This window comes from Marinobacter sp. KM021 (genome assembly GCF_050707965.1).
Classification (GTDB): domain Bacteria; phylum Pseudomonadota; class Gammaproteobacteria; order Pseudomonadales; family Oleiphilaceae; genus Marinobacter; species Marinobacter shengliensis.
Window position 1 is genome coordinate 625,840 of the sequence record NZ_CP136129.1, and the last position, 56,595, is coordinate 682,434.

Sequence of the window (56,595 nt, forward strand, 5' to 3'; positions counted from 1 at the left end):
CAGAACGTTTCAACAAACCGCCAAAGATAGCGTCATAAAATTGACTCCTGAGCTTATACAGTCTTAAATACCGCACAAATTCCCAAAGAGATTCTCGTGAATGTCCAAAAATAACAAAGTGCTGGTGCTGAGTGAGGATGACTCCAGGCGCAGGGACCTGATCACCATTCTCGAATTTGTCGGCGAAGAGCAGGTGCTGGCCGGTGACGAAGCATTGGCGCTTTTGGAGAGTGACGACGAGCAGACCAAAGAAAGTATCGGCGTAGCCGTGATCAACGGCGAAGAAGCCGCCAGCACCGCGCATGTTCAGAGGGTGTGCAAACTGGCCCAGGGGCTACCGATTCTTCTGGTGGGTGACCCGGATCTCAAGGGCGTGTCAGAAGACGATGCGAACCGCATTATCGCCAGGATGGAATGGCCCCTGAACTACACCAAGTTTGTGGATTCACTCTACCGGGCCCAGATCTACCACGACCAGTTCAGTCGCAGCAAGGAGCGGGGGCAGCAGCGGGGTGTTCAGTTGTTCCGCAGTCTGGTGGGCACCAGTCGCAAGGTTCAGCAGGTGCGCCAGTTGATGGAACAGGTGGCTGATAAAGACGTCAGCGTTCTGATCACCGGTGAATCCGGCACTGGCAAGGAAGTGGTCGCCCGTAACCTGCATTATCATTCCTCCCGCCGGGATAAGCCTTTTGTGCCGGTCAACTGCGGCGCCATTCCCGCAGAGTTGCTGGAGAGCGAGCTGTTCGGGCATGAGAAAGGAGCCTTTACCGGCGCCATTACCGCCCGGGTAGGGCGTTTTGAGTTGGCCGAAGGAGGCACCCTGTTCCTGGACGAAATCGGGGATATGCCGCTGAACATGCAGGTTAAGATTCTGCGGGTGTTGCAGGAGCGTACCTTTGAGCGTGTGGGCAGTAACCGTACCCAGTCTGCTGATGTGCGGGTGATTGCCGCCACTCACAAGCATCTCGAAGACATGATTGAATCCGGCGATTTCCGGGAAGACCTCTATTACCGTCTCAATGTATTTCCCATTGAAATGCCGGCGCTGCGAGAGCGGGTTGAAGACATACCGTTGCTGATCAATGAGCTGATCTCCCGGATGGAGAAAGAGAAGCGCGGCTCACTGCGGATGAACTCCGCTGCCATCATGAGCTTGTGTCGCCATGACTGGCCGGGTAACGTGCGGGAGCTGGCGAACCTGGTGGAGCGTTTGGCGATCATGCATCCCTACGGCGTGATTGGTGTGCAGGAGCTGCCCAAGAAGTTCCGCTACGTGGACGACTATGACGAGAATCGTCCGGTAGAGGACACCGGCATGCCATCGGCCATTCCCGGCCTGGTAGGACTGGATGCGCCGGCCCTGTTGCCGGTGAACGGTATCGATCTCAAGGATTACCTCTCCAATCTGGAGAAGCAGCTTATTCAGCAGGCGCTTGATGAAGCTGCCGGCGTAGTGGCGCGGGCGGCCGAGAAACTCAGAATCCGCCGTACCACCCTGGTGGAAAAAGTCCGAAAATACGGCCTTCGGGAAGAGTCAGACGAAGGTTGATCGCTCCCCCTGAGCGGCGTCAAAGGTTTGTAACCTTCGGCGCCGTTCGCATTTCTGACCGACGGAAACTTGTCGGTCTCCAGTTTGTATTTTTCTTAACACTCTAAAAAATATAATAAAATTCAAGTTGGCACAGTGTTGGCTTTACCAAACCTGAACGAAAGATCCGTTGGCCCGGTCAGGGCTCGTCAGGGGGAAGGTTATGAGTCACGCACGCGTTGCCATGGAATCCGGTCACCAGAAGTCAGGTGCCAATGCCGCTGCTGATGTTAATGACAAGGTCACCGCTCTGTTTCCACAACAGGGTGATGAGGCCGTGGACTCTGCGCTTGAGTTGTTTAATCGCATGTCCCGGCAGATTACCGACTCCTACCGAACCCTGGAATCCCGCGTAAACCAGCTTTCCGGTGAACTCTCCCACGAGACGCTTCAGCGTCAACAGGAGTTGGAGGAAAAGGAACAGTTGGCAGACCGGTTGTCGACTCTGCTCAAGGCCCTGCCGGCTGGCGTGGTGGTGCTGGATCAGCAAGGCGTGGTCAGCCAGTGCAATCCGGCGGCCATTGCGCTGTTGGGGGAGCCCCTGGATGGCGAGCGTTGGGTGGATGTTATCCGACGCTGCTTTTCTCCCCGCAGCGATGACGGTCACGAAGTGTCCCTCAAAGATGGCCGGCGCGTCAGCATTGAAATCCGGACCATGGAAAACCAGCCCGGCCAGTTGATTCTGTTAACCGACCTGACCGAGACCCGGCAGCTGCAGTCGCAATTGGCCCATGCCCAGCGCCTGTCTGCCATGGGCCGGATGGTGGCGTCCCTGGCCCATCAGATCCGCACTCCGTTGTCTGCCGCCATTTTATACGGCGGTCACCTGAGCCAGCCGGATCTGGACGAAGAGCTGCGTCAGCGGTGCGCTTCACGACTGATGTCGAGGTTGACTCACCTGGAGCAGCAGGTGCGGGACATGCTGATTTTCGCCCGTGGCGAAACCCGCCTGGCGGAGGAGTTGTCGGCCGGCAAGCTGGTGGTCTCCCTGTCAGCGGCCGTTGAGGGCCTGAAACCCGCCAGTGGTATTGATGTGACACTGGACAGCCGGATAGATGACCAGTGCCGATTGATGTGCAACCGCGATGCCCTGGTCGGCGCCTGCATGAACCTGGTGAACAACAGCCTGGAAGCCGGTGCCACCGACGTGCAAGTTCAGCTGGCGTCCTCCGCTCAAGGTATGGAGATACGGGTGCTGGACAATGGCCCGGGCTTTTCGAAAGAGCAGTCTGGAAGGATCACCGAAGCATTTTACACCACCAAGTCTCACGGCACCGGTCTAGGCCTGGCCGTGGTGCAGGCGGTGGTCAAGGCCCATAATGGCCGGTTTTCTATTTTCTCGCCGGAGCAGGGCGGCGCAGTGGCGACACTGCAGCTGCCGACCCTGGCCGACAGAGCATAACGAATAGACGTTGGAGGCAGATACCATGGCGAAGGCCCAGATTCTGATTGTTGAGGATGACAGGGACCTGCGGGAGGCGCTGGTCACGACCCTGGAGCTGGCAAAGTTCCGGGTGCGGGAAGCTGCCAGCGGCCAGGAGGCGCTGGCAGCCCTGGCTCGCGACCCCGTCGATATGGTGGTCAGCGACGTCAACATGCCGGGAATGTCTGGTCACGAGCTGCTGGCGGAAGTACAGCGTCATTATCCCGGGCTGCCGATGATGCTGATCACTGCCTATGGCCAGATCAGCCACGCGGTGTCTGCCATGCAGTCCGGAGCCATTGATTATCTGGTCAAACCCTTCGAGCCTCAGGTTCTGGTGGAGGCGGTCACCAGGGTGGTTGGCGGAGCAAAACCCAAATCCGGTGACGAACCGGTGGCGGAAGATCCTATCAGCAAAAGAATGTTCCAGTTGGCGGCGAAAGTTGCCGGCAGTGATTCCACGGTCATGATCTCTGGCGAGAGTGGCACCGGTAAAGAAGTGCTGGCCCGCTACATTCACCAGCAGTCGCCCCGGGCAGACCAACCCTTTGTGGCGATTAACTGTGCCGCCATTCCCGAGAACATGCTTGAGGCCATACTGTTTGGTCATGAAAAAGGAGCCTTCACCGGTGCGGTGGCGTCGTCCCCGGGCAAGTTTGAGCAGGCCAATGGCGGCACCATCCTGCTGGACGAAATTTCCGAAATGGAGCTTGGCTTGCAGTCTAAACTCCTGCGGGTGTTGCAGGAGCGTGAAGTGGAGCGGGTAGGGGGGCGAAAAACCATCCCACTGGATGTTCGTGTCGTGGCAACCACCAACCGCGACCTGGCGGATTACGTCCGTGAGGGCAAGTTCCGTGAAGACCTGTATTACCGGCTGACCGTGTTTCCCATGCACTGGCAGCCTCTGAGGGAGCGGCCGCTGGATATACTGCCGCTGGCCAAGTCCCTGCTCAAGAAGCACTGTCGGAAAATGAAACTAACGGGTATTGCCCTGGCGGAGGATGCGCGCAAGGCACTGATCAGCCACCGCTGGCCCGGTAATGTTCGCGAGCTTGATAATGCCATTCAGCGGGCACTGGTGCTGCAGCAGGGTAATGTGATTCACGAGGGCGATTTGTGCCTGGAGCTGGGGATCACTGGCCGGGCCGATTTCAGTTCACCGGGTTTGCACAGTATCGCACCACAGATTCATCACCAGCCGTCAGAGCCCGAACCCAGCCAGTCCGTTCCGATGGAGTCGGCACCGGAACCGCTCAGTGAAGAGCTTCACGAGGCCGGTTCACTGGGGGATGATCTGCGACAGCAGGAGTTCCGTATTATTATCCAGACGCTCAGGAAAGAACGGGGCCGTCGTAACCGGGCAGCAGAGCAACTGGGGATCAGTCCCAGAACGCTCCGCTACAAGCTGGCCCAGATGCGCGATGCCGGAATCGACCTTGAGTCCGAACTTGCGTTGGCCTAAAAGCCGTTTTTGTTTGTTGTCGAGACCTATACTCCTTCGGGCACCCTACGGGGTGCCGTTTTTTTTACGCGCCTGTCCTTGCTACCTGTCTCCGTCAAATGTCCGTCACTGATTAACGCCCTCTGACATTAATGATCCTCAATCTATTGAATTAGAAAGGTAAAGTGTTCCTGGCCTGCCATTTGCTTAGTCCTCTCCATGTAACGAACAAGTGAAGCCCGAGGGCTTAGCCTGGTTAGTGTGGAGAGAACTATGGTTCAGCGTGCCGACATCAACAGCGTTCTGTCAGATATCCGTTCCCTGCGTTCCCAGATGATGCAGAACCAGCGTATTGAGCAGGATCAATCGGTTCGTGGCCGTGTTGACGGCCCGCGCAACGTTCAGGAACCCCGGGAAATTCCCAGTTTCAGCGATATGCTGGGCAATGCGGTCAACAGTGTGAATGATGCCCAGAAGCAGGCCAACGACCTGCGCACGGCTTACGACATGGGAGACCCCAATGTCGATATTACCCGAGTGATGATTGCTGCCCAGAAATCCAGTGTGTCTTTCGAGGCCCTCACCCAGGTGCGTAACCGGGTGGTACGAGCGTACGAAGACATCATGAATATGCCGATCTGATAACGGAGCACCCGCATGGCAAGCGTACCAGCACAAACCACTGCCTCTGACGTGCCGGCAACCCAGGACGCGGATGCACCTGAAAGCCGCAGCAACCTTCTGCTGGGTTTCAACCGCCTGAACCTGTTGCGACAGGTTGGCCTGATGGTCGGCCTGGCGGCCAGTGTTGCGCTGGGGGTTGCCGTGGTGCTTTGGGCCCAGGAGCCCAACTACCAGCCGGTTGTGGGGGATCTCTCTGCCTACAACCCTCAGGATGTCACGACGATTCTGGACAGCAATGGCATCAAGTACCGTATGGACCCGCGCACCGGCGCGCTTCTGGTTCCCTCCAATGAAGTTCATAACGCCCGCCTGAAACTGGCCGCCGAAGGGGTGACCGATCGGCGCACCATCGGTTACGAGTTGCTGGATCAGGACCGGGGGCTGGGTACCTCCCAGTTCATGGAAACCATCAGTTATCGCCGTGGTCTCGAGGGTGAGCTGGCCCGCACCATCGCCACCATGCGTGGTGTGCGCAATGCCCGGGTACACCTGGCCATTCCCGAGCGTTCGGTGTTTATCCGCGATGCCCGGGAGCCGACGGCGTCGGTGTTCCTGGAAGTGTTTGCCGGTCGCCGGCCCGAACAGGAACAGATCCGTGCCATTGTTAACCTGGTCGCCGGCAGCGTGCCGATGATGAGCCGGGAACAGGTCACGGTGGTGGACCAGAACGGCAATCTGCTGACCGGGGACGAAACCCGGGCCAATGCCGACCAGATGAAAGACCAGTACGAGTATACGGCGCGGGTTGAAGACCGCCTGACGCGCCGGGTAGCGTCAATGATTGCGCCGATTGTCGGCAATGGCCGCTTCCGCACGGAAGTCACCGCAGATCTCGATTTCTCCGCCGTGGAACGGGCGGAAGAACTGTACAACCCGGAACAGCAGGCGGTGCGCAGCGAACGTGAGCTGAGCGAACAACGCGGTGCCGGCGCGAATGGCGGTATTCCCGGTGCGCTCAGCAACCAGCCCCCGGGCAATGCAACCGTGCCCGAACAGGTAGCGGGCCAGGAAGGCGATGGTGCTCCGGCGGCACCTCCGGTGAATGTGCGTCGTGAATCCACCCGAAACTACGAACTGGACCGCACCGTCAGCTATACCCGTCAGCAGTTGGGCGGTATCAAGCGGGTAACCGTTGCTCTGGCAGTGGATGACATGAAGGTGGTGAACCCGGAAACCGGGCAGGTTAGCTACGAGCCCTGGCCGGAATCCGAACTTCAGCGCCTGAGTATGCTGGTGCGGGATGCGGTCGGTTACTCGGCAGCCCGAGGCGACAGTGTGACGGTGATGAACACGGCGTTTTCACCGGAAGATGCGGTGGAGTTTGACACGCCGGGATTCTGGGAACAGCCCTGGTTCTGGGATCTTATGAAACAGATTCTGGCCGGTCTGGTGATTCTGATTCTGGTGTTGGGGCTGCTGCGACCGACGTTGAAAAGTCTGTCTGGTGCCGGCAGCAGGGAGCGTGGCGAAGATTCGGATAGCGGAAGCTACGGTGGGCTTGGCGGTATTGAAGGCGGCGATGCACTCAGAGAGGCAATGTCATCGCAGGATGACCTTCTTTTGCCTGGCGCCACAGACGGCTATGATAGGCAGGTTAATGCACTCAAAGGCCTGATTGCGGAAGACCCGGCCAGGGTTGCTCAGGTCATGCGCCAGTGGGTGAATGTCGATGACTGAAGAGAATGCTCAGTTCCAGGGGGATAATGCCCCCAGAAAACAGCAGCGCAAGATTCCGCGTGTGGAGCAGGCGGCCATACTGTTAATGTCCCTGGGTGAAGCAGACGCCGCCGAGGTGCTCAAACACATGGGCCCGAAAGAAGTCCAGCGCGTGGGCGTTGCCATGGCCCAGATGAGGGACATCAGTAAAGACGACGTTACCTTTGTGTTGAACCAATTCGTCGAGGCCGTGGGCGGCCAGACCGGGCTCGGGGTTGGTAACGACGATTACATCCGGGCCATGCTGACCCAGGCCCTGGGCGATGACAAAGCCGCCAGCCTGATTGACCGGATCCTTGTGGGTGGCAATACCACGGGCCTGGATACCCTGAAATGGATGGAGCCACGGGCCGTTGGCGATATTATCCGTTACGAACACCCACAGATTCAGGCCATCGTCATTTCCTACCTTGATCCGGACCAGGCCGCCGAAATTCTGGCAACCCTGGATGAAAAAGTCCGGCTTGATGTCATGATGCGAGTAGCCTCTCTGGAAAGCATCCAGCCCCAGGCCCTGCAGGAACTCAACGACATCCTCGAAAAACAGTTCTCTGGCGGTTCCGCAGCCCAGACCAGCCGAATAGGCGGTGTCAAGCGGGCGGCGGATATCATGAACTTCATGGACCGTGGCATTGAAGGCAACCTGATGGACTCCATCAAGGACATGGACCCGGACCTTGCCTCCACCATTGAAGACCTGATGTTTGTCTTCGACAACCTCAAGGAAGTGGACGACCGCGGCATTCAGGCGCTGCTCCGGGAAGTATCTTCGGAAGTGCTGGTGGTTGCGCTCAAGGGCGCTGATGACGCAGTTCAGGATAAGATCTTCAAAAACATGTCCAAGCGCGCTGCTGAGCTTCTGCAGGACGATCTGGAAGCGAAAGGTCCGGTGAAAGTCAGCGAAGTGGAAGCTGCCCAGAAGGACATCATTACCGTGGCCCGCCGTATGGCAGAAGCCGGTGAGATATCCCTCGGCGGTGCCGGTGAAGAAATGATGTGATGAAAGATTCAGACCAGGACACCAAGCGTATTCCAAAAGAACAGCTGACCGCCTGGGAACGGTGGGAACTTCCCCTGCTTGATGAGCGGGGCAATCAGGTGGTTCAAGAGCAGGAAGTTAAACCGCTGACGGCGGGGGATCTTGAAGAGATTCGCCAGGCGGCCAGGGAAGACGGCTTTCAGGAAGGCCGGGAGGCGGGTTACCAGGACGGCTTCGAGAAAGGTCGAGCGGACGGTCATCAGCAGGGGCTTCAGGCCGGTGAAGCAGAAGGTCGGGAACAGGGCCAGCAGCAGGCCGAAGAAGCGACCCGAAAGGAAGTGGAATCCCGTGTTGATCGCCTGGAGCATTTGCTTGGAGAACTGGTGTTGCCGATACAGCGCCATGAGGAAGAACTGGAATCGGTATTGGTCAACCTGACCACCGTGCTGGCCAGGGCGGTGGTTTACCGGGAGTTGAGCCTGGACTCCTCCCAGATTCGCCAGGTGGTCCGTAAGGCCCTTGCGGCGTTGCCTTCCACTGCAGATAACCTCCGAATACATATTCACCCGGATGATCTTGAGCCGGTTCGCGAAGTGGCCGAACGGTTGGAGGTCAGCCCCTCGATCATCGAAGACGACACCCTGATGCCTGGCGGATGTAAAGTAGAGTCCCGCCACAGTCTGGTGGACTACACTGTTGAGAAACGCTTTCAGCGGGCGGTACAGGGCATGCTTGAGGAGCAGTTGAATGATCGCGCCGGCGTCGAAGATGAAGAGCTGGGTTCGATCATGGGAGACTTGAGCGATTTTCATCGGGACGTCCTGAGCGAATCCGACATGACCAGTCCCGAGACTGATTTGCCGAAAACCTCACCACAGCAGGGCGAGGACGATGACCTACCGCCTGGCTGACCGCCTGCGCCAGCTGGAAGGCGCCATTGTCGCTGAACCCGAACCTGAATTGTCTGGTCGGCTCACCCGCATGGTGGGGCTGACACTTGAGTGTGTTGGCTGCCCGATGGTGGTGGGTGATCGTTGTGTGATCCAGGGCGAAGGCGCTGGTAGCGTGGAAGCGGAAGTTGTCGGGTTCGAGGAAGACAAGGTTTACCTGATGCCGCTGACGGCCATCGAAGGCTTGAAGCCCGGCGCCAGGGTGATTCCGCTGTCGTCGGCCAGCCTGGTGCCGGTGGGCCCGCAAATGCTGGGGCGGGTAGTGAACGGTGCCGGCGATCCGTTGGATGGCAAAGGGCCTTTGCAGGCTGAGGCCAGGGTCCAGCTGACCGGAGACATCATCAACCCGCTGAACCGGGCCCCCGTTCGTCAGTCCATGGACGTGGGTATCCGGGCGATCAACGCCTTGCTGACCGTGGGCCAGGGCCAGCGGCTGGGGCTGTTCGCCGGCAGCGGCGTGGGTAAAAGTATGCTGCTTGGCATGATGACCCGGTTTACCGACGCCGATATCACAGTGGTTGGCCTGATTGGTGAGCGGGGCCGGGAGGTCAAGGAGTTCATTGAGGACATTCTGGGCGAGGAAGGTCTGGGCCGCTCGGTTGTGGTGGCTGCACCGGCGGATGATTCACCGCTGATGCGGTTGCGGGCCGCTATGCTGACCACCCGTATTGCCGAGTACTATCGTGATCAGGGTAAGCGGGTGCTGCTGCTGATGGATTCACTCACCCGTTATGCCCAGGCCCAGCGAGAAATAGCCCTGGCCGTTGGGGAACCGCCGGCTACCAAAGGCTATCCGCCCTCGGTCTTCGCGAAATTGCCACAGTTGGTTGAACGGACCGGCAACGGACGCCCAGGTGGTGGCTCCATCACCGCCTTTTATACCGTTCTTACAGAAGGCGATGACCAGCAGGATCCGATTGCCGATGCTGCCCGGGCGATTCTGGATGGCCATATTGTGTTGTCCCGCCGGTTGGCCGAAGAGGGCCATTACCCGGCCATCGATGTGGAAGCGTCTATCAGTCGGGTAATGCCTCAGGTTACCGAAGCCGAACATTTCTCCCGCGCCCAGCGGTTCAAACAGGTGTATTCCCGTTACCAGCAGGCTCGGGATCTGATCAGTGTGGGTGCTTATGTCAAGGGCTCTGACCCTGAAACTGACTTTGCAATTCAGCACATCGGTAATATGCGGCAATTCCTGCAACAGGGGCTGAACGAGTCCGCCCCCTTGAGCGAGAGCATAGAACAGTTGCTGGAGGTGGTTCCGGAGCGCCGCTCGCCAGAACGGCGCAAGACGGCCGTTCATAACCCCGCCGCTGAGCGTGGTGAAGGTTAATGTTGCGCTCGAAGCGGCTGGAACCGGTACTCGCCCTGGAAGAACGTAAGGAGCAGGAAGCCCTGGAGCGCATGGGTGAGGCCCGCAAGCTGGCTGAAGCGCATCGGGAACAGGTGGAAAACCTGGAACGCTATCAGCAGGAATACCGTGACCAGATCCGTGCCAACCAGCAGGGGGTGGTGCCCGTGGCTCGCCTGCAGGCCTGGCAAGCCTTTATTGCCCAGCTCGATCAGGTGATTGCCCAGCAGAACCGCCAGTTGCAGCAGGCCGAGCAGGTGTTCGAGGTTCGCCGCAAAGAGTGGCAGCAGGCCTGGGAGAGACGTCGGGGCATGGAAAAGTACATTGAATCCTGTCGCCAACAGGAACAGCGGGACCAGGACATGAAGGATCAGAAGTTGGCGGATGAAGCCGCCGGCCGTGCCTTCGCCCGCCGAAATCGATGACATGCCGGGTTGATCTCAATCAGTAATGTCAGATGCATTTTTCGCTAACTTGGCTATGCTTACCCAGATACGGTAGAAGCTGAACAGGGAGAACTGCCATGATCGTTGAACACAGGGGCCGGGGGGTGATGGAATGCCAATAGAAACGCGCCGGAGTGACGACGGTCAGACTCTGACAATTCGGGTAGAGGGCCGTTTTGATTTCAGCACTCATCAGGCCTTCCGAGACGCTTATGAGCACAGTGATGCCAGCGTCAACCGTTATGTGATCGACCTCTCCGACACCACTTACCTCGACAGCTCCGCCCTGGGTATGTTGCTCCTGTTGCGGGACCATGCCGGTGGAGACAGTGCCAGTATCTCTATCGAGAACTGCAACAGCGATGTCCGGCGCATCCTCTCTATCTCCAATTTTGAGCAACTCTTCAGCATCGGCTGAGGCCGACGCCCTGAAGGTACTGATCGCTGAAGACAGCGACTGTGACCGGTTGATCCTCTCTGCCCTGGTTCGGCGACTTGGCCATCAGGTTGTTGAGGCCAGGGACGGCGTAGAGGCGGTTGCCATGTTCTGTGATCATCAGCCGGATATCGTCCTGCTGGATGCGCTGATGCCCAGAATGGATGGCATGGAGGCGGCCCGGCAGATCAAGGCCCTGGCCGGTGAACGTCTGGTCCCCCTGATTTTCCTGAGTTCCCTGTCCGATGCCACTGAGCTGGCCCGTTGCCTGGAGGCTGGGGGTGACGATTTTCTGGTGAAACCCTATAACCGGGTGATCCTGGAAGCCAAGATCAATGCCTTCAATCGCATGCGCAAGATGCACCAGGTGTTATCAGACCAGCGAGACCAGATCCGCCGGCAGCATGAACAACTGGTAGAGGAACAGATGGTCGCCCGGCGGGTATTCGACAACGTTGCCCATACTGGATGCCTGAATGCCCCCCATATTCGCTATCACGCTTCCCCGCTGTCTGTCTTCAATGGCGATGTACTGTTTGCGGCGGAACGTCCCGGGGGCGGTACATTGATCTTTCTGGGAGATTTCACTGGCCATGGCTTGCCTGCGGCCATCGGCGCCATGCCCGTTGCCGAGATTTTCTACGGCATGGCAACCAAGGGGTTTGGCGCGGGGGACATTCTCTCTGAGATCAATCGAAAGCTGAAGAAGATCCTGCCGGTGGGGATGTTCTGTTGTGGGGCCATGCTCGATGCTGATTTCAAGCTGGGCCAGCTGCGCGCCTGGAATGGCGGATTGCCGGATGGCTGGTTGGTGCGTGCCAATGGCAAACACCTGACCATCCCCTCCCGGCATTTGCCGTTGGGGGTCCAGGCCCCCGATCAGTTCCAGGCCTCCATGACGGTGCTGCCTGTGCAACCTGGAGACCAGGTTGTCATCATGACCGATGGCTTCTCGGAGTCACGTAATGTCCGGGGTGAGCAATTCGGGGAAGCAGGCGTGCACCGGGTTCTGGCGGATCTTGAACCACCAAAGGAGCCCTTTGATGCGCTGATGGAGCACATCCGCATGTTCACCGGAAAACCGGATGCCGCGGATGATCTGACGCTATGTGTGCTGGAAATCATTCATCACGAACAGCTCCAGGCATGGACTGACCGGGCGCCGGAATCGGCGCTGTCCGGGCCGGTCGACTGGCACTGTGTCTATGAAGTGCGAGAGCGAACGCTAGCGGATTTCAACCCGCTACCCCTACTGCTCCACATTTGTATGGAGGTCCCCGGTCTTCGTCGCAAGAGCGGTGAGGTTTATACCCTGTTGTCCGAGCTCTACAACAACGCCCTGGAACACGGCGTGCTCGAACTGCCGTCGGATTGGAAAACATCCCCCGACGGATTTGGCCACTACTACAAAGAAAGAAGACGGCGGCTGGCCCATACCAACGGCCACTATATCCGGTTTGCCCTGAGCCATCAGCCCACGGATACCGGCGGTCGGTTGCATGTGGTTTGTGAGGATAGCGGGCAGGGCTTTGATTTTGAGAGTTATTCTGAGAAGGTGTTGGAACAGAGGTTGCCGCCCGGTACACGTTATGCGGGCCGCGGCCTTGAACTATTGCGCCGGATGACCCGGCAGTTGAGGGTGCATGGGCGCGGCAATCATGTAGAAATCGTTTATGATTGGGAGTCAACCGCACTCGCCGACAATGCGCCTTCCGGCCACAACGATACGCAGAGGATTGCAGATGACTGACAAACCACATCTTGACGAAGAGGCGTTGGCTGAATTGCAGGATGTCATGGAAGATGAGTTTGAAGTATTGATTCAGACCTATCTCGCAGACTCGCGAACGCGCCTGGACAGCCTCAGGCAGAACCTGGAAGCAGGCGACGCCGATGCCTTTGCCAAAACGGCCCACAGTTTCAAGGGCAGCTGTATCAATATCGGTGCTCCGTGTCTCGGGGCATTGTGTATGGAGGCGGAGCAGGCGGGTAAAGCTGGCAACCTGGATGAAGCAGAACCCATTGTCAAAGCCATAGAGGTGGAATTCTCAGAGGTAACCACACGGCTGACATCCTTTGGTGAATCAACCTGAGGCTTGTTCTGGCATCGCTTTTGCAATCTTCTGCTCAGAGCCCGATTGCGGGTAACTCAGGTTGATAAAGCGGCAAGAGGTTGCCATGCAGCAGATGATTCTTCCCCAAGCGCCAGCTCCAGGGGCACAGAAGGACACAGCGACTAACAAACCGGCGGGCAATCGGGATTCCGGCTCTGAGTCGCGGTTTGACGAGGTATCCCGTGCAGAAAGAAAGCGCCTGGACCAGAAGCAGACAGATCGACAGGATCAGAGCCGCGCGGTTCAGGACAAGCGCGAAGCCCGGCGTGCCGACAAGAAAGACGCCAATGCGCCCAAAGAGTCCACTGCCTCGGAAAGTGCCGACAAGCCGGGCTCCCCGGTTACAGAGGCTAAAGAGCCCGGTTCACAGCGCACTGCGGCCAAACAGGAGGAGCCTTCTCAGATAGACTCTGTGCCCATGACCTTCGCAAGCCTGCAGTCCTTGCTGGTGCCCGCAGGCAATCCCTTGCCGGCTACCGATGCCGATCCCCTGATGAATCCCGCCCTGATGCCGATGGCTGGCATGCAAGGCGCCATCAATGGCCAGAACGGACAACAAGGCCCGGCTACCACCACCATGAATCTGAGTACGCAATTAACTGACTTGTTGTCTGCCGGCGTGGCCGGTGAAAGTACAAGACCGGTTGATCCCGCCAACCTGTTGTCGGCCCCCAGGTTCCAGGGAGCCCTGGAGGTTGCTTCACAACAGGCGGCCCAGCCCGCACGGCTGGCGGCAGAGGGCACGGTGCCCCTGAAGGGATATGCCACATCGGTGGAGGTGCCCGTGGGGCAGGCGGAATGGGGCGATAAGGTGATGGGCAAGCTCAGCTGGCTGACCGCCCGAAACATGTCCGTGGCAGAAATTCACCTGACGCCACCGGATATGGGACCGATGGAGGTAAAGGTTCGGGTACAGAATGACCAGGCCAACATCACCGTGCACGCCGCCAACCCGGTTGTACGGGAGCAGCTGGAACTCAACTCCCACAGGCTGCGGGATATGCTGGGGGAGCAGGGTTTGTCTCTGAGTCAGTTTGATGTTTCCGACCAGCCCGGCAGGCAGGGTGGTGAGCAGGGAGATGGTTCCGGAGAGCATGCGTCGGCTGGTGAGAGTGGCGGGCCGTTGACCGGAGATACGGATGAGTCCCTGCAAGAGATGGCTGGCCTCGACCTGGGCTGGAAGGGTGAGGTGGATGTGTTTGCCTGATTTTGTTCGTTTTCTGACCGCTTTCCGTTAACTCTCCAATCCTCTTTGCCCATCCCCTCCGGCAACGCTAAACTGCGGTTCTGAACCGGGGGGATGGGAGTTCTGGCCCGCCCCTTGCATTAATCATGGAAAGTCAGGTGCAGATTGCCTGACTGACAAAAAACTGACAAAGCGGACATTATGGCTGAGAACACTGCTGCACCGGCACCCGCCAAGAAAGGTAAACTGAAGCTCATCATCATGCTGGTGGTGATCATTGTTCTGGCGGTTGCGCTTTCGGTCGTTGGAACGCTCTGGTTCCTCGGGGGGGGCCTTCCGGGTGGCGATGAGGGAGAGCGAGCTTCGCAGGCAGAGCCGGCCTTTGTCGCCAGCAGCTATATTGACCTGGAGCGCCCTCTGGTGACGACAGTTCAGGCCCAGGGGCGCCAGCGTTACGCCCAGGTTCACCTGTCACTTGAAGCGTCGGACCCAACTGCCCTGGCTGCGGCGGAAACGCACATGCCGTTGATTCGCAGCCAACTGGTGATGGTTCTGGGCAGCAGTGAATTCAATGAGCTGCAAACGCCGGAAGGGCGGTCAGCTCTCGCTGGGCAGTTACTAGCGACCGTCAATCAGGTGCTTGAGGAAGAAGGCGAACCGTCGATCAAGCGGGTGCTATTCAGAAACTTTGTAGTGCAATAGGTACCCGATCGGGTAAACGAATCTCAGGGCAGGGTCAGGTATGCAGGATTTATTGTCACAGGACGAAATTGATGCGCTTCTCCACGGTGTGGATGACGGTGACATAGATACCTATGAAGAGACTGATGAAACCGGTGTAAAGACCTACGACCTGGCCAGTCAGGACCGTATCGTCCGTGGCCGTATGCCCACCCTTGAAATGATCAACGAGCGGTTTGCCCGCTACACCCGCATCAGCCTGTTCAACCTTTTACGCCGGAATGCTGACGTCTCCACCGGTGGCGTGCAGATCATGAAGTTCGGTGAATATATTCACACCCTGTATGTGCCCACCAGTCTCAACCTGTGCAAGGTACGCCCGCTGCGTGGCACCTCTCTGTTCGTTCTCGACGCCAAGCTGGTGTTCAAGCTGGTGGATAACTTCTTCGGCGGGGAGGGCAGGCACGCCAAGATTGAGGGCCGAGAATTCACGCCCACCGAAACCCGCATTGTCCAGATGGTGCTGAACCAGGTTTTCCACGACATGAAAGAAGCCTGGCATGCGGTCCTGCAGGTGGAATTCGAATACCTGAGCTCGGAAGTGAACCCGGCGATGGCCAATATTGTCAGCCCGAGTGAAGTGGTGGTGGTCAGTACCTTCCATATCGAACTGGATGGCGGTGGTGGCGAGCTGCACTTTGCCTTGCCTTATTCCATGATTGAGCCCATTCGGGATGTGCTCGATGCCGGGGTGCAGAGCGATATCGACGATGTTGACGAGCGCTGGGTTAACGCCCTGCAGGAAGACATCAAGGAAGTGAACGTTCCGATCAATACAACGGTTTGCCGGCGCAGGATTTCCCTCCGGGATATTGCCAGGATGAAGGCGGGAGATGTGATTCCTGTGGAGGTACCCGAGCATTTGACGGTCACCGCTAACGGAATTCCGATCTACAAGGCCACACTTGGAACCCGTGACGGAAAGCTGGCGCTGAGAATTCATGGGCGGGCGACATTGCCCAAGGTTAAGAAACAACTGAAGGTGGGACGCAATGGCTGAGGACGACAAGAAAGACGATAAGGAGCTCAGCGAAGACGAAAAGCTGGCTGCTGAGTGGGAAGCTGCCATGGAGGAAACCGGCGGTTCCGAAGAGAGCGATGCGGATGGCCGTGAGGACGAATGGGCAGCCGCCATGGCCGAAGCCGAGGGAGCTGATGAGCCCGGGCAGGATGTCCGCGCCGCCCCGATGGAAGAATTCCCTGACGATGCAGGTATGGGTGGCAGCGGGGAGGCACCGGATATCGACGTTATCCTCGATATTCCAGTGACCATTTCCATGGAAGTGGGCAACACCCAGATTCCAATCCGTAACCTGCTGCAGCTTAACCAGGGCTCTGTGATCGAGCTGGACAGACTGGCGGGTGAGCCGCTGGATGTGCTGGTGAATGGCACCTTGATTGCCCACGGCGAGGTTGTGATGGTGAACGAAAAGTTCGGTATCCGCCTGACCGATGTGATCAGCCCGGGTGAGCGCATCAAACGGTTGCAGAAGTAACATGGTGCGATTTCTGAACGGCCTGTTGCCTCTTGTTTTTGCTGCTCCAGCATTCGCCGAGGAGGCCAGTGCACCCGCTCGGGACGCTGGCCGAAACGCGCCGGATACCCTGGGGACCATTGTCAGCCTGGGCCTCGGATTGCTGGCGGTTGTCGCGGTGATCTACGGCTGTGCCTGGCTGATCCGGCGTATGAACGGCATGACCGGTATGAACAACAACGCGATCAAGGTGGTCTCTGTGCTGGCCATCGGGGCCCGGGAGCGGATCGCCCTGGTGGAGGTGGGTGGCCAACAGATTTTGCTGGGCATTACCCCTTCCACCATTCGAACCCTGCAGGTGTTCGACCAGCCGGTTGTGGATTCCGCCAACCCTCCAACCGGTGAGTTTGCCCGCCGGTTACAGGGCATGATCGGCAAGTCCTGGTCGGCACCGGAAAGGAAAGACTGACGCTATGACCGTGGCCCTGCTCAAACGCTGTCTGCCATTGCTTGTGCTGTTCCCCGGGTTGTTGCTGGCGCCTGCGGCTTTTGCCGACCTGCCAGGCATTCCGGCCTTTACGGTGCAGCCTGGAGAAAACGGAACCGAGGAATACTCGGTAACCCTGCAAATCCTGGCGCTGATGACAGCGCTGACCTTCCTGCCCGCCATGTTGATGATGATGACATCGTTCACCCGCATCATCGTGGTCTTCGCCATTCTTCGGCAGGCCCTGGGCTTGCAGGCAACGCCATCCAACCAGATTCTGCTGGGCTTGGCTCTGTTCCTGAGTATTTTTATCATGAAGCCGGTACTGGAAGAGGCCAATCGGGTGGGGCTGCAGCCCTACATGCAGGAAGAGGTCACTTCCCTGGAGGCGGTGGAGCTGGCCAGTCAGCCGTTCCGCCGGTTTATGCTAGAGCAGACGCGGGAGTCCGATCTCGCGCTGTTTATGCGCATCGCCGATGTGCAGTATGAAACCCCCGAAGACGTTTCTTTCTGGGTGCTGATGCCGGCATTCGTGACCAGTGAACTCAAGACGGCGTTTCAGATCGGGTTTATTCTGTTCATACCCTTTCTCATTATCGATATGGTGGTGGCCAGTGTTCTGATGGCCATGGGTATGATGATGCTGTCACCCATCATCATCTCTTTGCCATTCAAAATCATGCTCTTTGTTCTGGTGGATGGCTGGGCCCTGATCATGGGCACCCTTGCCGCCAGTTACGGGATATAGGAGGCCAACCATGACCCCTGAAACCGTGATCGATATTTTGCGCGAAGCGCTCTGGATGATTGTGTTGCTTGCCGCAGTTATTATCGGGCCGGGCCTGGTGATCGGTCTGGTGGTGAGTACCTTCCAGGCCGCCACCCAGATCAATGAGCAAACCCTGAGTTTCTTGCCCCGTCTGTTGGTAACACTCATCGTGATCATTGTCTGGGGACCCTGGATGCTTACCCTGTTGCTGGATCATGCCAATCGTCTGATATCCAGTATTCCTTTCCTGATCGGCTGACGGGATGGTACCGGCGGAGTTCAGCGCAGACCTGATCGGCCAGTGGGTAGGCCAACACCTGTGGCCGCTGTTTCGGCTGGCCAGTTTTTTGATGGTCATTCCCATTTTCGGTACCCAACTGGTGCCCGCGCGGGTGCGGCTTGGGCTTGCCCTGCTGATGACCGTGCTTATTGCTCCATTGATTCCCGAAGTCCCTCAGGTTGAGGCATTCAGTGCGGATGCCGTGGTGATCACGCTGCAGCAAATTCTGATTGGTGTCGGTTTGGGTTTTGCCCTGACAGCCCTGTGGCAACTGTTCGTTATCGCCGGCCAGATGATTGCCATGCAGATGGGGCTTGGCTTTGCCTCCATGATGGACCCGGCCAACGGCGTCAACGTGCCGGTACTGGCGCAAATCTACACCATCACCATCACTCTGTTGTTTCTCGCCATGAACGGACACCTGGTGGCTTTCGAGGTGTTTATCGAAAGCTTCTACATCATGCCCATTGGAATGGAAGGGCTTGGTCAGGCGGGCGTGTGGGACCTTGCCCACCGGATCAGCTGGATGTTCGTGTCTGCCATTCTGCTGGCGCTGCCGGCGGTGACGGCGGTATTCATCGTTAACATATCGTTTGGCGTGATGACCCGCGCCGCCCCGCAGATGAACATTTTTGCCCTCGGTTTCCCCATTGGCCTGATTTTTGGATTGTTTGCTATCTGGGTGCTGCACGCCAATTTTCTGCCGCACTTTGAGCAATACACCCGGGAAACCTTCGATTTCATGCGACAGCTGCAAGGGCAACCATAGCCATGGCTGAAGAGAACGATAACAGCCAGGAAAAAACCGAAGAGCCGACCCCCCGACGACTTGAGAAAGCCAAGGAGGACGGCCAGACTGCTCGTTCGAAAGAGCTGGCCACCATGGCGGTATTGTTGGCGGGAGCAAGTGGCCTGTTGATGTTCGGCGGTAGTCTCGGCAATACCCTTGAAGGCATCATGCGGGATGCCTTTGTGATCGAACGTGCCGCGATCTACGACACCCGTCATATGAGTGTTCAGCTCATTCTATCCGCCAAGGCGGCTGCGTTTGCGTTGTCGCCGATTCTGATCATGCTTCTGGTGGCGGCGATCGCAGGCTCCATCGGCATTGGTGGCCTGCTGTTCAGCGCCAAGGCCATCGCGCCAAAGGGCAGCCGCATGAATCCCATCAAGGGCCTTGGGCGCATGTTCTCGATGCGTTCCCTGATCGAACTGGTCAAGGCGATCGCCAAGGTGGGGTTGGTGCTTGCGGTGGCGATCCTGATTCTCAACCTTCGTACCGAAGACCTGCTTGCCATCGCAGAGGAGCCGATAGTCCCGGCCATGGCCCATGTGGTTTGGACCTTGGGCTGGAGTTTCCTGATCCTGTCCTGCGCTACCATCGTCATCGCCATGATTGATGTACCGTTCCAGATCTACGATCACCAGAAGAAGCTGCGCATGACCAAGCAGGAGGTGAAGGACGAGTACAAAGACACGGAAGGCAAGCCAGAGGTAAAGGGCAAGATTCGCCAGCTGCAGCGTGAGATGGCCCAGCGCCGGATGATGCAGGATGTGCCGACAGCCGATGTGGTGATTACCAACCCTACCCACTATGCGGTGGCGTTAAAGTACAACCAGGATTCGATGGGTGCGCCGGTGGTGGTGGCCAAGGGGGCGGATGAGATTGCCTTCAAGATTATGGAGATTGCCCGTGAGCACAAGGTGGAGATCCTGCGGACGCCGCCGCTGACCCGGGCGGTGTATCACAACACCGATGTGGGGCAGGAGATTCCCGATGGTTTGTACATGGCCATTGCGCAGGTGCTGGCCTATGTGTTTCAGCTTCGGCAGTTCCGCAAGGGGCGCGGGGCCAAACCAGGTATGCCTGATTTTCCGATTCCGCCGGAGATGCGGCGCGATATCTGATATTGGAGTTTGGTTCTTATTGTAGCCTGATCGTTTGGCGCGGCGAGCCGTCGGCATGGCCTCCCAAAAAACGCTACGAGCTCATCCATGAGCGCTTCGCTCCGGCCATCCATGGCCTTCGAGATTTTTGGGAGGCCATGCCGACGGCTCGCGACAGAATTGGCCAGTATAGGAATCAAGAAGCCTTTTAAGTCGGTAAGGCGGGCCAGGCCGAGCTTTATGTCGACCTGACCGGTTTCATTGCTTAAGCCTTGGGCTCCTGAATCCGCTTACCCCAGGCTTCTTTCTCGCCTGGCAGGATCAGGTTCAAGGCGATCGCGACAACCGCGCACAGAGCAATACCTTCCAGCGTTCCAATCACCATGTTGCCGATACCGAACACCAGGGTTACGCCAACGATCACCAGGTTACGGGACTGGGACAGGTCTACCTGGTGGCGGATCAGGGTGTTCAGGCCGACCACGGCGATGGAGCCGAACAGCAGGCACAGGATGCCGCCCATAACCGGAACCGGGATGGTCTGCAGGGCTGCACCGAACTTGCCGACGAAGGCCAGGACGATGGCCGTACCGGCGGCCCACCACATCACTTTCGGGTTGAAGTTTCGGGTCAGCATCACGGCGCCGGTGACTTCTGAGTAAGTGGTGTTGGGCGGTCCACCGAGCATGGAGGCGGCGCTGGTGGCCAGGCCGTCGCCCAGCAGAGTGCGGTGCAAACCGGGTTTTTGCAGGTAGTTTTTGCGGGTGACGTTGCCGATGGCCAGTACGTCACCGATGTGTTCGATGGCCGGGGCAATGGCGACCGGGATCATGAACAGGATGGCGCCCCAGCTGAAGGCGGGGGCGACGAAGTTGGGGACGGCAAACCAGGGGGCTTCCTGGACCGGGGTAATGTCTACAATGCCGGCGAACCAGGACAGGGTGTAGCCAACGATAACGCCAAACATGATCGGGATCAGCCGGAAGATGCCCTTGGCCCAGACCGACATGACGATGGTGACGGCCAGGGAGATCATGGCGATGACGATGGCGGTGTTGTAGGGCACCAGTTCGGCGGCGCCGTCTCCGGTGCGGCCAGAGGCCATATGCACCGCCACAGATGCCAGTCCCAGGCCGATGGTCATAATCACCGGGGCGATGACCACCGGCGGCAGCAGGCGGGTGACAAAGCCCGTGCCCCGTGCCCGCACGGCGCCGGCCAGGATGATGTACAGGATGCCGGCCGCCATCAGGCCACCAAGAGTTTCCTCCAGCCCGAAGCGGCCCTTGGCGGCGATGATCGGCGCGATGAAGGCAAAGGATGAGGCCAGGAAAATGGGGATCTGGCCGCCGGTGACCACGTGGAAAATCAGGGTGCCGACGCCAGCGGTAAACAGCGCCACGTTGGGGTCCAGCCCGGTGATCAGGGGCATTAATACCAGGGCGCCGAAGGCGACCAGGAGCATCTGGGAGCCGGCTAATGCCTGCTTCCACACGGGTTCATGGGTGTGTTCCTGCATGCTCAGACGTCCTTCTGCTTGGTGCCGAAGATTTTGTCACCGGCATCACCCAGGCCAGGCAGGATGTAGCCTTTCTCGTTCAGGCGCTCATCAACCGAGGCGGTGTAGATGGAAACGTCTGGGTGTTTTTCCAGCACTTTCTCGACGCCTTCCGGCGCGGCCACCAGCACCAGGGCCCGAATTTCGGTGCTGCCGGCTTTCTTGAGCAGGTCGATGGTGGAGATCATGGAACCACCGGTGGCCAGCATCGGGTCGATAATCAGAGCCATGCGCTGGTCCAGCTCGCCCACCAATTTTTCCAGGTAGGTTTCAGCTTCCAGGGTGTCTTCGTTGCGGATCTGGCCCACTACGCTCACTCTTGCCACCGGGATCAGGCTCAGCACGCCGTCGAGCATGCCCAGGCCAGCGCGCAGAATCGGCACGATGGTGACTTTCTTGCCGTGAATCTGTTCCACGGTCACCGGCCCGGCCCAGCCATCAATGGTTTTTTCCTGCAGGTTGAAGTCTTTAGTCGCCTCGTAGGTCAGAAGTGCGCCAACTTCCTGTGCCAGTTCACGAAAATTCTTGGTGCTGATGTCGGCGCGGCGCATCAGGCCGAGTTTATGGCGGATCAGGGGGTGCTTCACTTCGTGGATCGGCATTGGGGTCACCTGTGTGTTCGAATGTTCGGGCTTGATTTCGGATGCAATAAATGGCGCAAGGATACCGTATCTGGGCGCCCGCGTCAGGCGCTGGTCGTGCGGTAAATATCAAAAACTGTAAGGCCTGGTACGGTTCTTGCGATAACTCTCCCAGATTGGCGCGCCGCGTCAGATTTTCGACCCTGACAGTTCTGAAAAGCACGGCAGAGCGGAGAAGTATCCAGCATGGACAGAGCGTTAGTTCTGAGTAACGTCAAAACCCTGACGCGGGGCAGTATCGGTATTCCACTGATGCTTATGGGCTTGTTGGGCATGATGATCCTGCCCATGCCGGCCTTCCTGCTGGACGTGTTCTTTACCTTCAACATCACCTTGTCCATCGTCATTCTGCTGGTGTGTGTGTACGCGCTTCGGCCGATGGAGTTCGCGTCGTTCCCGACGGTACTGCTGGTTGCCACGCTCCTGCGCCTGGGGTTGAACGTTGCCTCTACCCGGATTGTCCTGCTCAACGGTCACGAAGGTGGTGATGCTGCCGGTAAGGTGATCGAATCGTTCGGTGAGGTTCTGATTGGCGGGAACTATGCGGTTGGTCTGGTGGTGTTTGCCATCCTGATGATCATCAACTTCCTGGTAGTCACCAAGGGTGCCGGCCGGGTGTCGGAAGTCAGTGCCCGTTTTACCCTGGACGCCATGCCCGGCAAACAGATGGCCATTGATGCGGATTTGAACGCGGGCCTGATCAACCAGGACGAGGCCAAAAGCCGCCGTTCGGAGATTGCCCAGGAAGCGGATTTCTATGGGTCCATGGATGGTGCGTCCAAGTTTGTAAAGGGCGATGCCATTGCGGGGTTGCTGATTCTTGCGATCAATATCATTGGTGGTATCTCGATCGGCATGCTCCAGCATGGCCTGGACTTTGGCCTGGCGATGCAGCGGTACGCGCTGCTGACCATTGGTGACGGCCTGGTTGCCCAGATTCCATCACTGTTGCTGTCTACTTCCGCTGCCATCATGGTAACGCGGGTAACGGCCAGCCAGGACATGGGCGGGCAGATCATTCATCAGATGTTCAACGCGCCCAAGGCCATCGGTATTGCCGCAGTCATCCTGATTATCCTGGGTCTGATTCCGGGCATGCCCCATGTTGCCTTCCTGGGATTGGGCAGCCTTGCCGCCGGTGCGGCCTGGCTGATCTGGAAAAAGCAAAGCCAGACTGTGGAAGAAGAGGGCGTTTACGCCGGTCGTGGCGGCATGGCTGGTGGAGCGCCCCGTGCCGGTGGCGAGGTGGTTCAGGATCGGTCCGGCGCAGAAGGACAGGCGCTGCCGGCGCCCGGTGAAACCCGGGAGCTGGGCTGGGATGATGTGGCGACCGTTGACATCGTTGGTCTGGAAGTGGGCTACCGGCTGATTCCTCTGGTCGATAAATCCCAGGGCGGGCAGCTGCTCAGTCGCATCAAGGGGGTTCGGAAAAAACTGTCTCAGGATCTGGGTTTCCTGATGCCGTCAGTGCACATTCGGGACAATCTGGACCTGATGCCAAACGTCTACCGCATTACCCTGATGGGTGTGACCATTGCCGAGGCGGAGATTCACCCGGAACGTGAGCTGGCCATTGATCCGGGCCAGGTGTTTGGCAAGGTGGAAGGCATTGCAGGCAAAGATCCGGCCTTTGGCCTGGATGCCATCTGGATTGAGCCAGACAAGAAAGACCAGGCCCAGACCCTGGGCTATACCGTGGTGGATGCCAGCACGGTGGTGGCTACCCACCTTAACCAGATTCTGCAAAAGCACGCCCATGAACTTATCGGCCATGAAGAGGCCCAGAAGTGGCTGGACCAGTTGGAGAAAATGGCTCCGAAACTGGCGGAGGAGCTGGTGCCTACGACGATTTCCGTGAGCGTCCTGCTGCGGGTACTGCAGAACCTGCTCCGGGAAGAAGTGCCGGTCAGGGATATGCGCTCCATTGCCGAGGCCATTGTTAACGTGCACCCCAGAAGCCAGGACCCGAAACTGTTGACCACCCTGGCTCGCCAGGCGCTTCGCCGAATGATCGTTCAGAGCATCTGTGGCAACGATGCCGAGATTCCGGTGATCACTCTGGATCCCGATCTGGAACAGTTATTGCTTAAGTCTGTTCAGCAGAGTCAACAATCCGGCGGACAGGAAGATATTGGCCTGGTGCTTGAGCCCAACATGGTGGAAAAGCTGCAGCGGTCTCTTCAGGACAGTGTTCAGCGCCAGGAAATGCTGGGCAAGCCGGCGATTCTTCTGGTTTCCGGGCCCTTGCGGCCAGTGCTGGCAAAGTTTGCCAGTTATGGGGTAGAGCGTTTGCATGTGCTCTCGTACCAGGAAATTCCGGATAACAAACAGATCACGATAGTCGCCTCTGTTGGCCAGTAAGGCCGGCAGGGCAAGGCGAACACCCGATTCGGGCACGCCGGTGGAGGATGAAGCGTTATGAAAGTACAACGGTTTTTTGCAAAGACCATGGCCGAAGCCCTGAAACAGGTCAGTCATGAGATGGGGCCGGATGCCGTTATTTTGTCCAATCGCCGGGTGGACGGAGGCGTCGAAATTGTGACGGCCCTGGACTATGACGAAAATATGGCACGCCAGCGCCTTGGCGAGAAAGCGGCACAGGCCACCAACGGCTCGCGCCTGGCGGAGCTGCAGGCAGACCAGCATCGTCGGTTGGAAGAAGAGTTGAACCGATCGCGCAGTCGCATTCGCGAAGTGCGGGAGAAGCGGGCGGGTGTCGGCGCGGAATATGATCGTGCACTGGCTGATGATCGGCCGGCTGCCGACTGGTCAGGTGAGTTGGCTGGTGGATCGACCTCGGTGGGCAATGCGGGTGGCCGACCAGAGGCGGGCTACTCGGATGAGTTGGCGAGCATGAGAGCGGAAATCAACTCCCTGAGAGAGATGGTCAGCGGCCGTACCTCGGTACCCGAGAAGCCTGCAGTCGCGGCATCCAATGCGGTTCAGCAGAGGCTTGCAGAGCGGCTGCAGGAATTTGGCCTGGGCGCGGAGCTGGCAACCTCTCTGTCCCGTCAGCATCGCGCCGGCAGGTTGGAAGACGGTTGGAAGCAATCCCTGAAGATGCTGGCCACCGGCGTACGTACCGCTCGGGAACACTGGCTTGAGGCCGGCGGCGTCTATGCGCTGGTGGGGCCAACCGGGTCTGGGAAGACCACCACCATTGGCAAGCTGGCAGCCCAATATGTACTGGAGCACGGGCCGGATTCCCTGGCTTTGGTCACCACCGATCGCTACCGGGTGGCAGCCCATGAACAGCTGTTTGTGTTTGGCCGTATCCTCAATGTTCCGGTCCGGGTTGTGGACGAGAGTCATTCCCTGGATGACATTCTGGACGAATTGTCAGACCGGCACCTGGTTCTGATTGATACTGCCGGGCTGACCAGCTCGGATCGCGGTTATCAGGAACAGCTGGCGGAGTTGGCCCGGAGCGATCACAATATCCGTACCCATCTGGTCGTGTCTGCCACCAGCCAGCCGCGCATCATGAAATCCGTGTGGCATTGCTATAAGATGGCAAACCTTGCAGGCTGCGTGATGACCAAAATTGACGAAGCGCTGACACTGGGTGAGTCTTTGGGCTTTGTCATGGAAACCGGCCTGCCAGTGGCATGGTATACCGATGGCCAGAAGATTCCCGAAGACCTGCACCGGGCAGAGGCCATTCCTCTGGTGCGGTTGGGCGTAGAACGCCTGAAAACAATGCAGCACGGCCAGGCCGTTGCAGAAGGGGCCTGAGGCCCGGTGGTACAGCCGGTGCGCTGCCGTTTGTGCCCACACAAGAACGCAGTAAGAGACTGATAACAGTATGAGCAGACCACATCCGGTTCAGGTGATTGCGGTTACCGGCGGCAAGGGCGGTGTCGGCAAGAGTAATGTGTCCGTCAACCTCGGTATCGCGCTGGCCCAGAAAGGCCGGCGGGTGGTGTTGCTGGATGCAGACCTTGGCCTTGCCAATATCGACGTGCTGTTGGGCATTACCGCCAATCGCAATCTGCAGGATGTGCTCAGTGGCGAGTGCGACCTCAAGGACGTTCTGGTCAACGGCCCGGGTGGTATCAAGATTGTCCCCGCATCGTCCGGCACCCAGCGTATGACCCAGTTGAGCCCGATGGAACATGCAGGGCTGATCAACGCCTTCAGCGAGCTGGGTGACCAGATTGATGTGCTGATTGTTGACACAGCAGCCGGTATTTCCGAGTCGGTCGTCAGTTTCCTGCGGGCCTCCCAGGAATTGCTGCTGGTGGTGTGCGATGAGCCTACCTCCATTACCGATGCCTATGCCCTGATCAAACTGATGAATCGCGACTACGGCACCAACCGTTTCCGTATTCTGGCGAATCAGGTGCGAAATGAGCAGGAAGGCCGGCATCTGTATGAAAAACTGACCCGTGTCACCGAGCGTTTCCTTGATGTAGCACTACAATATGTAGGTATCGTGCCTTACGACGAAGCCGTCAAAAAAGCCGTTCAGCGGCAGCGGGCCGTTCTGGATGCCTATCCACGGGCTAAGGCGTCGCTGGCGATCCGTGCCCTGGCAGAGAAAGTGGACAGCTGGCCGCTGCCATCATCGCCAAGAGGGCATCTGGAGTTTTTCGTGGAGCGGCTCGTCGAAGTCTGATCTGAATCCAGTCCTATAAGAAAACCGGATACATGACATTGGCGAAAAACCTGGGAATCTACCATCAGGCTGGCGCAAAAGGCCCCTCTCAGCTGATTGAGGAGCATGCGCCGCTGGTCAAGAAAATCGCCCTTCATCTGATGGCCCGTTTGCCGGCCTCGGTTCAGCTTGAAGACCTCATGCAGGCCGGCATGATTGGCCTGCTGGAAGCTGCACAACGCTATTCCACCGGCAAGGGTGCCACCTTTGAAACCTACGCAGGCATTCGTATCCGCGGTGCCATGGTGGATGAAATCCGCAAGGGCGACTGGGTTCCCCGCTCCGTTCACCGCAATGCCCGCCGTATCGCGGCAGCCATCAAAACGGTTGAAGACCGCACCGGGCGCGAGGCCCAGGATGTCGATGTTGCCGAAGAGCTGGGCATTGACCTGTCGGAATATCATGCGTCCCTGGCAGACGCCAACAGTGGCCGACTTTTTAGCCTTGATGAGCTCAATGAATCCGGAGAGCTGCCGATAGAAGAAACAGAGGCCAGCGATAATCCCCTGGATGGCATTGCATCAAATGCATTCCAGAAAAGCCTGGCAGAGGCAATCGAAGAGCTTCCTGAGCGAGAAAAGCTGGTGTTGAGCCTCTACTACCAGGAAGAGCTCAACCTGAAGGAAATCGGCGCGGTGCTGGGCGTCAGCGAGAGCCGGGTCAGCCAGATTCATAGCCAGGCGGCCCTTCGTCTCAGGGGGCGGTTGTCCGATTGGCGGGAAGACGAGCCAGAATAAACCGGGCCGGCGCTGACCGCGCGGCGCGTAACTGTGTAGATTTTGGTAACCGGCGCTTTACAACGCGGCCAAACACCACACAATAAGCGGTTAAAGCAGCGGCCTGCTAGACTTTCAAAAGGCTTAATGAAATCCGGGTGTTACTGACTGGAGGTCCCATTGGACAAAAACATGAAAATTCTCATTGTGGATGACTTTTCCACAATGCGGCGAATCATCAAGAATCTGCTGCGCGATCTTGGCTTCACCAATACGGATGAAGCGGACGATGGCAACACTGCATTGCCCATGCTCAGGAGCGGCAAGTACGACTTCCTGGTGACCGACTGGAACATGCCTGGCATGTCGGGTTTTGATCTGCTCAAGGCGGTGCGGGCAGACGAGAACCTGAAGAACCTGCCGGTGCTGATGGTAACCGCGGAGGCCAAGCGTGACCAGATTGTGGCGGCGGCGCAGGCCGGCGTTAACGGGTACGTCGTCAAACCGTTTACCGCTGCCGTTCTCAAGGAAAAGATTGAGAAGATCTTCGAGCGAATCCAGTAACCAGAGGTCGGATGGCTGTCATGACTGACAAGAACGAGAACCATCAGGGCCTCGACCCGGAGGTAACCGAAAAGCTCCAGCAGCAAAGCTCCGAACTGGCCGAATGCATCAGTTCCGGCGATTACGCCCGTGCGATGTCGGTGATCAACGAGCTTAGTGAAGTTCGCGACCAGAGCCTCTATCGGGAAGTGGGGCGGTTGACCCGGAGCCTGCACGAGGCTATCCGAAATTTTCAGATAGACGCCCGCAGTGCCGAGCAGAAAGAAGCCTTGTCCAAGATGTCCGATGCCTCGGATCGGCTGGCCTACGTTGTCCAGATGACCAGCCAGGCGGCCAATCGCACCATGGACCTGGTCGAAGAAAGCATGCCGGTGGCGCATACCATGCGCGACGAAGCGACCGCCCTGCGAGACGAATGGCAGCGGTTGCGCCGTCGGGAAATGGAGCCGGCAGAATTCCGGGAGCTGTACGGCCGCATTGATCGCTTCTTTGCGGGCCTGGCCACAGATTCCGATACCCTGTACAGCAACCTGTCAGAAATCCTTCTGGCCCAGGACTTCCAGGATCTTACCGGGCAGGTTATCCAGAAAGTAACGGCTCTTGTGAAAGAAGTCGAAGAGAACCTGCTTGGCCTGGTGGTGATGGCCAGCCACGTGGACCAGCTCACCGGCACCGTGCACCAGATTGAAGAAAAAGAAGAATCGGCCGAAAAAGGGGTAGGGCCTCAGATCAAGGCTGAGGAGCGTGATGATGTAGTTTCGGGGCAGGACGACGTTGATGACCTGTTATCCAGTCTCGGTTTCTGAACGATTATAGAGGGTGACGCATGGCGTTTGATGCCGACGAAGAGATCCTGCAGGACTTCCTGGTTGAAGCCGGCGAGATTCTCGAAAAGCTGTCCGAGCAGCTGGTAGATCTTGAGCAGCATCCGGATGACAGCAACCTGCTCAACGCCATCTTCCGTGGTTTCCACACGGTCAAGGGCGGTGCCGGGTTCCTGCAGCTCGAAGCGCTGGTCAACTGCTGTCACTCTGCGGAAAATGTGTTCGATATCCTCCGCAACCACAAGCGCAAGGTCACCTCCGAATTGATGGACGTGGTGCTGGAAGCTCTGGACCACGTCAACGCCATGTTTGATCAGGTTCGTAACCGTGAAGAGCCGACTCCGGCTCCGGACGAATTGATCGCTGCGCTGGATGAACTTGCCAAGCCGGAAGGCGACACGGCAGCGCCGGCACCGGCAACGCCAGAACCCGAACCTGCCGCCGGTGCGGGCAATGATTCCGGCGATATTACCGACGAAGAGTTTGAGCAACTGCTGGATGCCCTGGCCGATGAAAAAGGTGCAGAGCAACAGCCGGCGGCCGCACCGGAAAACACCTCCGCCAACGACGCCGGGTCAGACGGCGACGAGATCACCGACGACGAATTTGAAGCCCTGCTGGACCAGTTGCATGGTAAAGGCCAGTTTGCTGGCCCCCCGGTTGTTGAAAACGACACCCCGCCGGAGCCGGAACCAGAAGAGCCGGAAAAATCATCCACTGGTGATGATCTGATCACCGATGACGAGTTTGAAAACCTGCTGGATGAGCTGCATGGCAAAGGCAAGAGCCCTGGTGCGGCCCCCGCAGCGGAGACCAAACCTGAGCCTGCGGCCAAGCCTGAGCCAAAGAAGCCGGAACCAAAACAACCGGAACCCGCCAGGCAGGAAGCCAAGCCGGCAGCCCCCTCCGCCCCGGCAAGAGATGCGGCGCCCGCAGCCGAGACCACCGTGCGGGTGGATACCAAGCGCCTTGACGACATCATGAATATGGTGGGTGAGCTGGTACTGGTCCGTAATCGCCTGCAGCGCCTGGGCTCCGAGAGCGAAGATGAACATATGCACAAGGCGGTCGCCAACCTCGACGTGGTGACCACCGATTTGCAGGCGGCGGTCATGCAGACCCGCATGCAACCGATCAAAAAGGTATTCGGGCGCTTCCCACGGGTGGTACGAGACCTGGCCCGAGGGCTGAAGAAAGAAATCAACCTGGTGATGCACGGGGAAGAAACCGACCTGGACAAGAACCTGGTCGAAGCGCTGTCCGACCCGCTGGTTCACCTGGTCAGAAACTCCGTTGATCATGGCATTGAAATGCCAGAGGTGCGGGAAAAGGCCGGTAAGCCCCGTGCAGGCACTGTGACCCTGTCTGCGGAACAGGAGGGGGATCATATCCTGCTTTCCATCTCTGACGATGGCGCGGGTATGAACCCTGATGTTCTGCGCCGAAAAGCGGTGGAGAAAGGACTGTACGACCAGGACGCCGCAGATCGACTGACCGATAACGAGTGTTTTAACCTGATTTTTGCCGCCGGTTTCTCGACCAAGGAACAGATATCCGATGTTTCTGGCCGAGGCGTGGGCATGGACGTGGTGAAAACCAAGATCGGCCAACTTAACGGCCAGATCAACATCGTGTCTGAACAGGGCAAGGGCACCAGCATTATTATCAAGGTGCCGCTCACCCTGGCGATCATGCCTACGCTGATGATCATGCTGGGCGATCAGTCTTTCGCCTTGCCCCTGGTGAACGTGGTTGAAATTTTCCATCTGGATCTGTCGAAAACGAACATCGTCGATGGCCGGGAATGCATTGTGGTGCGTGACAAGGTATTCCCGCTGTTCCACATCAAGCGCTGGCTGGTACATGGCGCGGCTGGTCAGAAAGAGCCGGAAAACGCCCATGTGGTGATTGTGGCCATGGGTACAAAGCAGGTCGGGTTCGTGGTGGACCAGCTGATCGGCCAGGAAGAGGTGGTGATCAAGCCCCTGGGGCGGGCGTTACAGGGTACGCCCGGTATGGCCGGGGCCACCATCACCGGTGACGGCCGCATTGCCCTGATTATTGACGTACCCAGCCTTCTTCAACATTACGGTTAGCGGTACCGGGGCAGATAACATGCAGGATTGTTTAGGAGAAATGGATGACAGTTTCTGTCCTGGTCGTTGATGATTCAGGGTTCTTTCGCAAACGGCTGACGGAAATCCTCACGGCCTCGGGGCAAATTGAGGTTGTTGGTGCGGCAACCAATGGCCGTGAAGGGGTGGAGCTGGCCGAAAAGCTGCGCCCTGATGTGATTACCATGGACTACGAAATGCCCGTGATGGATGGTATTTCGGCGGTTCGTGAAATCATGAAAAAGCACCCGACCCCGGTGTTGATGTTCTCATCTCTGACGTATGAGGGTGCGCGGGTTACTCTGGATGCCCTGGAAGCCGGGGCAGTGGACTTCCTGCCCAAGAACTTCGAGGAAATTGCCCGGGATACCAGCCAACTTCAGAAAATCCTCATCGATCGGATTCTTGACGTGGCCGGCAGCAAGCCCAGCGGTCGTTCTGCGGCCCCGGCTGCACGCCCGGCAGCTCCGCGTCCCGGGGTTACGCGCCCGGCTGCCCCGCAGCCTCCAGAGCGGCCCGCCAGACCGGTAACCCGCGACCGCTCAGCCCCGGCTCCAGTCCAGCCAGAGCCGACCCGCGAGCCGGAAACTCCAAGACGGCCCTCCCGGAAAGCCGCACCAAGACATTACAGCTTGGTTGCAATTGGCACTTCCACGGGAGGACCGGTTGCGTTACAGAAGGTCTTGACCGCGCTGCCGGCCTCTTTCCCGGCTCCCATTGTGCTGGTTCAGCACATGCCTGCCAGCTTTACCCCGGCTTTTGCCGAGCGCCTGAACAAACTTTGCCGTATTCAGGTCAAGCAGGCCGAAGATGGCGATATCCTGAAGCCTGGCCATGCCTTGTTGGCGCCTGGCGGCAAGCAGATGATGATCGAAAATCGTGGCGGTCAGGCGAGAGTCAGGATCCTGCCGGGTGACGAACGGCTGAATTACAAACCCTGTGTGGATGTCACTTTCGGTTCTCTTGCCCGAAGCTTCCCGGGGAAAACCCTGGGCGTCATCCTGACGGGAATGGGAGCAGACGGTAAGGAAGGCTGCCGGATGATGAAGCAGTCTGGCTCAGTGGTCTGGTCCCAGGATGAGAAATCCTCGGTCATCTACGGCATGCCCATGGCCGTTGCCAAGGCCGGATTGAGTGACGAAATCCTGCCGCTTGATGAAGTTGGCCCCCGGCTGGTTGAAGGCGTGAGCTGATGGATATTCTGAGCCTGCTGGGTATCATCCTTGCGTTTGTAGCCATCCTGGGTGGCAACCTGCTGGAAGGTGGTGCGGTCGGGTCCCTGTTCAACGGGCCCGCCGGGCTGATTGTGGTTGGGGGCACACTGGCGGCCACCATTCTGCAAACCTCCTGGCCCATGCTCAAGCGGGCCATGGCGCAGATTCGCTGGGTATTCGTACCGCCCTATATCAGCCTGGAAGATGGTATTGGCAAGGTCATCGACTGGAGCGTCAAAGCTCGTAAGCAGGGTTTGCTGGGCCTTGAAGGCCTGGCAGAGCGGGAGCCGGAGAAATTTGCCCGCAAGGGGCTGCAATTGCTGGTTGATGGCGCTGAGCCGGAAGCCATCCGCAGCATTATGGAAGTGGATCTGGAATCCCGTGAGCAGCGGGATCTTGAGGCGGCGCGTATCTATGAAGCCATGGGTGGTTATTCGCCGACGATCGGTATCATTGGGGCGGTCATGGGCCTGATTCAGGTGATGACCAACCTTGAAGACCCGCAGTCTCTGGGTAGCGGCATTGCCACCGCGTTTGTAGCCACCATCTACGGCGTGGCCCTGGCCAACCTGCTGTTTTTCCCTGTCGCCAACAAGTTGCGAAGTATCGTCAAGGAACGTACCCGCTACGAAGACATGATGATCGATGGCATCATCGCCATCGCTGAGGGTGAGAACCCGAAATCCATTGAACTGAGGCTGCGGGGCTTCCTGCAGTAATCAGGACGGACTAGCCTATGCGTCGGCGCAGACAACCCCAGGATGACCTGCACAATAAGGAGCGTTGGCTGATCTCCTATGCGGATTTCATCACGCTTCTGTTCGCTTTTTTTGTTGTCATGTACTCGGTGTCTTCCGTTAACGAGGGTAAATACAAAGTTCTGTCCGAAACCCTGACAGGCGTGTTTAACGCCCCCCAGCGCTCGGTGCAGCCTGTCCAGGTGGGCGACCAGCCACTGCGGGTCCCGACCAGTTCACCAGAAGACGTTATTCCCCCGCCGGTCACCGAGGCGCCGCGCAATCCTCAACTGGATGCCGAAAGCCGCACACAAGCCCTCAGAACCATGGCAGATCAACTGACTATGGAGTTTGATGAACTGATCAGCCAGGGCGTGGTCAGCCTGGAAACCAATGAACAGTGGTTGGAACTCAACCTGCCAAACAGCATGCTGTTCAGTAGTGGCGACGCCGAACCTCACTATGACGCATTCCAGGTGATCGAGAAGATCGCGACGGTGCTTCGCAACCGGGATAATGCCATCAAGGTGGAGGGGTTTACCGATAACCAGCCAATCAGAACCAGCCGGTTTCCATCCAATTGGGAGCTTTCCAGCGCCAGGGCATCGGCCGTGGCTCGTATGTTGATGATGGAAGGTGTAGAGCCCGAACGTCTGGCGGCGGTGGGTTACGGCCAGTACCAGCCGGTAGCGAGAAACGACACCGAGGAAGGGCGGCGCCGTAATCGCCGGGTTGTGCTTCTGATTTCCCGAGACGCCAGTATTCGTGGTGCCGTTCGCTAATCTGCCGGTGGCAGATGCGTATGGCCGAACTGGCACGCTTCCTGTATTACAGTCTTTTTATCATCCGGATCGGCAAAGGCTTGCCGCGTAAAACGGACAGCGGACAGTCAAGTTTCGGGCCCGCGTGCCGATATGGTCAGTAGCGGCCGGTATTTCCGTCGGGCATAGCCAAACTGGAGTGACAAGAGTGCGAATCTGGGCTGTAGCCAATCAAAAAGGTGGTGTAGGTAAGACAACCTCGGTGGTAGCCCTGGGCGGGTTGTTGGCCGAACGCGGCAAACGCGTGCTGGTGGTCGACCTGGACCCCCATGGCTCTCTGACCAGCTGGTTCGGGTATGACCCCGATTCGCTGGCACATAGCGTCTTCGATCTGTTCCAGCACCAGGGCAAGGTGCCGGATGGCTTGCCTGCCCAGCTGATTACCGAGACCAGTTGTCCGAATCTGTCGTTGCTGCCGGCCAGCACAGCCCTGGCCACCCTTGAGCGACGGATGATTGGCGTGGAGGGGATGGGGTTGATTGTTTCCCGGGCCCTGGCGCAACTCTGGGATGACTTTGACTACGTGATACTGGACAACACCCCGTCGTTGGGCGTGTTGATGGTCAATGCCCTGGCGGCGGCCCAGCACCTGATCATTCCGGTACAGACCGAGTTCCTGGCGATCAAGGGCCTGGAGCGCATGCTGCACACCTTGCAAATGATCATGCGTTCCCAGAAGAACGAATTGGCGTACACCATTGTGCCCACGCTCTACGATCGCCGTACCCAGGCCTCAGTGAAGAGCCTGAATCTGTTGCGTAAAACCTACGGCGATAAGCTCTGGCGTTTTGCCATTCCGGTGGACACCAAGTTCCGGGATGCCAGCCAGGCCGGTGTTATTCCATCGGCACTGGATGCAGACACCCATGGCGTTCGAGCCTACCGGCACCTGCTTGACGATGTTCTGGCGTTAACCGCTACCGCGAAGGAGCGGCGGCATGGCTGACAAAAAAATGGCACAGCTGGCCACGCCTGATGCGGCGATCGCCAGCTACCTCGACGAACTTCTGCACACGGCAACCAGCAGTGCCCAGGTGCAAGAACCCGAAAAGGTTCAGCCTGCGCCGGAACCCAAGACCGAAACCAGAGCCAGAGTCCGGGAAAAAGCGGCCGAGATAGTGAAACGGGAGCCTGCCCCGGTTATCGAGAAGGCGCCGCCCGCACCGCCGGTGTCCGCTGAGGTTGTGCTGCCTCAGGTGCAAGAGGTTCGGCAGCCGGAGGTCGCAGTGGCAACCACCCCGGAGCCGGTGCCAGCCAGCACGGAACCGCCGACCCGGCCAGAGTGGTCCCATGGGCCGTTTGAGTGCCTGATTTTTACGGTGGCGGGCCTGCAGCTTGCGGTACCCCTGGTCCTGCTTGGTGCCATTCATCGGATTGAAGAAGAAATCCGGCCCATTCCCGGCAGCCCCCGGTGGTACATGGGCATTCGCCCGGATCGTGACCATAATCTGCGGGTGGTCGACACCGCAGAATGGATTATGGCTGGGCGGGTTCCTGCCGGTGCCCGTGATAATTATCGGTTTGTGATCCGTCTGGATGACAGCGATTGGGGCCTGGCCTGTGACGATGTTGCCCAATCGTTCACCCTCAAGCCAGATGAGGTTCGCTGGCGCACCGCGCGTAGCAAGCGGCCCTGGCTGGCTGGAACCGTGATTGATCACATGTGCGCGTTGATTGATGTCAGAACCATGGCGCATCTGTTGGTGAGAGCCGAGCGGGAGCACCATCTGGATCTGAGTTGAGGTGACCGCGTACAGGCGGAAACTGTACAGATTGGTTACTGAAAGAAACCGTGCAAGGCTGGCACGGTTTGTGCCCTTAACTATAGTATTGGGCACTGATGATGAATTTTTGACGATCAGGTTGCCCGCCGGGCAGCCGAGAAGGAGAGAGCGCTATGGCATCCCCGAGCGGACAAGTAAATCAGGCCCAGGATGATCAGGTACTGCAGTACGTGACCTTCCGCCTGGATGATGAGACCTACGGCATCAACGTGATGCAAATCCAGGAAGTACTTCGGTATACCGAGATTGCTCCGGTACCGGGTGCCCCGGATTACGTGCTGGGCATCATCAACCTGCGGGGCAACGTGGTTACGGTTATTGACACCCGTCGGCGCTTCGGCCTGGCGGACGCAGAAGTGACGGATGCCACGCGAATTGTAGTGATGGAATCCTCCAGCCAGGTCATGGGTATTCTGGTGGATTCAGTGGCGGAGGTGGTCTATCTCAAGGCCAGTGAAATTGAAACTGCACCGAACGTGGGTAACGAGGAAAGTGCCAAGTTTATCCTGGGCGTGTGCAACAAGAATGGCGAGCTGATTATTCTCGTCGAGTTCGACAAAATGTTGTCAGACCACGAGTGGGCTGAAATCGCATCGCTGTAAGGGCCTCTCCTTCCAGCGCTCCCGATGGACGTCTTCCGTGGTGACACACAAGGGAGACGTCTGTCATGAGTTATACCATTCCTTCCTGGCTCCCCTGGGGCCTGACTGCAGTCGCGATTGGCCTGGTCCTGGTTCAGGGTGTCATCCACGGGCGTCAGATCAGCGCATTGCGGGCTTCAACAAAACAGCGATGCGACACCCTGGGCCGTGAATTGCACGCTACGACCAGCGGCAGCATGGGCGTCGGCCAGCGCCTGGTGGCCTGCGAACGGCAACTGCACGAATTGCGTAATGCCCTGGATGAAATGCGCCAGAACGACCCACTGAGAATTTCCTACGACGAAGCAGCGCGCCTGGTTGATCTTGGTGCAGATATAGACGATCTTATGAATACGTGCGGAATATCCCGCCCCGAGGCCGAACTGGTGTCAGCACTGAAGAAACGTCAGGCGGCCTGATCCAAAGCTGTCACAGGCGCTGGTGGTCGTTTTGTAGGATGGCGGCAAACCGGTGTGCCTGGAAGGCCGGGCGGACATCGGTTTCAGCTTTGCCGATGCCATGCGAGCGTTGGTACGGGAAGAGCCGGATGTCATTCTGGTAGGCGAAATCCGGGGCCGGGAGACGGCTCTGGAAGTTATTCGGGCCTCCGGCCCCGAATATGGAACGCGAAAGCGAGTATTTCTGCAATCACCCGGTAAAGCTCTTCCGGGATTTCCTCGTTCAACGACAGTCTGGCGAGAATGCTGGCCAACTCGGTATTTTCATACAGCGGCACGTCGTGCTCCCTGGCGATGCGGATAATCTCTTCCGCCAGTTCCCAGGTCCCGGTTGCTGCGATAACCGGTGCCCGCTCGCCTTCGTATTTCAGGGCGACGGCTGCCGGTATGGCCGTGTCAGTCTGTTTGTTCTTCATGCCTTGGTGTCCACCAGTCGGTGTTCCAGTCGGGTTTGTGTACGCTGGGGGCTGCCGCGCCGGCAATCCAGGTCTTTTACCTCCAGCCCCAGGTCGGCCAGGCTCTGCCGAAGCAGCGGCAGTTCTTCGTGTACCTGGCGCAGGGTGCTCTGCTTTTCCGCCCACACCTGTGCACTGACGGATGGATACCGGAAAGAAACGTCGAAGTGCAGAGGCCCGGCCTCGTCCAGATCCATGGAAAGCGCCAGTCGCCATTCACTGACAGTGGCATGACCGGTGGTTCTGGCAGACTCCTCGCCCCTTTCATATTGTTCCAGCCGCAGTTGTGCCATTCGTGGTTCCTGCTGCGGCGTCAGCCAGGGCAATTCGATCAGTAGTGTGTTGATGGGTGTGCCGGGTTCGGCACCGGCCCTGGCAGTAAGCACCTGGCTATGGAGTTGATTGACGGTAATCCGGTTCAGCATGCCGGCCAGCAGGCGCAGGGCCTGTGCCACCGATATAGGTTCGGCAGTGCTGGATGATGAAGAAGCAGTGAAATTCGGGAATTGCAGAGGGGATTGAACCAGGTCGTGACTGGCAAGGGGGGTCAGCCGATTGAAGTGTTCGGGCCCCTGGCCCTGTGCAGCCAGGAGTGCGCCTGCAACCCGAGCCAGGGCCAGCTTCAGATCGGTCGGCGAACCCTGGGCCTGGCTGGAATGCAACAACCTGGATTCTGCGAAAACACCACTTTCGGTTAGCCATTGTCGGACCTGTTGGGCAATACCATCGGTCTTGCCCACGCCGGGTGCCAGGGCATCCGAGCGGGGCAGGCTGGCAAGCAGGTTCTGCAGTTGTTGCTGGGCCAGGGCAGGCAAGGGCTGGGTGGCATTCCCGGCCGGTGGTTGGCCAGGCTGTAGCCCAGGCTTCAATCCACTGGTCAGGCTTTGCAGCAGTTGCCCGAGCCCGGCCTGCAAATTCTGTTGCCAGGGCAGCCTCTGGGCCAGTGCCCGCGCAATACTGGCATCTGGCCCCGGGGCCAGTTTGCCAAGCAGTCGCAGCTCGTTGCCGGCCCGCATCACCTTGATCAGATCGCCCGCGGACAGGCCCGCGGAATCCGGGCCGGTCGACACCGCCAGGGCACGGCCACGCAACTCCAGAAGCAGCTCATGGCCACCACCTTTCTGTTGAATAATGTCGGCCACCCGGGCCAGGGCGGTTTCGTTATTGCTGAGCCGGAGTTGCATTAGCTGCTGCTGTGCAGATTTGAGCGGGTCTGCCCGGGGCACAGACGTTGCACCGTCCCGAAGTTCAGGGGTAGCCTGCCCGGAGGAGCCCCGGGCCGCTGGCGCGTCCGGTGTTTTGACTGGAGGTTGTCCGCCGTTCAGCTTCATTGTCATGGATTTGATGTCGGGCAAGAGTATTCCGGTAACGCTTTCGTTATAATACGCCGCGCTGGCTGTGAATGCCGTGATTTCATGTTGGTACCTGCGTGACCTTCATCCATGCACCCGATGCCTGCTGCGCATCCTTCGTCCTGAAACGGGGCCACGATGTCCGAGCCGTTACTACAGGCGGTTGATCTCGAGTGTGAACGGGATGAGCGTCTGTTGTTCCAAAACCTGTCTTTCTCCATAGTGCCCGGTACGCTCACCCGTGTCGAGGGCCCCAATGGCTCAGGTAAAACCACTCTGTTACGTATTCTCGCGGGTTTGAACGATGCCTGGTCTGGAGACATTCTGTGGTGCGGGCAACCCCGGGGGCATGATCGCGAGTCGTTTCACCGAAACACCCTGTACCTGGGTCATCGGCCTGGTATCAAACCATTGCTGACACCGATGGAAAACCTGCGGGCACTGATGGCGGGACGCCGCCCGGTCAATGACGAGGTGTTGGCCCAGGCCCTGGCCGGCACTGGCCTGGCGGGGTATGAACATGTTCCCTGTCGCAACCTCTCGGCAGGCCAGCAGCGGCGGGTCGCGCTGGCCCGGTTGCTGATTGCCGACGAACCCCTGTGGTTGCTGGACGAAGTATTTACTGCCATCGACGCGGATGGCGTTCAGGCCATTGAAACCCTGCTCAAGCAACGAGCGGCAGAGGGCGGCGCCATTCTGGTCACCACCCACCATGACCTTCAGGTTGAGGGGATGGGGCGTATTACCCTGGGTGGGGGGCAGTGTGATGAATAGCTCGGCTCACCCTTTGATAAAACCGGTGGAACAGGGCGTCGGGCCGCTCAGTGCCATGGTGGCGGTATTTGCTCGTGATGTCCGGGTCGCATTCCGGCAGCGGCAGGATTTGCTTAATCCTCTTTTGTTTTTCGTCATGGTTGTCACCCTGTTTCCCCTGGGTGTCAGCCCCGAGATAGGATTTCTGAAACAGTCTGGGGCGGGCATTCTCTGGGTGGCAGCGTTGTTGTCGGTGTTGCTGTCCCTTGATCATCTGTTCCGGCACGACTTTGATGACGGCACCCTGGAGCAGCTCGTGTTGCAGCCACAGCCCCTGTTCCTGCTTATCCTGGCAAAAACACTGGCGCACTGGATGCTCACAGGCCTGCCGCTGGTGATATTGACCCCGGTTTTGGGTGTTATGGTGCATCTGGACGGGAACTCTGTTGCAATTCTGTGTCTAACGCTGCTGATCGGCACACCGGTGCTCAGCCTGATCGGTTCCATTGGTGCGGCATTAACACTTGGGCTGCGCTCTGCGGGCGTGCTCTTGTCATTACTGATTATTCCGCTGTACATTCCCGTGCTGATTTTCGGTACCGGCACGGTGGCAGCGGCGGCAGAAGGTGCGCCGGTGGCCGGCTACCTGGCCCTGATGGGGGCATTTCTGGTGCTGGCCCTGACATTGGCCCCGTTCGCTTCCGCGGCAGCGTTGCGGATCAGTATGTCCAACAGTTAAACGCTCCGGGTGCGCCCGCCGGCAAAACGAACAGTGAACAGTAAGACGGTGACCAACTGATGTGGCAATGGTTTCACAAATTGGGTTCCCCCAAGTGGTTCTTCGGGATTGCGACCCGGTTTATGCCCTGGCTCCTTACCGGTGGTTTGCTCCTTCTGGTGGCAGGTTTGGTGTGGGGATTGGCATTTGCGCCGAAGGACTACTTACAGGGTAACAGCTACCGGATTATCTTCATTCATGTGCCCAGCTCCTTCCTGGCCCAGTCCATCTATGTCTCTATGGCGATCGCTGCGGTGGTGACTCTGGTATGGCGTATGAAACTGGCAGATGTGTTTGTTAAAGCCATAGCGCCGGTTGGGCTTGTATTCACGTTCCTGTCGCTGTTTACCGGCGCTGTCTGGGGCAAGCCGACCTGGGGCACCTGGTGGGTGTGGGATGCCCGCCTGACCTCTATGCTGATTCTGCTGTTCCTTTACGGTGGCGCCATTGCCCTGGACCGGGCCATTAATGATGAAAAGTCTGCCGCCCGTGCTGTTGCCGTTCTGCTTCTGGTGGGGGTAGTAAATATCCCGATTATCCAATACTCCGTGGAGTGGTGGAATACACTGCACCAGCCTTCTACGTTCAAGCTGACCGAAAAGCCGGCCATGCCCATGGAAATGTGGATGCCGTTGCTGCTCTCTGTGTTGGGCCTTTACCTGCTGTTCGGCTGGTTCGCCTGTATCAGAATGAAAACCGAGATCCTGATTCGGGAACAGAAAACCCGGTGGGTAAAAGAGATGGTCCTGGCAGGAAGGAAATAACCGATGGCGTTTGATTCATTCTCAGCATTTATTGCGATGGAAGGCCACGGACCCTACGTGTGGGTATGTTATGCGGTCTTTGCCGTTCTGCTAGGTGGTTTGATGATCTGGTCAGTGAAGCGAAATCGAGTGGCCCTCGAGGACTGCCAGCGCAGGCATGAGACAGAAAGCCGGGCATCTGCCAGGGCACCGGGCAAAGCATCGGCCACCTTTACCCGAGTTGAAATTCCCCAAGACTGAAGAGCAGGTAATTCATGCATCCGATTCGTAAGAAGCGACTGACCATTGTGTTGTTCCTGTTGGCCGGGCTTGCCATCGCTGTTGGCCTGACCACCTATGCATTGCGCCAGAACATCAATCTGTTCTACGACCCCAGTGAGATCGCCGATGGCAAAGCGCCAGTGGATGTTCGCATTCGGGCTGGCGGCATGGTCGAAGAGGGCAGTGTGGTGCGCGATCCGGAAAGCCTGAAGGTGGAATTCCGGGTGACTGATTATTCCGCCTCGGTGGCCATGGAGTATGTTGGTATTTTGCCGGACCTGTTTGCTGAGGGGCAGGGCGTTGTTGCCATGGGTCGGATTAACGCGGATGGCCGGTTTGTTGCTGACCAGGTCCTGGCCAAGCACGATGAAACCTATATGCCGCCGGAAGTTGCCGAAGCCCTGGAGCGGGCGTCGAAGGGCAGGCACCAGGCTGCCGATGTAGAGAAAGCCGCGGAATCCACCGCTTACTAACCATTCACCCCGAACCCCTGTTGCTGGAGGAACCCGATGTATCCGGAACTCGGACAGCTTGCACTGATTATCGCGCTGCTGCTGGCAGTACTCCTTTCTGTTGTCCCGTTAGCCGGGGCACTGACCGGCCGTGACAGTTTGCAGGCCTTTGCCCGCCCGCTATCCACCGGCATGTTTGTCTTCACCGGGTTGTCTTTTGCGGTTCTGACCCATGCATTCATGGTGGATGATTTCTCGGTTGCCTACGTTGCCAATAACAGCAACAGCATGTTGCCCTGGTACTACAAGTTCAGTGCCGTATGGGGTGGCCACGAGGGTTCGTTGTTGCTGTGGATTCTGATGCTCGCTGGCTGGACACTGGCAGTTGCGGTATTCAGCAGGAAGTTGCCGTCTACCATGGTGTCTCAGGTGCTGTCTGTGATGGGCATGATCTGCGTCGGGTTCTTCCTGTTTATCATCATCACTTCAAACCCCTTCGAGCGCATTCTGCCAAACATTCCTGCCGACGGTCGGGACCTTAATCCCCTGTTGCAGGATATCGGGTTGATCTTGCATCCGCCCATGCTTTACATGGGCTACGTTGGCTTCTCTGTGGCCTTTGCCTTTGCCATTGCCGCCCTGATCAACGGTAAGCTGGATGCAGCCTGGGCCCGCTGGTCCCGCCCGTGGACCACGGTGGCCTGGGCATTCCTGACGCTTGGTATTGCGCTGGGCAGCTGGTGGGCCTATTACGAGCTTGGCTGGGGCGGCTGGTGGTTCTGGGACCCGGTTGAAAACGCTTCCCTGCTGCCCTGGTTGTCTGGCACCGCGCTGATGCATTCGCTGGCGGTTACCGAAAAACGGGGCGTTTTCAAGAGTTGGACAGTTCTGTTGGCGATTGTCACCTTCTCACTGAGTCTGCTGGGTGCCTTCCTGGTTCGGTCCGGTGTTCTCACGTCTGTGCATTCGTTCGCCAATGATCCCGAGCGGGGAACCTTCCTTCTGGCGCTGCTGGGTATTACCGTCGTTTGTAGCCTCACACTGTATGCGTTCCGTGCGCCTGTGGTGCACGTGCGGTCCCGTTATGGTTCCCTGTCACGGGAAACCTTCCTGTTGCTCAATAACGTGTTGCTGGTGGCAGCGACCCTGTTAGTGGCCCTTGGCACGCTTTACCCACTGGTTCTTGATTACCTGAACATGGGCAAGTTGTCGATTGGTGAGCCGTTCTTCAACGCAACCTTCAGCCCTATGGCGGTGGCTGCTGGGTTGCTGCTGGGTGCCGGTATCTTCTCGCGCTGGAAAAAAACAGACGGTGGCTGGATGGGGCGGAAGCTGCTTTGGCCCCTGGCGGTCAGCATACTGGTCGCGACCGCGGTGATGCTGGTTTACGGTGGCTTTGCACCTTGGGCGTTTGCCGGCGTGTTTACGGCGGCCTGGGTAACCCTGGCTACGATTTGGGATTTGTGGGACAAGTCTGCCTCCCGGAACGGCCGCTGGCACGGCTTGAAACGACAGTCACGCAGCTATTACGGCATGGTTCTCGGGCATCTGGGCATGGCCATGGTGATGGCCGGGGCCACGGTGGTCTCGAACTATGGCATCGAGCGGGATGTGCGCATGGTGCCTGGTGGTTCCGCCGAAGTGGGTGACTACACCGTGGTGTTTAATTACATCGGAGAGCGACAGGGGCCGAACTTCACTGCCCAGTACGGGGAGTTTGATGTCTTTGTTGATGGCCGGCAGGTCGCCAATCTGCATCCCGAGAAGCGCAATTATCTCGTGGGCATGAGCGTGATGACCGAGGCAGCCATTGATGCAGGCTTCTTCAGGGATGTGTTTGTTGCCATCGGTGAGCGCATCACAGACGATGCCTGGGCCATTCGCCTGCAGTACAAGCCTTTGGTCCGCTGGCTGTGGTTGGGGTCGCTGATCATGGCGATTGGTGGTTTCCTGGCTATTTCAGACAAGCGTTATCGGATCCGGGTGAAAGCTGCGGCTGGGCTGACTGATCCGAAGACAAAAGCGGATACGTCGAGCGGGAAGCCGGTGGAGGCCGGGACATGAAGCGCTTGATGCTGTTTTTGCCCCTGGTGCTGGCTGTGGCTGTTGGAGTCTTTCTCGCGGCGGGTATTGGCAAAGATCCCACGGAGCTAGAATCGGCACTGATCGGCAAGCCGGTTCCGGAGTTTAGCCTGGAGAGCCTGCACGAGCCTGGTGAGATGCTGGATCAGTCCGTGTTCCAGGGCGAGGTTGCACTGCTCAACGTCTGGGGGGAGTGGTGCCCGGCCTGTTGGGATGAGCACGAGTACCTGATGTGGCTTGCCAACGATAAGGGGGTTCGCATTATCGGGCTTAACTACAAGGACCAGCGGGAAAACGCATTCCGCTTCCTTGGGCGCCTGGGCGACCCCTACCAGACCATTATCTTCGACCCGAGAGGTTCGCTCGGCTTTGACCTGGGTGTATACGGTGCACCGGAGACCTTCGTAATCGATGCCGGGGGTGTCGTGCGCTATCGCCATGTCGGTGTGGTCAACGAACGGGTATGGGAAGAGATACTGCTGCCCGTAATCAATCAGGCAAGGGGGGCTGGCTGATGCGTTTCGTGCCCATGTTACTGGCAGCGTTGCTGGTGTTTTCCGCGTCGGCCCAGGCCGAGGCGCCGGAATTTTACGATTTCGATACCCTGGTCGAAGAACAGCGTTTTCGCAGTCTGATTGCGGAGCTTCGTTGCCCGAAATGCCAGAACCAGAACATTGCCGATTCCAACGCGCCCATCTCAAAGGATATGCGTGATCAGGTGTACGTGATGATGCAGGCTGGCGCAACGGACGACGAGATTGTCGGCGCCCTCGTGGACAGGTTCGGTGAGTTCGTCAAGTACAAGCCCCCCGTAGACCGCCGTACCGTCGTGCTTTGGGCGTTTCCGGCCATCGCCATGTTTGGCGGCGTTCTGATCGTTGCCGGCGTGGTGCTGCGGTCCCGGCGTCGAGACTCTGCAGAGTCAGCGTTGAGCCCGGACGAAAAAGCACGGGTCAATCGAATACTGGCCGACGAGGATCGGTGAACACGCCGCTAATCCCTGCAAACCCTTTTTAACTGTGATGATAGTTCCATGACCGAAACATTCTGGATTGCCGCGACGGTACTCATTCTCTTTGCCCTGGCGTTCGTACTCTACCCGGTGTTCTTTCACCGTCCGCAAGCGCGACAGGAAACCGACCTCAGAAACCAGAACCTGTTGGCGTATCGCAGCCGACTGAAAGAGCTGGAGCACGAATATGAATCAGGTATTCTGGACGATGAAAACTACCGGCTGTTGAAAGAAGAGCTGGCTGGCGCCATGCTGGACGACGTTCCGGAAGATCAGGTTCCGGAGAAGCGTATCCCCGGCCGTCGCAGTGCCATGGTGGTTGCCCTGGCCGTTGTGTTGTTGTTACCTGCTGGCACCTTCCTGGCCTATGATCGCTGGGGTGCCATGGAACAGGTGGAACAGTACCTGACGATGCAGGAGATGAACGCATCGGGTGGTGAACAGGTAGCACGGGTTTCCGAGCTGGCTGAACAGCTGCGTAACCGGTTGGAGGCCAATCCCGATAACCCGGATGGCTGGGCCATGCTGGGCCAGACCTACATGCGCATTGAACGTTACGAGGACGCTGCCCAGGCGTTCCGCAGGCTGGCTGAGGCCGTTGAAGAAGATCCTGCTTCCAGCGCGGTGGCTTATGGACTGTCTGCCCAGGCCTTATTTTTTACCACTGAAGGCCAGATGACTCCGGAGGTTGTGGAGGCCATCGAAGCGGCACAGGCGTTGAACCCGGACGAGGTGAACTCGCTGGGGTTATTGGGTATCAGTGCCTTCAGCCAGCAGAATTATCAGGGGGCCATTGAATACTGGGAGCGGATTGTGGAGGTGGCGCCGGATCACCCGCAGATTGCCTCAATCCGCGGTGGTATTGACGAGTCCTACCGGCGCCTCGGTCAGCAGCCTCCAGCGCCTGAGGAGCCGGCCGAGCCCGTGTCGGCGAGTGGCCCGGGTGTTTCTTTGCGGGTATCTCTGGATGAAGATCTTCAGGGCCAGGTACCTGCCGATACTGCATTGTTCATTTTTGCTCGGTCAGCGGGCACCAGCCAGGGGGCACCGGTGGCGGTTGCCCGCCTGACCGCCGGCGCCTTGCCGGCAGATATCCGGCTGGATGATCGCTACGCGATGTCACCGGAAACCACCATTTCAGCCGAGCAGAACGTGGTGGTTATTGCGCGCCTCAGTCGCAGCGGCAGTGTTAACCCGCAGCCAGGAGACTGGCAGGGCAGGGTAGAGGCCCAGGTGCTGTCATCGGATGCCCAAGGTGAGCCCGTGAATCTGGTGATCAATCAGGAACTCACCAACTGAGCCTCTGAGTTCCCTGCGGCCGGCTCCGTCAGTGTGACAGGCCGGCCGGATACAATGGCGGCAAAGCTGTTGTGCCGTTCGGGTTGGTCTGACGGTTTCGCAGCTCTTCCAGGCATCGGGTCAGTTCACTGGCCACCCGGTGGCCCTGGGATGGTGAATGATTTGAGAAAAGCCTTTCCTGAAGCTGCCCGACTGCATTCGCAAGGTCCGGGTCACCGCTGAAGTTGATGACATCCTCCAGAGTGACGAAAGTCTGGCCGGGAAATCGTAGCCTTGCCCATGTCACCATGAGCCCGGTGGTCTGGGCTGAGTGGTCATCAATGGCCGCCTTGAGCCTGGCGAACGCCTGACGTTCGCTGGCATCCTCCGGATGACTCTCGTTGGGTGCGGGTGCCTGCCGTTTGCGGGAGTACCACCACAACCCCGCCGTGGCCAGCCACAAGCCTGCCAGAACGAGGCTGGAGATGAACCAGGGTGACACCCCGTCAACGCCAGATGGCGTAGTTACGGTTGCTTCCGGCAGTGCGTCTGGCGTTGGCCCGGACTCCGATAAAGGCGCGGCGACCACGGCGCTTCCACCTGCGATGGCGTAACGGCGTGGTGGCAATTCCGCGTATTCAAGCTCGTCGGTCTGGGTGTTCCACCAGGGGATGCGGATGGCCGGCAGCACAGCCTCGCCCGATTGCACCGGCACCAGGGCAGAGACCTGTTGCAGGGTCGAGCGCAGACCGTCTGTGGTGGTTTCCGTGTTTCTCAGTGGCTGTTCCGGGTAGCTGCGGATGGCATCGGGTACCGTTTGGGGCAGTGCCGGCAGGGCCTCGGAAGGCAGGCCAACGGCTTCCAGTGTCAGTTTTCGGTTCAGATTGCTGCCCGCCTGAAGTTCTCCGGAGGGCGGCAATCCTTCATCGGTCAGGCTCAGTTGGCTGGCAGGCAGCCAGGCTTGATTGGCGGGATAGCCGTCAGGTACTGGCTTTACCCTTACGTCGAAGAGCTCCTGGCGGTCTCGCAAAAAGCGGAGCTGGCCGGAGGCGTCACGGGCTTGTCCTTCAAAGCGGATTGGGGGCAGGGTCAGCTCACCCGGTTGTTGCGGGAAAATGGCATAGCGTCGCTCTACCACCCGGTAGCGAATACCATCTCGGTAGCGAGCGTATTCCCGCTGTTTGCCCAGGGGCTCAATAATTGCGTCGGGATGTTCGGGTTCTGACAGCTCGCCCCGAATCAGGTTTCCGGAGAAAAACAGCTGGATAGTCAGCACCAGCTGTTCCTGAACATACACCTCGGCTTTGTCCGCTGCCAGCTCAATAAAACTGTCCCTGGCCGCGGCGGGTTGATTGGGTGGGGTGCCGTCGGTCACTTCAACGGTGACAGGGGATGAGCTGGTGTCCTTGAAGGTCAACGCCGGGATGGTCAGGGTGCCGGTGCGGGTGGGCGCCAACTGGTAGGTCCAGGTAATCTCGCCAACCATGTCGTTATTGACCGTTTGCACGCTGTAACGCTGGTTCCGGGCAAGAATTTCGAAATCCGGTTCAACCTTCTCGATATCCGGTGATGGCAACTGAGAAAGATCGAAGTTGAACAGGTTGTTCAGGTTGATGTCGATTTTCATCGAGCCTTTGACCGTCAGTGTAAGGACTTCCCCCTGATACAGTTGGGTGCGGTCTGGCTCCACCGACAGGGTGTCTGCCAAGGCCGAGGAGGCTGTCAGCAACACGAGCAAGCCCAGACGGCTGATGGTTCTTAGAAAGCGTTTTACCATGGTGTGTCGCCCTCGTCCGGTGTGGTCTGACGTTGTTGGTGTTGCTGCAGGAATTTGCGCTGCAGTAGTCCGCCCGGGTTGTCTGGAATCCGTCTGAGCCATTGCTCCTGGCCCTGGGTGAGGGGCTGCTCAGAGATGGCTGCTGGTGCCTCGGCGGTCTGCTCGCCGGTGTCCTGCTCTGTGTTGTCAGACGGTTCCTGCGGCTCGCCCTCGGCTGTGTCCTGTTCGGGCTCTCCATCGCTCTGATCGGTGTCATCGGGCTGATCAGCATCTGGCTGCCGGGACTGGCCGGGGTCATTGCCCTGATCGTTCTGTTCCGATTCTGAACCTTCGCCCTGCTGTGAATCCTGGCTCTGGTCACCGGAACTGTCCTGCTGGTCCTGATTATCCTGGTTCTGATCGCCGTTCTGCGAACTTGAGTCCTGTTGTTGTTCCAGCAACTGCTTGACCAGCTCATGGTTGGCCCGGGCATCTTCGAAGTCGGGATGATCATCCAGGGCCTGTTGGTAGGCATCAAGAGCCTGCTTCAATTGTCCGGCTCTGGCCAGGGCATTGCCTCTGTTGTAATGGCCAACAGCGCCCGGTTGGTCTGCGAAGGCCTGGGCGGCGTCATCGAATCTGCCATCCCGGTACAGGGCGGAGCCCCGCCAGCCTGGTTTCTGAAGCAGATCAGCGGCCCGCGCCGGGTTCTGCTCGATCAACTCCGGACCTCTCTGGTCCTCTCGCTGCCAGAACCCGCCCCAGTCAAATGCCATTACCGGGCGGGGCGTCAGGGCCAGTGGCAGTATGGCCATTGCGCAGACGGCAAACGCCCCTTTTCGCCAGCCCAGCAGTAACAGGGGCAGTGCAAGCCACAACAACCAATAACCATCATCCTGCCAGCGGTTAACGGTCAGACCATCCTCACCCCGGGACCAGTCATCACTAACCTCGGGTTGCAATCGCAGTTGCCGGATGTCGGTGTCACCCAGAGTCAATTCGTGGCTGAACCCACGGTTTTCCCGGGCCAGTCTGGCAAGGCTGTCCGGATCGGCCCGGGCGATGACAATATTTCCGTTATCCCTGATGAAGCCTCGCTTGGCCAGGGGAATGGGCCCACCCTCCCGGGAGCCCACTACCAGAGTGTTCAGGCTGTACGGGGTGCCTTGCAACCGGGCACGGATATCGTTGTGGTGGCGGGCCGGTACGTCATCAGCAATCAGCAGAATGCGGCCCTGGCCAGGAGCGCCCTGCTCCAGAAGCTCGACAGCGCGCTTTATTCCGAGGTCAGCCCGATTGCCCTGGGCGGGCATGATGGTTGGCTCCAGCACGTTGAGCATGGCCTCTATGGTGCGGTGATCTTCGGTCAGAGGTGTCACAACATGGGCATCACCGGAATAGACCAACAGGCCGGTCAGGCCTCCTTCCCGGATACTCAGGATGTCCCGGATCTTGCGCTTGGCCAGAGTCAGACGGTCTGGTTCAACATCCGTTGCCAACATGGATAACGACAGGTCCAGTACGATCACCAGGCTGTCTTCGGGCTGTTTCAACGGCGTTGGTGCCTGGCGCCAACTTGGGCCTGAAAGTGCTATCGACAGGGCGAGGATGCCGAGGCTGAGTGGTAGCAGGGGAGGGATGGTCCGGGCCCCTGGTTGCTGCCCCTGACGCCGGATCAAAGGGTTCAGCAACGCTGGTGGGATATAGTGTTCCCAGCCGGTGCTACCGTGCCGCAGCCGGTGGCGCATCAGGTAAAGCAGGGGTATGGTCAGCGCCAACAGCAGCCACAGCGGCCGGATCAGGTGAAAATCAGCCATGGTTTGCCTCCGGGTCGTCGGCCTTGCGCCGGATCCCACCGCCAAGCCGTGTCGCCAGCAGGATAAGCCAGAGGCCGGCCGCTGCGCTGGCAGGCCAGACATAGAGTTCGGTGACCGGACGGTAAAACTGTCCTTCCTGTTCAATGGGCTCCAGTTGATTGATGCTGTCGTAGATCATCTCGAGTTCCGGCAGGCTGCGGGCCCGGAAGTACCGCCCGCCAGTCTGCTCTGCCATTCGGGTCAGCAGGTCTTCGTCCAAGTCGCGGGAGGGGTTGACCCGTCGGGTTCCCAGCAGGCCTCGCTGGACCATGGAATCCGCTCCGATGCCGACGGTATAGACCCTGACACCTGCTGCCTGGGCAATCTCGGTGGCTTTGTCCGGCGTGATCTGGCCTGCTGTGTTGGCGCCGTCTGTCAGCATTACCACCACCCTTTGGTCGTGGGGCCGGTCACGCAGTCGTTTAACCGACAGTCCGATGGCATCGCCGATGGCGGTGGCCCTTCCGGCCATGCCGATGCCGGATTCTTGCAGTAAGGTGCGTACGGTTTCCCGGTCAAAGGTCAGGGGAGCCTGCACATAGGGCTCGGTACCGAACAGGATAAGCCCAAGCCGGTCACCCTCCCGGTGGTCAATAAATTCATCCAGTACTCGTTTTACCGCCTCCAGCCGGTCTATGCCACGACCGTGCAGAACCATGTCTTTCTCATCCATACTCGGGGAGATATCCACCACCAGCATCAGGTCGCGACCACTGACCGGCATCTGGATCTGTTCGCCGACATGCTGGGGCCTGGCAATGGCCACCACCAGGCATAGCCAGGCCAGCAACAACAGCAGTCGCCGCCAGCGGGGTGTCGCCTGGCCACTGCTGCTGACGCCGGGTAACCCGGAAAGCCAATGGCCGACAGGGATAACCGGGGCATCGGCGGCCTGTTTGCTGTGTCGGCGGACCAGAAACAGTAGAGGCAGAAGCGCCAATAACAGAAGCCAGGCGTAAGCAAGGCTCATGATATCTGTGCCTCCAGCCAGAGGACTGCGAAATCCAGCACCTGGTTTGGGTCGGCGGTTGGGCTGGGTTGCCAGGTGCTGGCGACCATGGCTTCCACCAGCGGGCGGGAAGCTATCCGGTTGTCAGGCGCGGTCGCCAGTAAAAAGGCGATCCATTGCTCACCGGACATGACTTGCGGATTCTGGTTGGGGTGCACCTGCCTGGCCACCCGTTTCAGGAACGTGTTGAGCTCACCAAACCACTCAGGGGTTTTGCTGGCGCGGGCCTTAAGGTCCGTCAACAGGCGGCGGGCCTCACGGCGCCACGCGGTTTTTCGGCGCTGCCGCCGCCACAGCGTTACCGCGACCGCAAGACCAACGGCGCACACGATTGCCAGAAGCCACCAACCGGGCGCCGGCGGCCAGATTCCGCCGGTGTCCGGAAGGTGGATATCCCGCAGTTGGGCCAGTGGGTCCTGTTCGTTCATCCGATGCGACCTCCCGGGCCCAGCAAAATACGCAGTGCGGCGGCAGGTTCCTGTTGAGTCAGTATCGTTGCTGCCTGCACACCGGAGGTGCGGAAGCAGTCAGATAGCTGCCGTTCGTGGGAGGCCACTTTTTCGCGCCATGCTCTCTGGAATGCCGTGTTGGAGGCATCGAACCAGATGGGACCGTCCGGGCCGGCAACGGCGAACCGGCCCCGAGGCGGTAACTCGTTCTCCAGGGGGTCAAGAATGCGTATGGCGCTGACGCTGTTGTGCCTGGCCAGGGCACCTAACAGACTGGTTGTCGAGCCTGTTACATCCATGAAATCGCTGATGACAAAAATCCTGCTACCGGTATGGGCAACCCTGCGTGCCTCTGCCAGTGCGGTATCCAGGCGGTGTTCCGTAGAGGCTGACGGTGCGGGTGGTGAGTCAGACCGGTGTTGCTGGCTGGCAAGCTGGTCCAGCAGGCGGAGCACCGATTTCTGACGGCGTGCCGGGCGCAGTACTTCCAGTTTCTCGCTGTTGAACACCAGCCCACCTACCTGGTCGCCGGCCCACAACGCCAGCCAGGAGAGCAATGCTGTGAGCTGGGCACAACGTACCTGCTTATAGGCGCCGGCACTGGCGAAAAACAGGGTTGGGCCCAGGTCAGCGATCAACAGAACCGGTCGCTCCCGTTCTTCTTCGTACAGTTTGGTATGGGGAGCCTGACGCCGGGCGGTTACCCGCCAGTCGATACTCCGGATGTCGTCCCCGGGCTGATACTGACGAACTTCGGAAAAGGTCATTCCACGGCCTCGCTGGCGAGATTGCCGGAGGCCAGACTGGCGGGACCGCACCGGCCGTGCCGAAGGCAGCTTCAGTGCCCGGGCGTCAGCCTGGAGCCGCACCAGCTCTTGCAAGGTGATGTGGGTGGCGGGAATTGCGTTAACCATGCTGTCGTTACTGCCTCCTGCTGCAGGTAACTTCAGGCTGTCACCGGAACCTGGTCAATCAGTCTCTGGAGCACGGTGTCTGCGGTCATGCCTTCAGCCTCGGCTTCAAAGGTCAGCAAAATCCGGTGCCGAAGCACATCAAAGGCCATGGTCCGAACATCGTCTGGTGTGACGTAATCCCTGCCGTCCAGCCAGGCCAGGGCGCGGGCGCAGCGGTCCAGCGCAATGGTGCCGCGGGGGCTGGCGCCGAACGCGGTCCAGCGGGCCAGTTCCGGGTCCAGGCTGGCGGCATCCCGGGTGGCAAGAATCAGGGCTAACAGGTACTGCTCGACCGGTTCTGCCATGTAGATGTCCGATACCGCCTGGCGTGCAGACATCACCTGATCCTCTGTTAGACGAATGTCTACGTTCGGGATTCCCTGACGGTAGTCGCTGCGAGCAAGGTGCAGAATCTGTCTCTCGGCATCGGCAGACGGGTAGTGAATCACCACATGCATCAGGAAACGGTCGAGCTGGGCTTCCGGCAGCGGGTAGGTGCCTTCCTGCTCGATCGGGTTCTGGGTGGCCATCACCATGAACAGTTTGGGTAATGCGAAGGTTTGCATGCCAACACTGATCTGGCGCTCACCCATGGCCTCCAGCAGGGCGGACTGAACCTTGGCTGGTGCGCGGTTGATTTCATCGGCCAGTACCAGGTTGTGAAAGATGGGCCCGCGCTGGAACTCGAACAGGCCCGTCTCAGCCCGATAGATCTCGCTGCCTGTGACGTCGGAGGGCAGTAGATCCGGGGTGAACTGGATACGGTGGAAATCACCCTCAAGGTGGTCGGAGAGTGCTTTTACGGCGGTGGTTTTGGCCAGGCCGGGGGCGCCTTCCACCAGTAAATGGCCATCAGCCAGCAAGGCAATCAGCAGCCGGTCTACCAGTTTCTCCTGGCCGATGATGCGTTTTGCCAGTTGCGCACGGAGGTCACCAAACGTTTGCTGTAACGACATGAAATTCTTTGCTCTTGGTTCTTGATAGTCCAGCGGGCGCGGGACGAAATTCTGCGTAAGTAGTTGCCGCAGTTTTGGTGTCTGGCCGGCAAAAATCAAGGGCTTGACTATGCTTATGTGACGATACCCTGATTACGTTTATTTCACACAAACCAGAGGTTGGATATGAATGCGCTGACAATCGCCAGCAAGGATCAGTTTTTTGAACAGTTGGCCGATGCGTTCTCAGAGAAGATTGCAAAGACCGAGGCGAAAAAGATCGCGGAATTCGCCCGACAACATTATGCGCATGTTCCTCTAGAGGAATTGGTGAGTCGCCGGTTTTCAGATACCTATGGTGCGATGCTTGCGGCGTGGCAGTTTATCCAGAAACGTAATGCCGAGGCGACACCTGTTTCAGTATTCAATCCCGATCTGGAAAGCGACGGATGGCAGTCCACTCATACCGTCATTTTCATCCTGCACCCTGACATTCCGTTTCTGATCGATTCGCTACGAATTGCTATTAATCAGCGTGAGATCGGGACGCACTCGATTCAATATTCCATCCTGAATGTGCAGCGGGACAAGGATGGCAAGCTCAAGAAGTTGTTATCCACTAAAAAGGCGACGGCCGGTGCCGCCTACGAATCGTTTATTGTCCTCGAGATAGACCGGCACAGCGCGCCGGAAGATCTGCGTAACCTTGAGGATGCCCTGCAGAATGTGCTCCACGAAGTGCGGATTGCCGTGGAGGATTTTCCGGTTGTCAAAAACAAGGTGAGTGAGATTCTTTCCGAACTCGAGGCCACGACGGCTGGCATCAGTGACGAAGGAAAGCAGGAGGCGAAGGCCTTCCTGCAGTGGTTGGTGGAAGATCACTTCACGTTCCTGGGCTATGACGAGTATGACTTCGCGAAGGACAAACAGGGCATGGTGGTCCGCCGGGTTGAAAATTCGGAGCTGGGCATTCTGAGGGTCAACAACGAACGCCCTGACAAGGTTCGCCTGAATGAGCTGCCCCAGCGAACCCGGCACGAGATGACCCGCACGGACGATATTTTCATCTTTGCCAAGTCGGCACAGCGTTCCCGGGTACATCGCCCGGCGTACCCTGATTATATCGCGGTCAAGAAATTCAACAGTAAAGGTGAAGTGGTTGGTGAGCGCCGGTTCCTGGGGCTGTACACCGCCAGGGTATACAACGAGCGGCCCGATGAAATCCCCCTGCTGCGCCGCAAATTCCAGAGTGTCATGAAGCGCTCCGGTTTCCTGACCGATGACTACGCAGGCAAGGAGCTGGAGCAGATACTCACTCTGTATCCCCGAGACGAACTGTTCCAGATTGAAACCGATGAACTGTTGCGGGTGGCCAAGAATATCCTGTACATCCAGGAGCGCCGTCGAATTGAGCTGTTCATGCGCGAAGACGTCTACGGCCAGTTTGTGACCTGTCTGGCGTTCTTCCCCCGTGATATCTACAACACCGAGCTGCGCTTGAAGGTTGAGCAGGTACTGCTGGACAGGCTGGAAGCGGAAGACATCGAATTCGTCACCCACTTCTCCGAATCGGTGCTGGCCCGGGTACAGTTCACCATCCGGGTGCCGCAGGTTGAAAACCGGCAGCTGCCGCTGGCGGAAATCCGGGACAAGGTCATTGAACTGGCGCAATCCTGGCGTGATGGCCTGTATGAGGCGCTAAGTGAAGCCTACGGAGAGGAATACGGTAACGAGATGTACCGGGTCTGGGCTGGTGGCTTCCCAGCGAGCTATACCGATATGTTCTCTCCCCGGCGGGCGGCTATTGATTTGGAGCACATTGTCGCCTCGGCCCGTAACGATGACCTGGCCATGAGTTTTTACCGGGCGCTGGAGGAAGACGAGAGTACCTTGCACTTCAAGCTGTTCTATCCGGATGAACCGCTGCCCCTCTCTGATGTGATGCCGATTTTTGACAATCTTGGCTTTCGTGTCATCGGAGAGCACCCTTTTGAGGTCATCGACCGTACCGGCAAGACGGTATGGATTCACGATTTCACCCTGCAGGCTCATTCCGGCAGCGTGGTCGACATTCATCGCATTCGCCCGATCTTCGAGGAGCTTTTCCGCCGGGTATGGCACGGTGAGGCGGAGAACGACGCCTTCAACCGGATGATGCTGTCGTCCTACATGAGCTGGAGGGAAATCGCGCTGTTGCGGACTTACGCCCGCTATATGCGCCAGATCCGCTTCTCCAATAGTCAGACCTTTATCTCCAACACCCTGGTGAACCACGTCAATCTGACCCGGACACTGCTGGAGTTGTTTGAGATCCGTTTCAATCCGGACCGGTTCCAGAGCCGGGGCAAGTGCGAGGCAGCTCAGCAGAAGCTGGAAATTGAGTTCAATGCCGGCCTTGATGAAGTTGAGAACCTCAGTGAAGACCGGGTGCTGCGGCTGTTCATGGAACTGATGCAGGCCACGTTACGCACCAATTATTACCAGCCGGATGCCGACGGTCAGCCGAAGCCGTACATCAGCGTGAAGTTTGACCCAACCCGGATACCGGACATGCCGTTGCCCATGCCCATGTTCGAGATCTTCGTGTACTCGCCGAGGGTTGAGGGTGTGCACTTGCGTGGCGGTAAAGTGGCCCGTGGTGGCCTGCGCTGGTCCGACCGTTTCGAGGACTATCGCACTGAGATCCTGGGCCTGGTCAAGGCCCAGCAGGTGAAGAATGCCGTCATCGTGCCTGTTGGCGCGAAAGGTGGTTTTGTGGCCAAGCGCCTGCCAGATCCTTCGGACCGCGAGGCGTTCCAGGCGGAGGGTATTGCTGCCTACAAAACATTCATTCGCGGGCTGCTGGATATCACTGACAATCTGGTGGATTCGGCCATTGAGCCGCCGCAGCGGGTGATCCGTCACGATGACGATGATCACTATCTGGTGGTTGCTGCGGACAAAGGCACGGCGACCTTCTCGGACATTGCCAACGGATTGGCGGCCGAATACGGCTTCTGGATGGGCGATGCGTTCGCCTCCGGCGGCAGTAATGGCTATGACCACAAGAAAATGGGCATCACCGCCCGGGGTGCCTGGGTGTCGGTTGAGCGGCACTTCCGCGAAATGGGCATCAACCCCGCGGTAGACGAATTTTCCGCCATTGGTATTGGCGACATGGCCGGCGACGTTTTCGGTAATGGATTGCTGTGCTCCGAGAAAACACGGCTGGTAGCGGCCTTCAACCACATTCACATTTTCATCGATCCCAACCCGGATGCTGAAAGGAGCTTCAAGGAGCGTAAGCGGCTGTTTGAGTTACCCCGTTCAGCCTGGACCGATTACGATGCCAAGCTGATTTCCAAGGGGGGTGGCGTATTCAGCCGGAGCGCCAAGTCCATTCCGGTCAGCCAGGAGATGAAAAAGCTGCTGGGTATCAAGGCCGACCGTGTTCCGCCCAATATGCTGATTAGCCACATTCTCAAGGCGGAAGTGGATCTGCTTTGGGTGGGTGGTATTGGCACCTATGTGAAATCTGCCTCTGAAAGTCACTCCGATGTAGGCGACAAAGCCAACGATGGCCTTCGGGTCAATGGCGGTGAGCTGCGCTGCAAGGTGGTCGGAGAGGGTGGTAACCTGGGCTTTACCCAGCTCGGGCGCATCGAGTACGCCTTGAAAGGCGGTCGGCTGAATACCGATTTCATCGATAATTCTGGCGGTGTGGATTGCTCGGACCATGAAGTGAACATGAAGATCCTGCTCAATCGTGCGGTCGCCATGGGCGATCTC

Annotated in this window: 56 protein-coding genes (2 of these 56 cut by a window edge); 46 read left to right on the plus strand and 10 right to left on the minus strand. The window is 58.5% G+C overall.

The window, feature by feature from the left end:
• The 22 genes from RVM24_RS02970 to flhB all read left to right on the plus strand — a co-directional run.
• Positions 1-30: the end of a hypothetical protein gene (locus tag RVM24_RS02970; RefSeq protein WP_061331918.1), read on the plus strand. 300 nt of this gene lie to the left of the window's left edge; 30 of the gene's 330 nt are visible here — the last part of the coding sequence; its start codon lies beyond the left edge, outside the window; the stop codon is at positions 28-30.
• Between the two features lie 70 nt (positions 31-100).
• Complete coding sequence (locus tag RVM24_RS02975; RefSeq protein WP_061331801.1) at positions 101-1,549, plus strand: sigma-54 dependent transcriptional regulator; 1,449 nt, start codon at positions 101-103, stop codon at positions 1,547-1,549.
• Positions 1,550-1,751: 202 nt separating this feature from the next.
• Positions 1,752-2,990: a sensor histidine kinase gene (locus RVM24_RS02980; protein WP_286254699.1), complete on the plus strand. Its 1,239-nt coding sequence runs from the start codon at positions 1,752-1,754 to the stop codon at positions 2,988-2,990.
• 25 nt (positions 2,991-3,015) lie between these two features.
• Positions 3,016-4,473 carry a sigma-54-dependent transcriptional regulator gene (locus tag RVM24_RS02985; protein ID WP_286922433.1) on the plus strand — a complete coding sequence of 486 codons (1,458 nt, stop codon included), beginning with the start codon at positions 3,016-3,018 and terminating at the stop codon, positions 4,471-4,473.
• Positions 4,474-4,725: 252 nt separating this feature from the next.
• On the plus strand, positions 4,726-5,094 hold the full coding sequence (fliE, locus tag RVM24_RS02990) for a flagellar hook-basal body complex protein FliE (RefSeq protein WP_072677674.1): 369 nt from the start codon (positions 4,726-4,728) through the stop codon (positions 5,092-5,094).
• A 15-nt stretch (positions 5,095-5,109) separates the two neighbouring features.
• Complete coding sequence (fliF, locus tag RVM24_RS02995; protein WP_286922432.1) at positions 5,110-6,813, plus strand: flagellar basal-body MS-ring/collar protein FliF; 1,704 nt, start codon at positions 5,110-5,112, stop codon at positions 6,811-6,813.
• A complete protein-coding gene (gene fliG, locus RVM24_RS03000; RefSeq protein WP_106695392.1) occupies positions 6,806-7,852 on the plus strand; it encodes a flagellar motor switch protein FliG in 1,047 nt (348 codons plus the stop codon). Before fliF ends, fliG begins: the two co-directional genes overlap by 8 nt.
• Positions 7,852-8,742 carry a flagellar assembly protein FliH gene (locus RVM24_RS03005; RefSeq protein ID WP_431474935.1) on the plus strand — a complete coding sequence of 297 codons (891 nt, stop codon included), beginning with the start codon at positions 7,852-7,854 and terminating at the stop codon, positions 8,740-8,742. The genes fliG and RVM24_RS03005 overlap by 1 nt, the downstream gene beginning before the upstream one ends.
• On the plus strand, positions 8,723-10,114 hold the full coding sequence (fliI, locus tag RVM24_RS03010; protein ID WP_431474936.1) for a flagellar protein export ATPase FliI: 1,392 nt from the start codon (positions 8,723-8,725) through the stop codon (positions 10,112-10,114). The genes RVM24_RS03005 and fliI overlap by 20 nt, the downstream gene beginning before the upstream one ends.
• Complete coding sequence (gene fliJ, locus RVM24_RS03015; RefSeq protein ID WP_058090172.1) at positions 10,114-10,557, plus strand: flagellar export protein FliJ; 444 nt, start codon at positions 10,114-10,116, stop codon at positions 10,555-10,557. The genes fliI and fliJ overlap by 1 nt, the downstream gene beginning before the upstream one ends.
• A gap of 133 nt (positions 10,558-10,690) precedes the next feature.
• The gene (locus tag RVM24_RS03020) at positions 10,691-10,996 is read left to right on the plus strand and encodes an STAS domain-containing protein (protein WP_058090171.1); all 306 of its coding nucleotides are present in this window, start codon (positions 10,691-10,693) and stop codon (positions 10,994-10,996) included.
• Positions 10,971-12,764 carry a SpoIIE family protein phosphatase gene (locus RVM24_RS03025; RefSeq protein WP_431474937.1) on the plus strand — a complete coding sequence of 598 codons (1,794 nt, stop codon included), beginning with the start codon at positions 10,971-10,973 and terminating at the stop codon, positions 12,762-12,764. Before RVM24_RS03020 ends, RVM24_RS03025 begins: the two co-directional genes overlap by 26 nt.
• Positions 12,757-13,107 (plus strand): Hpt domain-containing protein, encoded by a 351-nt coding sequence (locus tag RVM24_RS03030; protein WP_431474938.1) that lies wholly within the window; start codon positions 12,757-12,759, stop codon positions 13,105-13,107. The genes RVM24_RS03025 and RVM24_RS03030 overlap by 8 nt, the downstream gene beginning before the upstream one ends.
• 85 nt (positions 13,108-13,192) lie before the next feature.
• The gene (locus tag RVM24_RS03035; RefSeq protein WP_431474939.1) at positions 13,193-14,335 is read left to right on the plus strand and encodes a flagellar hook-length control protein FliK; all 1,143 of its coding nucleotides are present in this window, start codon (positions 13,193-13,195) and stop codon (positions 14,333-14,335) included.
• 180 nt (positions 14,336-14,515) lie between these two features.
• A complete protein-coding gene (locus RVM24_RS03040) occupies positions 14,516-15,016 on the plus strand; it encodes a flagellar basal body-associated FliL family protein (protein WP_072677665.1) in 501 nt (166 codons plus the stop codon).
• A gap of 40 nt (positions 15,017-15,056) precedes the next feature.
• Complete coding sequence (gene fliM, locus RVM24_RS03045) at positions 15,057-16,055, plus strand: flagellar motor switch protein FliM (RefSeq protein WP_431474940.1); 999 nt, start codon at positions 15,057-15,059, stop codon at positions 16,053-16,055.
• The gene (gene fliN, locus RVM24_RS03050; protein WP_058090165.1) at positions 16,048-16,551 is read left to right on the plus strand and encodes a flagellar motor switch protein FliN; all 504 of its coding nucleotides are present in this window, start codon (positions 16,048-16,050) and stop codon (positions 16,549-16,551) included. The genes fliM and fliN overlap by 8 nt, the downstream gene beginning before the upstream one ends.
• A gap of 1 nt (position 16,552) precedes the next feature.
• Positions 16,553-16,999 carry a flagellar biosynthetic protein FliO gene (gene fliO, locus RVM24_RS03055; protein WP_431474941.1) on the plus strand — a complete coding sequence of 149 codons (447 nt, stop codon included), beginning with the start codon at positions 16,553-16,555 and terminating at the stop codon, positions 16,997-16,999.
• Positions 17,000-17,003: 4 nt separating this feature from the next.
• Positions 17,004-17,765, plus strand: a complete 762-nt coding sequence (gene fliP, locus RVM24_RS03060; RefSeq protein ID WP_106695403.1) for a flagellar type III secretion system pore protein FliP — start codon at positions 17,004-17,006, stop codon at positions 17,763-17,765.
• A gap of 10 nt (positions 17,766-17,775) precedes the next feature.
• Positions 17,776-18,045, plus strand: a complete 270-nt coding sequence (gene fliQ, locus RVM24_RS03065) for a flagellar biosynthesis protein FliQ (protein WP_431474942.1) — start codon at positions 17,776-17,778, stop codon at positions 18,043-18,045.
• A gap of 4 nt (positions 18,046-18,049) precedes the next feature.
• Positions 18,050-18,835, plus strand: a complete 786-nt coding sequence (gene fliR, locus RVM24_RS03070) for a flagellar biosynthetic protein FliR (protein ID WP_072677661.1) — start codon at positions 18,050-18,052, stop codon at positions 18,833-18,835.
• Positions 18,836-18,837: 2 nt separating this feature from the next.
• Positions 18,838-19,974 carry a flagellar biosynthesis protein FlhB gene (flhB, locus tag RVM24_RS03075; protein ID WP_431474943.1) on the plus strand — a complete coding sequence of 379 codons (1,137 nt, stop codon included), beginning with the start codon at positions 18,838-18,840 and terminating at the stop codon, positions 19,972-19,974.
• A gap of 244 nt (positions 19,975-20,218) precedes the next feature.
• Here the strand turns inward: flhB and RVM24_RS03080 are convergent, their stop codons facing one another.
• Together RVM24_RS03080 and upp are read right to left on the minus strand one after the other, a co-directional pair.
• On the minus strand, positions 20,219-21,472 hold the full coding sequence (locus tag RVM24_RS03080) for a uracil-xanthine permease family protein (RefSeq protein ID WP_106695408.1): 1,254 nt from the start codon (positions 21,470-21,472) through the stop codon (positions 20,219-20,221).
• A gap of 2 nt (positions 21,473-21,474) precedes the next feature.
• A complete protein-coding gene (upp, locus tag RVM24_RS03085; protein WP_106695409.1) occupies positions 21,475-22,113 on the minus strand; it encodes a uracil phosphoribosyltransferase in 639 nt (212 codons plus the stop codon).
• 225 nt (positions 22,114-22,338) lie between these two features.
• Here upp and flhA point away from each other — a divergent pair, with 225 nt between their 5' ends.
• The 14 genes from flhA to RVM24_RS03155 all read left to right on the plus strand — a co-directional run bounded on the left by flhA (position 22,339) and on the right by RVM24_RS03155 (position 36,643).
• Positions 22,339-24,513 (plus strand): flagellar biosynthesis protein FlhA, encoded by a 2,175-nt coding sequence (flhA, locus tag RVM24_RS03090; RefSeq protein WP_106695410.1) that lies wholly within the window; start codon positions 22,339-22,341, stop codon positions 24,511-24,513.
• Positions 24,514-24,570: 57 nt separating this feature from the next.
• A complete protein-coding gene (flhF, locus tag RVM24_RS03095) occupies positions 24,571-25,887 on the plus strand; it encodes a flagellar biosynthesis protein FlhF (RefSeq protein WP_061331816.1) in 1,317 nt (438 codons plus the stop codon).
• Positions 25,888-25,957: 70 nt separating this feature from the next.
• Positions 25,958-26,770 carry a MinD/ParA family protein gene (locus RVM24_RS03100; protein WP_058090155.1) on the plus strand — a complete coding sequence of 271 codons (813 nt, stop codon included), beginning with the start codon at positions 25,958-25,960 and terminating at the stop codon, positions 26,768-26,770.
• 32 nt (positions 26,771-26,802) lie between these two features.
• Positions 26,803-27,546, plus strand: a complete 744-nt coding sequence (locus tag RVM24_RS03105) for an RNA polymerase sigma factor FliA (protein WP_061331817.1) — start codon at positions 26,803-26,805, stop codon at positions 27,544-27,546.
• Between the two features lie 159 nt (positions 27,547-27,705).
• Positions 27,706-28,089: a chemotaxis response regulator CheY gene (cheY, locus tag RVM24_RS03110; RefSeq protein WP_011785448.1), complete on the plus strand. Its 384-nt coding sequence runs from the start codon at positions 27,706-27,708 to the stop codon at positions 28,087-28,089.
• A gap of 20 nt (positions 28,090-28,109) precedes the next feature.
• Positions 28,110-28,895, plus strand: coding sequence for a protein phosphatase CheZ (locus RVM24_RS03115; protein ID WP_106696002.1), 786 nt, complete (start codon positions 28,110-28,112; stop codon positions 28,893-28,895).
• 20 nt (positions 28,896-28,915) lie between these two features.
• Positions 28,916-31,009 (plus strand): chemotaxis protein CheA, encoded by a 2,094-nt coding sequence (locus RVM24_RS03120; protein WP_431474944.1) that lies wholly within the window; start codon positions 28,916-28,918, stop codon positions 31,007-31,009.
• 44 nt (positions 31,010-31,053) lie between these two features.
• Positions 31,054-32,220: a protein-glutamate methylesterase/protein-glutamine glutaminase gene (locus RVM24_RS03125; RefSeq protein WP_431474945.1), complete on the plus strand. Its 1,167-nt coding sequence runs from the start codon at positions 31,054-31,056 to the stop codon at positions 32,218-32,220.
• A complete protein-coding gene (locus tag RVM24_RS03130; RefSeq protein ID WP_061331820.1) occupies positions 32,220-32,960 on the plus strand; it encodes a flagellar motor protein in 741 nt (246 codons plus the stop codon). Before RVM24_RS03125 ends, RVM24_RS03130 begins: the two co-directional genes overlap by 1 nt.
• A gap of 17 nt (positions 32,961-32,977) precedes the next feature.
• Positions 32,978-33,760 carry a flagellar motor protein MotD gene (gene motD / locus RVM24_RS03135; RefSeq protein ID WP_431474946.1) on the plus strand — a complete coding sequence of 261 codons (783 nt, stop codon included), beginning with the start codon at positions 32,978-32,980 and terminating at the stop codon, positions 33,758-33,760.
• 187 nt (positions 33,761-33,947) lie between these two features.
• The gene (locus tag RVM24_RS03140) at positions 33,948-34,745 is read left to right on the plus strand and encodes a ParA family protein (RefSeq protein WP_072677650.1); all 798 of its coding nucleotides are present in this window, start codon (positions 33,948-33,950) and stop codon (positions 34,743-34,745) included.
• Positions 34,738-35,541, plus strand: a complete 804-nt coding sequence (locus tag RVM24_RS03145) for a chemotaxis protein CheW (protein WP_431474947.1) — start codon at positions 34,738-34,740, stop codon at positions 35,539-35,541. The genes RVM24_RS03140 and RVM24_RS03145 overlap by 8 nt, the downstream gene beginning before the upstream one ends.
• A gap of 155 nt (positions 35,542-35,696) precedes the next feature.
• The gene (locus tag RVM24_RS03150; RefSeq protein ID WP_431474948.1) at positions 35,697-36,185 is read left to right on the plus strand and encodes a chemotaxis protein CheW; all 489 of its coding nucleotides are present in this window, start codon (positions 35,697-35,699) and stop codon (positions 36,183-36,185) included.
• A gap of 65 nt (positions 36,186-36,250) precedes the next feature.
• Complete coding sequence (locus RVM24_RS03155) at positions 36,251-36,643, plus strand: DUF2802 domain-containing protein (protein ID WP_061331825.1); 393 nt, start codon at positions 36,251-36,253, stop codon at positions 36,641-36,643.
• Between the two features lie 176 nt (positions 36,644-36,819).
• On the opposite strand, the gene RVM24_RS03160 is transcribed toward RVM24_RS03155, so the two are convergent.
• Entirely contained in the window at positions 36,820-37,098 is a 279-nt protein-coding gene (locus RVM24_RS03160) for an EscU/YscU/HrcU family type III secretion system export apparatus switch protein (protein ID WP_230714296.1), read from the minus strand.
• Positions 37,095-38,492 carry a flagellar hook-length control protein FliK gene (locus tag RVM24_RS03165; RefSeq protein ID WP_431474949.1) on the minus strand — a complete coding sequence of 466 codons (1,398 nt, stop codon included), beginning with the start codon at positions 38,490-38,492 and terminating at the stop codon, positions 37,095-37,097. The genes RVM24_RS03160 and RVM24_RS03165 overlap by 4 nt, the downstream gene beginning before the upstream one ends.
• 135 nt (positions 38,493-38,627) lie before the next feature.
• Between RVM24_RS03165 and ccmA the strand changes: the two genes are divergently transcribed.
• The 9 genes from ccmA to ccmI are packed head-to-tail and all read left to right on the plus strand — an operon-like array spanning position 38,628 to position 45,890.
• Positions 38,628-39,263, plus strand: a complete 636-nt coding sequence (gene ccmA / locus RVM24_RS03170) for a cytochrome c biogenesis heme-transporting ATPase CcmA (RefSeq protein ID WP_106695419.1) — start codon at positions 38,628-38,630, stop codon at positions 39,261-39,263.
• Entirely contained in the window at positions 39,256-39,981 is a 726-nt protein-coding gene (ccmB, locus tag RVM24_RS03175) for a heme exporter protein CcmB (RefSeq protein ID WP_230714292.1), read from the plus strand. Before ccmA ends, ccmB begins: the two co-directional genes overlap by 8 nt.
• A 59-nt stretch (positions 39,982-40,040) precedes the next feature.
• Positions 40,041-40,784, plus strand: a complete 744-nt coding sequence (ccmC, locus tag RVM24_RS03180; protein WP_431474950.1) for a heme ABC transporter permease CcmC — start codon at positions 40,041-40,043, stop codon at positions 40,782-40,784.
• Between the two features lie 36 nt (positions 40,785-40,820).
• Complete coding sequence (gene ccmD, locus RVM24_RS03185) at positions 40,821-41,024, plus strand: heme exporter protein CcmD (protein WP_431475391.1); 204 nt, start codon at positions 40,821-40,823, stop codon at positions 41,022-41,024.
• A gap of 14 nt (positions 41,025-41,038) precedes the next feature.
• Positions 41,039-41,518, plus strand: a complete 480-nt coding sequence (gene ccmE / locus RVM24_RS03190) for a cytochrome c maturation protein CcmE (protein ID WP_061331831.1) — start codon at positions 41,039-41,041, stop codon at positions 41,516-41,518.
• A gap of 36 nt (positions 41,519-41,554) precedes the next feature.
• Positions 41,555-43,561, plus strand: coding sequence for a heme lyase CcmF/NrfE family subunit (locus tag RVM24_RS03195; protein ID WP_431474951.1), 2,007 nt, complete (start codon positions 41,555-41,557; stop codon positions 43,559-43,561).
• On the plus strand, positions 43,558-44,094 hold the full coding sequence (locus RVM24_RS03200; RefSeq protein WP_431474952.1) for a DsbE family thiol:disulfide interchange protein: 537 nt from the start codon (positions 43,558-43,560) through the stop codon (positions 44,092-44,094). The genes RVM24_RS03195 and RVM24_RS03200 overlap by 4 nt, the downstream gene beginning before the upstream one ends.
• Positions 44,094-44,564: a cytochrome c-type biogenesis protein gene (locus tag RVM24_RS03205; RefSeq protein WP_431474953.1), complete on the plus strand. Its 471-nt coding sequence runs from the start codon at positions 44,094-44,096 to the stop codon at positions 44,562-44,564. Before RVM24_RS03200 ends, RVM24_RS03205 begins: the two co-directional genes overlap by 1 nt.
• A 48-nt stretch (positions 44,565-44,612) precedes the next feature.
• The gene (ccmI, locus tag RVM24_RS03210; RefSeq protein ID WP_431474954.1) at positions 44,613-45,890 is read left to right on the plus strand and encodes a c-type cytochrome biogenesis protein CcmI; all 1,278 of its coding nucleotides are present in this window, start codon (positions 44,613-44,615) and stop codon (positions 45,888-45,890) included.
• Positions 45,891-45,918: 28 nt separating this feature from the next.
• Here the strand turns inward: ccmI and RVM24_RS03215 are convergent, their stop codons facing one another.
• The 6 genes from RVM24_RS03215 to RVM24_RS03240 are packed head-to-tail and all read right to left on the minus strand — an operon-like array spanning position 45,919 to position 52,848.
• On the minus strand, positions 45,919-47,646 hold the full coding sequence (locus RVM24_RS03215; protein ID WP_431474955.1) for a BatD family protein: 1,728 nt from the start codon (positions 47,644-47,646) through the stop codon (positions 45,919-45,921).
• Complete coding sequence (locus RVM24_RS03220; protein ID WP_431474956.1) at positions 47,640-49,442, minus strand: VWA domain-containing protein; 1,803 nt, start codon at positions 49,440-49,442, stop codon at positions 47,640-47,642. The genes RVM24_RS03215 and RVM24_RS03220 overlap by 7 nt, the downstream gene beginning before the upstream one ends.
• Positions 49,435-50,451 (minus strand): vWA domain-containing protein, encoded by a 1,017-nt coding sequence (locus tag RVM24_RS03225; RefSeq protein WP_431474957.1) that lies wholly within the window; start codon positions 50,449-50,451, stop codon positions 49,435-49,437. The genes RVM24_RS03220 and RVM24_RS03225 overlap by 8 nt, the downstream gene beginning before the upstream one ends.
• A complete protein-coding gene (locus RVM24_RS03230) occupies positions 50,448-50,918 on the minus strand; it encodes a DUF4381 domain-containing protein (protein WP_431474958.1) in 471 nt (156 codons plus the stop codon). Before RVM24_RS03230 ends, RVM24_RS03225 begins: the two co-directional genes overlap by 4 nt.
• Positions 50,915-51,853, minus strand: coding sequence for a DUF58 domain-containing protein (locus RVM24_RS03235; protein WP_374787017.1), 939 nt, complete (start codon positions 51,851-51,853; stop codon positions 50,915-50,917). Before RVM24_RS03235 ends, RVM24_RS03230 begins: the two co-directional genes overlap by 4 nt.
• Before the next feature lie 32 nt (positions 51,854-51,885).
• A complete protein-coding gene (locus RVM24_RS03240; protein WP_061331841.1) occupies positions 51,886-52,848 on the minus strand; it encodes an AAA family ATPase in 963 nt (320 codons plus the stop codon).
• Positions 52,849-53,013: 165 nt separating this feature from the next.
• Here RVM24_RS03240 and RVM24_RS03245 point away from each other — a divergent pair, with 165 nt between their 5' ends.
• Positions 53,014-56,595: the 5' portion of an NAD-glutamate dehydrogenase gene (locus RVM24_RS03245; protein ID WP_431474959.1), read on the plus strand. The gene runs 1,299 nt beyond the window's last position; the window shows 3,582 of its 4,881 coding nt (coding positions 1-3,582); the start codon lies at positions 53,014-53,016; its stop codon lies off the right edge, out of view.

What these genes read in the sequence shown, in the direction of transcription:
- RVM24_RS02975 (WP_061331801.1), top strand. Translation starts at nt 101, where the DNA reads ATGTCCAAAAATAACAAAGTGCTGGTGCTGAGTGAGGATGACTCCAGG.
- RVM24_RS02980 (WP_286254699.1), top strand. Translation starts at nt 1,752, where the DNA reads ATGAGTCACGCACGCGTTGCCATGGAATCCGGTCACCAGAAGTCAGGT.
- RVM24_RS02985 (WP_286922433.1), top strand. Translation starts at nt 3,016, where the DNA reads ATGGCGAAGGCCCAGATTCTGATTGTTGAGGATGACAGGGACCTGCGG.
- fliE (WP_072677674.1), top strand. Translation starts at nt 4,726, where the DNA reads ATGGTTCAGCGTGCCGACATCAACAGCGTTCTGTCAGATATCCGTTCC.
- fliF (WP_286922432.1), top strand. Translation starts at nt 5,110, where the DNA reads ATGGCAAGCGTACCAGCACAAACCACTGCCTCTGACGTGCCGGCAACC.
- fliG (WP_106695392.1), top strand. Translation starts at nt 6,806, where the DNA reads ATGACTGAAGAGAATGCTCAGTTCCAGGGGGATAATGCCCCCAGAAAA.
- RVM24_RS03005 (WP_431474935.1), top strand. Translation starts at nt 7,852, where the DNA reads ATGAAAGATTCAGACCAGGACACCAAGCGTATTCCAAAAGAACAGCTG.
- fliI (WP_431474936.1), top strand. Translation starts at nt 8,723, where the DNA reads ATGACCTACCGCCTGGCTGACCGCCTGCGCCAGCTGGAAGGCGCCATT.
- fliJ (WP_058090172.1), top strand. Translation starts at nt 10,114, where the DNA reads ATGTTGCGCTCGAAGCGGCTGGAACCGGTACTCGCCCTGGAAGAACGT.
- RVM24_RS03020 (WP_058090171.1), top strand. Translation starts at nt 10,691, where the DNA reads ATGCCAATAGAAACGCGCCGGAGTGACGACGGTCAGACTCTGACAATT.
- RVM24_RS03030 (WP_431474938.1), top strand. Translation starts at nt 12,757, where the DNA reads ATGACTGACAAACCACATCTTGACGAAGAGGCGTTGGCTGAATTGCAG.
- RVM24_RS03035 (WP_431474939.1), top strand. Translation starts at nt 13,193, where the DNA reads ATGCAGCAGATGATTCTTCCCCAAGCGCCAGCTCCAGGGGCACAGAAG.
- RVM24_RS03040 (WP_072677665.1), top strand. Translation starts at nt 14,516, where the DNA reads ATGGCTGAGAACACTGCTGCACCGGCACCCGCCAAGAAAGGTAAACTG.
- fliM (WP_431474940.1), top strand. Translation starts at nt 15,057, where the DNA reads ATGCAGGATTTATTGTCACAGGACGAAATTGATGCGCTTCTCCACGGT.
- fliN (WP_058090165.1), top strand. Translation starts at nt 16,048, where the DNA reads ATGGCTGAGGACGACAAGAAAGACGATAAGGAGCTCAGCGAAGACGAA.
- fliO (WP_431474941.1), top strand. Translation starts at nt 16,553, where the DNA reads ATGGTGCGATTTCTGAACGGCCTGTTGCCTCTTGTTTTTGCTGCTCCA.
- fliP (WP_106695403.1), top strand. Translation starts at nt 17,004, where the DNA reads ATGACCGTGGCCCTGCTCAAACGCTGTCTGCCATTGCTTGTGCTGTTC.
- fliQ (WP_431474942.1), top strand. Translation starts at nt 17,776, where the DNA reads ATGACCCCTGAAACCGTGATCGATATTTTGCGCGAAGCGCTCTGGATG.
- fliR (WP_072677661.1), top strand. Translation starts at nt 18,050, where the DNA reads ATGGTACCGGCGGAGTTCAGCGCAGACCTGATCGGCCAGTGGGTAGGC.
- flhB (WP_431474943.1), top strand. Translation starts at nt 18,838, where the DNA reads ATGGCTGAAGAGAACGATAACAGCCAGGAAAAAACCGAAGAGCCGACC.
- RVM24_RS03080 (WP_106695408.1), bottom strand. Translation starts at nt 21,472, where the DNA reads ATGCAGGAACACACCCATGAACCCGTGTGGAAGCAGGCATTAGCCGGC.
- upp (WP_106695409.1), bottom strand. Translation starts at nt 22,113, where the DNA reads ATGCCGATCCACGAAGTGAAGCACCCCCTGATCCGCCATAAACTCGGC.
- flhA (WP_106695410.1), top strand. Translation starts at nt 22,339, where the DNA reads ATGGACAGAGCGTTAGTTCTGAGTAACGTCAAAACCCTGACGCGGGGC.
- flhF (WP_061331816.1), top strand. Translation starts at nt 24,571, where the DNA reads ATGAAAGTACAACGGTTTTTTGCAAAGACCATGGCCGAAGCCCTGAAA.
- RVM24_RS03100 (WP_058090155.1), top strand. Translation starts at nt 25,958, where the DNA reads ATGAGCAGACCACATCCGGTTCAGGTGATTGCGGTTACCGGCGGCAAG.
- RVM24_RS03105 (WP_061331817.1), top strand. Translation starts at nt 26,803, where the DNA reads ATGACATTGGCGAAAAACCTGGGAATCTACCATCAGGCTGGCGCAAAA.
- RVM24_RS03115 (WP_106696002.1), top strand. Translation starts at nt 28,110, where the DNA reads ATGACTGACAAGAACGAGAACCATCAGGGCCTCGACCCGGAGGTAACC.
- RVM24_RS03120 (WP_431474944.1), top strand. Translation starts at nt 28,916, where the DNA reads ATGGCGTTTGATGCCGACGAAGAGATCCTGCAGGACTTCCTGGTTGAA.
- RVM24_RS03125 (WP_431474945.1), top strand. Translation starts at nt 31,054, where the DNA reads ATGACAGTTTCTGTCCTGGTCGTTGATGATTCAGGGTTCTTTCGCAAA.
- RVM24_RS03130 (WP_061331820.1), top strand. Translation starts at nt 32,220, where the DNA reads ATGGATATTCTGAGCCTGCTGGGTATCATCCTTGCGTTTGTAGCCATC.
- motD (WP_431474946.1), top strand. Translation starts at nt 32,978, where the DNA reads ATGCGTCGGCGCAGACAACCCCAGGATGACCTGCACAATAAGGAGCGT.
- RVM24_RS03145 (WP_431474947.1), top strand. Translation starts at nt 34,738, where the DNA reads ATGGCTGACAAAAAAATGGCACAGCTGGCCACGCCTGATGCGGCGATC.
- RVM24_RS03150 (WP_431474948.1), top strand. Translation starts at nt 35,697, where the DNA reads ATGGCATCCCCGAGCGGACAAGTAAATCAGGCCCAGGATGATCAGGTA.
- RVM24_RS03155 (WP_061331825.1), top strand. Translation starts at nt 36,251, where the DNA reads ATGAGTTATACCATTCCTTCCTGGCTCCCCTGGGGCCTGACTGCAGTC.
- RVM24_RS03160 (WP_230714296.1), bottom strand. Translation starts at nt 37,098, where the DNA reads ATGAAGAACAAACAGACTGACACGGCCATACCGGCAGCCGTCGCCCTG.
- ccmA (WP_106695419.1), top strand. Translation starts at nt 38,628, where the DNA reads ATGTCCGAGCCGTTACTACAGGCGGTTGATCTCGAGTGTGAACGGGAT.
- ccmB (WP_230714292.1), top strand. Translation starts at nt 39,256, where the DNA reads ATGAATAGCTCGGCTCACCCTTTGATAAAACCGGTGGAACAGGGCGTC.
- ccmC (WP_431474950.1), top strand. Translation starts at nt 40,041, where the DNA reads ATGTGGCAATGGTTTCACAAATTGGGTTCCCCCAAGTGGTTCTTCGGG.
- ccmD (WP_431475391.1), top strand. Translation starts at nt 40,821, where the DNA reads ATGGAAGGCCACGGACCCTACGTGTGGGTATGTTATGCGGTCTTTGCC.
- ccmE (WP_061331831.1), top strand. Translation starts at nt 41,039, where the DNA reads ATGCATCCGATTCGTAAGAAGCGACTGACCATTGTGTTGTTCCTGTTG.
- RVM24_RS03195 (WP_431474951.1), top strand. Translation starts at nt 41,555, where the DNA reads ATGTATCCGGAACTCGGACAGCTTGCACTGATTATCGCGCTGCTGCTG.
- RVM24_RS03200 (WP_431474952.1), top strand. Translation starts at nt 43,558, where the DNA reads ATGAAGCGCTTGATGCTGTTTTTGCCCCTGGTGCTGGCTGTGGCTGTT.
- RVM24_RS03205 (WP_431474953.1), top strand. Translation starts at nt 44,094, where the DNA reads ATGCGTTTCGTGCCCATGTTACTGGCAGCGTTGCTGGTGTTTTCCGCG.
- ccmI (WP_431474954.1), top strand. Translation starts at nt 44,613, where the DNA reads ATGACCGAAACATTCTGGATTGCCGCGACGGTACTCATTCTCTTTGCC.
- RVM24_RS03215 (WP_431474955.1), bottom strand. Translation starts at nt 47,646, where the DNA reads ATGGTAAAACGCTTTCTAAGAACCATCAGCCGTCTGGGCTTGCTCGTG.
- RVM24_RS03220 (WP_431474956.1), bottom strand. Translation starts at nt 49,442, where the DNA reads ATGGCTGATTTTCACCTGATCCGGCCGCTGTGGCTGCTGTTGGCGCTG.
- RVM24_RS03225 (WP_431474957.1), bottom strand. Translation starts at nt 50,451, where the DNA reads ATGAGCCTTGCTTACGCCTGGCTTCTGTTATTGGCGCTTCTGCCTCTA.
- RVM24_RS03230 (WP_431474958.1), bottom strand. Translation starts at nt 50,918, where the DNA reads ATGAACGAACAGGACCCACTGGCCCAACTGCGGGATATCCACCTTCCG.
- RVM24_RS03235 (WP_374787017.1), bottom strand. Translation starts at nt 51,853, where the DNA reads ATGGTTAACGCAATTCCCGCCACCCACATCACCTTGCAAGAGCTGGTG.
- RVM24_RS03240 (WP_061331841.1), bottom strand. Translation starts at nt 52,848, where the DNA reads ATGTCGTTACAGCAAACGTTTGGTGACCTCCGTGCGCAACTGGCAAAA.